Below are 57,377 nucleotides of genomic sequence, written 5' to 3' on the forward strand. Positions count from 1 at the left end.
TTTGTCCGACACCCTGTCGGATGCCCGTTACCGGGTGCTGGTGGCTACCGACGGGCTCTCGGCCATCGAACAGATCCAATATCTGAAGCCCGACATTATTTTAATGGACGTGGTCATGCCGGGAATAGACGGCTTCGAAACCTGCCGCCGCATCAAGGCGGAACCGGCCACGGCGGGCATTCCCATCTTGTTCATGACCGGCTTGAGCGAACTCGATCATTTATTGCAGGGATTCGGCGAAGGCGGCCTGGATTACATCATCAAACCCATTCGCCCGCCCGAGGTGTTGGCCCGAATCGAAGTCCACCTGACCCAGTCGCGCAATCTCCAGCGCGCACAGCAGGCCCTGCAGCAAAGCGCCTATTCCGCCCTGGCGGTCGGCCGCTTGGGCGGCATTGCCTGGCTGACGCCGTCGGCCGAGGCATGGCTGCACGATTTCATGCGGCATTACGCCTCCGAACAGCCCATCCGCATCGGCGGCCTTTTACCCTCTCCGTTGCTGGAATGGTTCCGGCAGCGCCTCTCCGATGGCGGCCAAAACGCCGAGGAATGTTTCGAGCATTACCGGTCGAGCAGCGGTTTTACCGTAAAAATGACGCATTGCCATCATCTGGACGAATATCTGCTGCTCCTGCAAAAGGAATCGACTCAATGGAATCTGGAGTCGCTGAGGGAGTCCCTGAAACTCACGTTCCGGGAGGCGGAAATACTGATGTGGATTGCGCGCGGCAAAACCAACAAGGAAGTCGGCCTGATTCTGGGCAGCAGCCCCAGAACGATCAACAAGCATCTGGAACACATCTTCGAAAAACTCGGCGTGGCCACGCGGGCGGCGGCCGTCGCCATGGTGCTGCAACGCTGAGCCGTCCCCACCGCGCCGGAGGGCGCGGCGGAGATTTCCCTTGCCATCGGTAAGCCGTTGCTACGGATCAGCGCACGGTCTGGGTCAGCGCGGCGGTGGTCAGTTTCGCCTTGCTGTCCGAACCCCGCGTCACCATGCCCAGGCTGACGCTGCCGGTCGGTGCATTGCCCTTGACCAATGCGGTAAAGGGCAACGCCGTGCGGAAAGTGAACGGCTTTTTACCGGACGTCAGGGCCGCGGCGGCCGCCGTTTTTTCACCACTTGCGTGACCGCGGCGCTGGTGCTCGGCGCGTTGTTGGCGTCGCCGCTGTAGACCGCAGTGATGCTGTGCGTGCCGGCCACCAGACGAGGCGTGGACAAGGACGCGACCGCGTTTCTGAGCGGCCGGGAACCGAGGCTGGTGCTGCCGACGAAGAATTCGACCGTGCCGGTCGGGCTGTTGCCGGTTACCGTCGCGGTAAAGGTGACCGATTGGCCGACGGTCGACGGATTCAGGCTGGACGTCAGCGAGGTCGTCGTGGCCTGAGTTTCCGTCAAACGAAAAATGATACCGCCGTTATAAGTGCCACCCCCGGAAGTGGTGCCGTAGAGACTGCCGTCGTCAGCCTGAACCAGTCCGACAATGGATGTTCCGGCGGGATCATCGGCATCAAACTCGTACAGGATGCTGTAGTTCCAGGAAGGATCCAGCTTAAACACGATGCCGATGCCGCTATCAGCGGAAGAATAAGTCGTGCCATAAAAATTGCTGTCCGAACCCTGGATCAGCAAGGAGAGATACGGAATGGTCGCGGCATCGGGCTGGTACAAAACGGTCGCGGTTCCGGACGATTCGAGCCTATACACCCAATTGGCGCCGATACCGTAGATGTTGCTGTTGCCGACTCCGTAGATGTTGCCGTCGCTGCCTTGGAATAGCCGAGTCGGATAGGGATCGTCGGGATTTCCCTGGTTGTATTGATTGCTTACTAAAAAATAATGCAGAACACTGTAATTCCAGGCAGGATCGATTTTGAACACTAGATGATCGATGTCGTAGCTGAGCTGTCCTCCGGTAACGCCATAGAAACTGCCGTCGCTGGCTTGAACCAGTTCCGAAGCCGGACAGAAGTCATACTCCCCCGACGTGCCGAAGCTGTGCAGTACGGTAAGATTCCCGGATAAATCGATTCTGTAAAACGTCCCGCCGCTATTGCCTCCACCGCAAGTGGCGCCATAAAATTTGCCGTCGGAACCCAGAGTCAATCCGCCGGAAGGGTCATAACCGGCATCACTACCAGGGCTAAACGTATACAATACGCTGAAATTTCCGGATAAACTCAATTTAAACAATGTTGCATTTGAATTGCTGTTTCCCTTTGTGACACCATATAAGCTGCCGTCGCTGCCGAACACCAATGTTGCATAGGGATTGACTCCATCGCTGCCGCCTTCGAACTCGTACAATACGGAATAATTTCCGGACGCATCGATCTTGAACACCGTACCGACCCCGTGGCTGCCGCCGTAGAGCGTCGTTCCGTAAAAATTGCCGGCCGCATCCTGAATCAGGGCACCGGTCGGTTTGCCGTCCTGCGTGCCCAGCGATTTCAGTACCTCGAAATCAACCGCCGCTCCGGCCGTCGGAGCCAGGAATATGCCCGCCAGCACCAGCCAGATCAAAAATATGAAATAAAACGTTTGCATCGAAGAATGGTTTTTCATAGTTTCCTCCAGGGCGTCACGCTATAGCCAAAAATAATACAGGAGCAGAAAGTCTCGATTAAGCCGTATAATCCGGCACGAGAAATCTACCTTTGTTCGATATTTTTATTATTTTTATAATTTTTATTTCACGCATTGATTACTTGGTTAATGAAACACCTCCCTTACAAATAACAGAATTTCTCTCATCTCCATAATTCCTTCGCCGCGCCTCTCGGCGCGACGGAGATTTTCGGCAAGCGCCCGGCGGCGCCGGACGGTTTTTTACCGGACGTCAGGGCCGCGGCGGCCGCCGTTTTTTCACCACTTGCGTGACCGCGGCGCTGGTGCTCGGCGCGTTGTTGGCATCGCCGCCGTAGACCGCGGTGATGCTGTGCGTGCCGGCTATCAGCCTCGGCGTGGACAAGGCCGCGGCCCCGTTGCCGAGCGGACGGGAACCCAGGCTGGCGCTGCCGACGAAGAACTCGACCGTGCCGGTGGGACTGTTGCCGGTTACCGTCGCGGTAAAGGTAACCGATTGGCCGGCGACCGACGGGTTCAGGCTGGAGGTCAGCGTGGTCGTCGTGGCCTGGGTGGTTCCCGTCAAACGAAAAATGACGCCACTGTTATAAACGACGCCGCCGTTATATGTGCTGCCCGAAGTGGTGCCGTAGAAACTGCCGTCACCGGCTTGAAGCAGTGCCGCGACGCTGCCGCCTCCATCGTCAAGATCGAAATGGTGCAACGCGCTGAAGTTTCCCGATCCGTCGAGCCGGTAGACGGTTCCGTAACCGTTAACGCCGCCGGTTGACGTCGTACCGTAAAAATTGCCGTCTTTGCCCTGGATCACGCCATGCGGATTTCCGCCGTCGTCGCTGCCGTTGAACTGGTAGATAATACTGAAATTGCCCTTGGAGTCGATCCGGAATACGGCGCCTTTCCTTGGTCCGCCCAGCGCGTCGTCGCCGCCCTCGATGACGGTACCGTAGAATTTTCCGTCGCTGCCCCGGATCAACTCGGCATCGGGAGAAGAACCGCCGAGCCCGCCTTCGAAATGGTGCAAAATGCTGAAATTTCCGGACGCGGTGAGTTTGAACACGGTCCCATGGCTGTAATTGCCGCCCAAAAGGGTCGTACCGTAAAAAGTGCCGTCCGTGCCCCGAAGCAGCCCGGCATAAGGACTATTGCCGCCCGCCGCGCCGTCGAAATCATGGAGAACGCTGAAAACTCCCGCCGGGGTCAGTTTGTAGACCGTGCCCGCATTGTTGGCGCCGCCAAAGCGCGTGGTGCCGTACAAATTGCCGCGGCTGTCCCGGATGAGTCCGGCTTCGGGGTTCGCTCCTCCGCTGCCTCCTTCGAAATCGTGAAGAATGCTGAACATTCCGGATGCATCCAGTTTGAAGATCGTTCCGGCGCTGTAGTTGCCACCATAAGTGGTAGTTCCGTAAAAGTTGCCCGACGAATCCTGCAAGAGCCGGGCATGGGGCGAGGAGCCTTCGCTGCCGTCGAAACTGTGCACTATTTCTGTGTTCCCGGCCGAATCGATCCGGTAAACGGTACCCGAACCGTTATCGCCGCCCTCGGAATTGGTGCCGTAAAAATTGCCGTCTTTGCCCCGGATCAGTTCGGCCAGAGGCACCGTGCCGGCCTCGTCGAATGAGCCGAACGAATAGACCACGCTGACGGTTCCGGTTGAATCGATCCTGAAAACAACGCCTTCGCCAAAACTGCCTCCGTTGACGGCGGTGCCGTAGAAACTGCCGTCGCCGTACTGTACCAACGGAGCGTAGGGATTGGCCCCGGTGATCGTGTCGAAAGAATGAAGAACGTTAAAGTCTCCGGATGGACTGATTCTGTAGACGATGCCCAGACCGTCGATGCCGCCCGCGGTCGTGGTGCCGTAAAAATTGCCGTCGCTGCCTTGAATGAGCCCGGCCGCGGGCGCCTTACCGCCGTCGCCGCCGTCGAATTCGTGCAGCACGCTGAAGGTGCCGGACGGATCGATTTTGTAAAGGATTCCGGCGTCGTTGGCGCCGCCCGCAAAAGTGGCGCCGTACAAACTGCCGTCGCTGGTTTGCAGCAGTTTTGATTGCTCATAGTAGCCGCTGTCAAATTCGTGCAAGATGCTGAAATTACCTGACGGATCGAGCTTGAACACCGTTCCCGCACCGCTGTTATCGCTGTTGGCCGTCGTCCCGTAAAAACTGCCGTCGCTGCCTTGAATCAGCTCCGAGTTGGGACCTCCACATTGTCCCGGAAATTCATAGACGACGCTGTAGTTTCCGGCAGAGTCTATTTTATAGATCGTTCCCGAGCGGTTTTCTGGAACGCAATCGGACGATGCGCCGTAGAAGTTGCCGTCGATGCCTTTGATCAAGCCGCCCGCGGTCGTGATAAAACCGCCCTCGAAAGCGTGCAGAAGAATGAAATTTCCGGATGCGTCGATTTTGTAAGCCGTGGCGGTATAATCTCCGGTAAACTGAGGCGTGGTACCGTAAAGACTGCCGTCGCCGCCAAGCACCACGCCGGCCATGGGACGGCCGATGCTGCCGGCACTAAAATTGAATAGCACGCTGACGTTTCCGCCCGGATCGATCTTGAACACCGTGCCGGCGTTGCCTTTCGTGCCGTCGCCGCCGGCTAACGCTGTGCCGTAGAGATTGCCCGCGCCATCGAGCGTCAATCCCGCGTAAGGATTGCCGCCTGCCTTGCCCAGGACTTTCAGCACCTGAAACTCGGCGGATGCGGCGGCTTCCCGCGCCGGGAACAGCCACGGAACGGCCAGCCAGGCCAGCAATAAATAGAGAATCGTGCGATTAGCCCAATAAGATTTCATTTGCGTCTCCCCGATGATCGTTTAATTGTGAAGGAAGGCTAAGCCGGAGGGCAAGGGGTCGGATGCCATCGCCTGCTCGATCCTTTGGGTTTGCGCTTGAAACTGTTTTTGAAAAACCGGTTCTACGGTAAACAGTATTTCGGGGATTCGTTGTTTATAAATCGACGTGTCGTGGATGCGGTCCAGCCGCTCCGCACGATTCATTCCGTCATTGGAAATTCCTGCTTCCGGTTATCGGAAACGATTATCGTATTTAACGCAGAGAATGAGTTGTTTTATGTTAAATACCGTTTCAATTCCACTCAAACCAACCGAATTGACTTTCTATCCTTATCGGTAAAAAATCCGGAACACGGTTCCACTCATAAGCTTCGGCATGGAATCCATCCCACCATTGCCAAACGTCTGCCGAAAACCCCTTATCACCCATCATAATTATTATTGACCCTCAGCCGCCACTGCCTTTAGTATCATAAATTTAAAGATAAAACAACTTATTTTACATGTAAGTATCTTATACCTGCCGGCAGAGTCGAATGAAGCCGGTGAAGCCTCTTTTTGCCGATAGACCGGTCTTCGAATCCAGCCGACAAAATGCCTTCGTGAAAACGGAATAATCTTTTCCGAGCGGTAGCACCGAATACTTTGCTAAAAAATGGTCGGGGCTGTTTGAACGGATTCAACTTCAAATCAAATGCTCGTGCCAAAAAGTTCCGTCCGCTCCGAAGCGGCGGCACAGCCTCTTGTATCAACTTAGTATAAATTCCAGAAACAAAATAGAACCGGCAACGCCGGCCATCGATGCCGGTCCGTCAGCCGGAGAAATTTTCGAAACAAGGCTCCGGCTGGCTTAAACCGCAAAAAGACCAGCGTCAGAGCCGGTATTTGGCGGTTTTATCGGGTTCCATACGGTTGCGCTCTTCCAGATAATCCTGCCGATGCAGGGGGCCGATCAGAATGAGGCCTGCCACAAAGCCCCCGGCATGAGCCCAGAAGGCGATCTGAACGCCTCCGCCGACCGCCGGGATGGCGCTGATGAATTGGATCAAAAACCAGTAGCCCAGCATATAGATGGCCGGGATGGCGGCCGTCGTTATAAAAAAACCCAGCGGGATGAGGGTATGGACATAGGCTCTGGGATACAACCGGGCATACGCCCCCATGACGCCGCCGATCGCGCCCGAGGCGCCCACCATCGGCGACAATGCCGCAGGATCGGCCATGATTTGAGAGAAAGCGGCGGCCAGAATGCATAGAAAATAAAAAATCAGAAATCGGGGAATCCCCATGGCGTCTTCGACGTTATCGCCGAATATCCATAAAAACCACATGTTGCTGATGATGTGGAACCAGCTCCCGTGCAGAAACGCATGAGTGATCAAGGTCGGAATGCCGCTTCTGCCGTCCAGCGAGCAAACCATATCCTGGGTCATTTCCAGCGTAGTGCCGGGCGGTGCGTGATGGAACAAATCGCCGGGTATGAGGCTGTAGAGGCACAGCGATTTGACCAGCGGAAGCTCGCTGCCGGCCCCCTGGACAAAAACCCAGACGAGTATGTTCAATGCTATAAGCGCTATCGTGGCAACAGGCGGACGTATCGTTGGATTTTCATCGCGTATCGGAAACATGGAAACCTCGTTATGAACGCTTAAAATTATGAATCGATTACTTCGGGTTAGCTCAAGCCGGACAAGCCTTATTAAAGCGAGTCCAATGTAACCTTAAACCGCCAGGATTTCAATCAAGCAGGTCCGGGAGAGTTTGCTTTTCCTCCGCTATATATCGATGGCATGGATGGTCCTGGAAACCGGCATTGCCTGCCGAGCAGGAGTTTGTGATATGTATCCTGGATCATTTATCCTGTCGGCATCGGGATATTCATCATCAATAAGATAATGATATTTGTTAGATGCTAAACACGATTCTTTGGTATATGGTGCCGACAAAATCCGGCTTGAAAACCGCTCCCGTCTTTATTTGTCGCCTTAACGGTCGGCGCAATACGGCCGGAATTTAAAACCTTTAATCCCCTGTTGTGACTGATTTTAGAAAACAGTCTTACGTTTCAACCATTGACTCTGACGATGGAGATAAAAGACGTTTCCACGATAAAACGCTCTGCTTGCGCAATGTCCAGTTTGAGCCATGCGTCTCGTTTACGCAGATTTCAACTTAAACATAAAAATCTTTGCATTGATCCATTCGTTCTCACAAAAACTACTACTCAGGAGGCGAAAAATGAAAGCGTTCAAGTTAAAAGCGGTATTCGCTGCCGTTCTGTCGTCCTGGCTTAGCCTGCCACCGCCAGCCTCGGCTTCTCTCACACCACCCAAACCCATTAATCTGGACAACAATAACATCGCCCTTGACGAACCGAATAACGGCATCGTCAAAAGCAAGGAATGGGCCATTGTTCTTGGCAAGGCGCTGTTCTGGGATATTCAGGCGGGAAGCGACAATCAGGCCTGCGCCAGTTGCCATTTCAGCGCCGGAGCCGACAGCCGCATTCGTAACCAATGGTCTCCCGGATTCAACCAGATGCCCACCGAAGATAAAACGTTCGGCTCCATCGTCAGCTTCGACGGAGAGAGCATTCCCGGCGCCGTAGCCGGCCTGACCCTCTCCCAGGCGGAGCACGGCAACCCCAATCCGCTCGATGCCACCTATACCCTGCTCGAAGAAGACTTTCCCTTGCATCATATTGCCGACTACAAAGACAGAAACTCCTCCATTCTCTATTCCACCAACGACGTCGTCTCCTCCAATGGCGCCTATGATTCCGTCTTCAGCAAGCTGAAAAAGAAAACCGACGTGGAAAAGTGCAAGAAGCCGGACGCCAACGTTTTCAAGGCGGGCAAATACGCGGCGCGCCAGGTCGAGCCCCGCAACACGCCGACAACGGTTAACGCCGTGTTCAACTTTGCCAATTTCTGGGACGGCCGCGCCAATAACCTCTTCAACGGGGTCGACGCCTTCGGTCCCAGAACTCTGCATGCCAGCGGCGATCCCAACAAGCGCCTGGTCGTGGTCGACGATGCCCTCAATGCCGCGCTGGGCTCGGTCAACATCAAAAATGCCAGCCTGGCGTCCCAGGCGGTCGCGCCGCCGCTGAGCCAACTGGAAATGTCCTGCAACGGCAAAACGTTTCCCGATTTCGGGAAAAAGATGCTGTCCACTACGATAAAGCCTCTGCAAGCGCAGACGATCGCTTCGAACGACAGCGTATTCGGCAATACTCCGGACGGAAATATAATCGATTCGTCGGGCAAGGGCTTGAACAAAAGCTATGCCGAGCTGATTCAACTGGCGTTCGAGGACAAGTACTGGAAAGGGGATAAAGGCTACAAGATCAGCAACGGGCAATTGCTGACCGATAAAAAGGTGGACAAAAAGGGCTACTATTCGCACATGGCAATGAATTTCTCCCTGTTCTGGGGGCTTGCGATCCAGATGTATGAAGCGACTCTGGTTTCCGACCAGTCGCCTTTCGATACCTGGTTTGCCGAGTGCCGCCCGGTAGTAACCAATCCCACCAGCGTGGGCACCAATGTCAACAAAGTGCCTATCGATAACCCGACCGTGCAATGCCGCGACCCCGTGACCCTGGCTGTCAGCCCCAGCATCGATCCAACCGCTCTGGTTCCCGGCTTCGGCGCCGAAGAAGTCCTGGGTTTCGGTCTTTTCAATAATGGCGGCGTCGGCATCAGAGATGCCGGAAGTCCCGCCTGTAGCGGCTGCCACCCGGTAACCCCGACTACGGCCAATCCTCTGGTTTTCCCACTTTTTTCCGAGGCACAATTCCAGAATGGCCAGAGTTTCGTACCGGTGGAGCGGTCGCGTATCGATGATCGCGGCCCGGGCACGCCGGGTAATCCGCCTGTGCTGGGCACTCCTCTCCCTTCAATCGCGGCTTCGATAGAAGGCGCGGTGCACGACCGCGGCTTTTTCAACATCGGCGTCATGCCGAGCAGTTTCGATCTCGGCAACGGCGGAACCGACCCGTACGGCCAGCCGTTGTCGCTCGCCCGGATGTTCCTCGTCGAAGAAGCCGGCGAAGCAGTTACCAATCCGTCCGGCGTGTTGACCAGCACCGGCGTTCAAACGAACCGCTGCAGTACGGCTACCTTGGTTGAAGCGGGTGGAACACCGCGCTTTCCTGGCTGTACTGATAATATTGGCCCTCCCAACCCTCTTCTTCTCGACAAGAGCCAGGAACGCGAGCTGGTCGACGGCACGTTCAAAACTTCCCACTTGCGCGGTGTCGCGCTGACGCCGCCGTACTTTCACAACGGCGCTTACAGTACTCTGCGCCAAGTGGTCGAATTCTACGCCCGCGGCGGCAGCCGCAGGGACAAGAGCCTGGCTGGCAGCGGCAATACCGGTGACACCTCGGGCACGGGATCTCTAGGCAAGTCCGCCATACCGGTAACGGGGGCCGACTTCGGCACGAATGTGGATTTCTTCATCCGGGACGTTAAATCGACCGACGAACAAATTGATGCGATCGTGGCTTTCATGAAGACTCTGACCGACGAACGGGTTCGCTGCGACGCGGCCCCGTTCGATCATCCCGAGCTGCCGGTAGCCGCCGGCCAGACGGCTTCGGATACCAACAAGGACAAAAAAGCCGACGATATCATCGCCACCGTTCCGGCGGTCGGCGCCGGCGGCTACACGGCCGCGGGCAGTTCCGATCTGTGCCTGCCCAACACCGGCGACCTGTTTGATCCGGACCTGCGCAATCGTCTAATCGAATAATAAGGGGAGAGCCTGCCAAAAAGAAAGGGCCGGACTCGTCAACGAGCCGGCCCTCTTCTTTTTAACGGCGGCGGTACAACCTGCGACTCTTTACTGATCGGCGTCATTACCGCAGTTTCTACCGGTTTCCGGATCGAACAGTTGGATGTGTTGATGAGCCACCCGCAGTAAAATCGTATCGCCTCTGTTCAAGGCGATGGCTGGGTCAAGCCGGGCAACGACCAAGACCCTGCCGTCGGTCCGAATGCTTGCGCTGATTTCTTCCGGCCAGCTTCGGTGTAGACATTCTTTTGGACAGGATGCGTCGAAATAAACATAAAGTTCGGCGCCGAGCCATTCCATCCTGTCCACCCGCGCTTCGAACACAAGGCTCCCGGCATCGCTCTGACCTTGTTCCGCGCAACGGATGTGTTCGGGGCGGATGCCTGCGACGACAAAAGAAGCACCGCCGGGAACAAGACGTTTTAACATTTGTGGCCATCCGATTGCACCGAAAGGCCCGAGCAAACGGCCGCCTTCAAGCTGCGCAGGAATCAGGTTCATTGCCGGAGCCCCAAGGAAAGCCGCAACGAATAGATTGGCCGGCTTCCGGTAGAGTTCGCTCGGCGTGCCCAATTGCTGAATCTCGCCCCGGTTAAGCACCGCCACGCGGTCGCCGAGCGTCATCGCTTCGGTCTGATCGTGAGTGACATAGATCGTCGTCGTGCCGAGCCTTTTCTGCAGCCGCGCAATTTCGCCCCGCATCTGAACTCTTAGACGTGCGTCCAGATTGGAAAGCGGTTCGTCCAGCAGAAACACCTGCGGTTCCCGGACGATGGCCCGTCCCATCGCCACCCGCTGGCGCTGTCCGCCCGACAAACCGGCCGGCTTTCGATCCAGCAGCGCCGACAACTCCAGCATCGCCGCCGCTTCCTCGACTTTTCGGGTTATCTCTTTCGAAGGCATTTTGGCCAACCGCAGCGGAAAAGCGATATTTTCCCGAACCGTCATATGAGGATAAATCGCATAACTTTGAAAAACCATCGCCATATTGCGATCCTTAGGGTCGAGATCGTTAACGATCTTTCCGTTCACGCGGATTTCGCCGGAGCTCACGTCCTCCAATCCCACGATCATGTTGAGCAACGTGGATTTGCCGCAGCCCGAGGGCCCGACCAGAATGAAAAACTCGCCGTCATGAATCGTCAGACTGGCTTCTTTCAGAGTAACCGTACCATCGGCAAATCGTTTACTGACCCGATCAAGCACAATTTCGGCCATGGTTCGCCCTACCCTTTCACCGCACCGGCGGTAAGGCCGGAGACAAGCCGCCTTTGAAACAACAGCACCACCATCGCCACCGGCACCGTGACCACAACCGAAGCCGCGGCGATGGCCCCGGTCGGCTGCTCGAATTGGGAAGGCCCGGTAAAAAAGGCAATCGCTGCCGGAACCGTACGCGCGGCGTCGGTCGAGGTCAGAGCAGCCGCGAACAGAAAATCGTTCCAGGCGAAAATAAAGACCAGAATCGCCGAAGTGAACACGCCGGGAGCCGCCAGGGGCGCAATGATCAAGCGAAAAACCTGAAACGGCGTGGCTCCGTCCACTCTCGCCGCTTTTTCCAGATCCCCGGGAAGCTCCCGAAAAAATGCGGCCAGCGTCCAGATCGACAACGGCAGCGCAAACGTCATATACGGCAGGATCAGTCCGGCCCAGGTATCGAAAAAGCCGAGAGACCGCCATAAATCGAACAAAGGACCGATGATGGCTACCGGCGGGAACATTGCGATCGCCAGAGCGGCCGCCAGCACCGCGTTTTTACCGGGAAATTGCAGACGTGCGATGGCGTAGGCGGCAAAGGCGGCCAGCGTGACCGACAAAGACGTGGCCATCAAGGCAATACCGACCGAATTCCACAGTGCGGCCGGAAACTGAGGATCGTTGAAAACGGCCCGGTAGTGACCCCAATAAATTTCGTCCGGAAACAGCCGCCGGTCGGCCAGATGCTCCGGCTTCTTCAGAGAAAGCGAGAAAATCCAGAGCACCGGCAGCAGCGTGTAACTTAATGCGGCGAGACTTGCGACTCCCCAAAACAATCTCTCCAAAGAACGTCCGGCGTTCATTTCGAGCCTTTTTCGGGCGCGGTGAAAGAAGCGCCGAATCCCTTGACGAACAGAAAGGCGATCATCAGAACTCCGCAAAAAATCAGTACCGAAACGGCCGATCCCAAACCCAGATTCAGCCGAATGATGAGTGTATTGTAAGCGACGATCGAAACGGTTTCGGTGTCCTGGGCACCGCGCGTCTGAATATAAACCGTGTCGAAAATGCGAAAGGCATCGAGGGTCCGGAACAGGAGCGCGACCAGAATGGTCGGCTTCATCAGCGGCAGAGTAATCATCCGGAAACGCTGCCAGGCCGAGGCGCCATCCACGCGGGCTGCGCGGATCAGATCCTCGGGGATCAGCGTCAGTCCCGCGAGCAGCAGCAACGCCATAAAAGGAGTCGTCTTCCAGATTTCGGTAAAGACAATGACGAAAAAAGCCGACCAGCCTCGGCTGAACCAGGGCATGTCCAGCGACAGCAGCGCATTGACAAAGCCGGTAGCGGGATCGAAGGCGAATTTCCAGGCCAGAGCGGCCACGACCGTGATGAGCGCGTAAGGCAGCAATAGGGCCGTTCGAATCGTTCGGCGCCCCACGGCCGCCCGGTGCATCAGCAGCGCCAGGGCCAAACCCAATGCCAGTTCGAACGCAACCGATAGCCCGGTGATCATCAACGTATTGGCCAGAGCGCGCCACCAGACTTCCGACGCGAGCACGCTCAGATAATTGTCCAGGCCGACAAACTGCCGGCCGGCCGGAAAACGCAAATCGTAGCGAAACAGCGACAACCAGACCGAATACAGAATGGGATAAGCCGTCACCAGCAGCATCGCGGCGACGGCAGGAGCGCAAAGCAGCCAGCCGAGGCGGCGTTCGGCCGGCGTTCTACGGTTCACAGCAGTCCCTCCGAATGCAGCGCCCTTGCCACGGCCTGCCGCAGCCTGATTGCGTCCGTTTCAGGATCAAGCTCGTGCAGAGGATGCAGAATGCGGCCGATCGCCAACGAAACGTCGTTATAAAGCGGCGAACGCGGCCTCAAAACAGCTTCGCGCAGAGTCTCGCGCAGAATATCGGCGAAAGGGAAACGGCGGCGCACTTCGGGATCATCGTAGAGCGCATCCAGCGTCGGCGGCAGGCCGCCCTTTATCGCAGCACGGATTTGATTGGGACGGGAAGCAAGGCATTCGGCCGCTTCCAGGGCAAGCTTAGGATAACGGCTATGAGCGCCGATGCCCAGATTGATTCCGCCGAGCACGGCCTTGCCAGACCGATTCTCCTCGACGGCAGGCAGGAGGGCAAACGCCATGTGCGACGCTATCTCCGGAGCATTTCGATGGGCGCTCGGCCAGACGTAAGGATAATTGATCATGAACGTCGGGCCGCCCGTTTCAAAGGCGAGCCGGGCCTGATCTTCGCGCGCCGTATCGAGCGCAGGATCGGCAGCCGGCGACATTGCCAGCCGTTTCATCAAAGCGAGCGTTTTCCTCGTCGGGGCAGAGTTCAAGGAAACGGCGCCGCCGCTTGCATCGAGCACCTGACCGCCCGCCGACGCCAGCAGTGAGATGAAAAACACCGTCAATCCTTCGTAGCGCTGGCCCTGAACCTGAATGGCTCCGGCCTGTCCGAGCGCTTCGGCTTGCTCGATCAATTCGCTCCAGGTGGCGGGCGGAACGCTGACCCGGTCGCTGCGATACCAGAGCAGTTGGACGTTGCCGGTCAACGGTGCGGCCCACAAACGATTTCGATAGTGAGCGCTTTCAACCGAGACAGGAAGGCGCCCAAGCGAGACTCTTTTTGCCGGCAATTCGGGCCAGGCTAGAATCCAGCCGGCTTCGGCAAATTCCGCGGTCCAGATAACGTCCATGCCGATGATGTCGATGTCCCGGTCCGATGCGGCCAGGCGACGCGCCACTTGTTCGCGCTGCTGATCCGCATCCGGAGGCAACGGCAGCAGTGTAATCTTGTAGCGGCCGGAGGATTGTTTCGTGCAGAATCCGGCCGCTTCGGAAAAGGCACCGGAAGGTTCGTTGAAAACGTACCAAGACAGTGTCGGCGGTTCGTGATTTTTACCGTTTCGGCAGCCTGCGGCGGCGGCAAGCAAAATCGCAAGCAGAACGGCAACGCTGGGGCGGATCGGGGATGGAATGCGCATGGCCCGGTTAACCTCCTTCGGCTGTGCGTGGCCCGGTCAACCCAGGCACTTTCAAGCTTGTCCGGATGTTTAACGATAACAAGGCCGGCGACCTCTGACAGAACCAATCGACGTCGTCCTATTTTAACCCAGGCCGCGCCGCCTTGACGGATCATAACACAGCGCGCTCGCCTGAAAAACAGCCCGCGGTGACGAGAATGGGACAAACCGTCGGCTTGTCAATTTTCGCCCATGCAACCGACGCAGTGGTTTCGGGCAGGTCGCCGGTCGAAAGGATCGCAGAAGCCTTGGTTTCCCCCGCCCGAATAGCGTATGGATTCCATTCCCGAGATTATTCCTCTATCCATTTTTCCAGCGTTTCGATAATGCTTCTGGCCTGCTCCTTGCTGGAAATGTTGAATTTGGATTTCTGGCGGTATTCGCCGTTTTGCTTCTGATAACGGCGAATCGAATATTTGTCGGGGCCGTATTCTTCCTTGGCGCGGTTCCATTCCTGATAGCGAAACATCACCGTCGCCCAGGCTCCTTTGGTCAGCACTTTTTTATCCAGTTCCTTGACCGTTTCGATGCCGCCGTCCTCATAAGCCACGGTCAATTGCTCTACATTTTCTGCCATAAATTTCCTGATGTTTTCTCTTCAAACGGGATTTTATCACACCGATCCGAAACGGCGCCGGTAATCGCTGGCCTCAAGGAATCGGCTACTTGCCGATGAACTGCCCGAAGGCGCGGCTGCCTTCGCCGGTTTTAACGGTGCCGACGGTTTTCATCGAATCCGCATCGATGACCGAGACGTCGCCGTCGAACCAGTTGGCGACATAGACGCGCCGATCGTCGGGATGGGTGCTGATGCCCTCGGGCTTGTCGCCGACTTCGATCGAGGCGATTTCCTTCAAGGCTTGGGTATCGATCACCGATACGGTGCCGTCGTCCTGATTGGTGACGAACAGCCTGCTGCCGTTCAGGGCCAGCGCCGCGGCATAGGGACGCGTGCCGACTTTAACGGCGGCCACGGGTTTCATGCGGCCGGCGGCAATCACGGTCACGTCGTCGCTTTGGACGTTGATTGCATAGAGACGCTCGCCCCGGGCATCGATGGCCAATCCGAACGGATGGGAGCCGACCGGCACGGTCCCCGTTACGGAGAATGAAATCAGATCGATTTTGGAAACCGAATCGCTCAGGCGATTGGCGACGTACAACCAGCGATTGTCGGGACTGACGACCAGGCCCGACGGCGACTGGCCGACGGCAATCGTCCGGATGGGCTGAAGGCTGTGCGCATCGACCACGGTCACCGTATTCCGGTACCAATCGGCCACATAGATTTTATCTCCGTCGGGGCCTGCCGCAATGCCGAGAGAGCCGCTGCCGAGAGGAACCTTGGCGACCACCTGGCGTTTTTCGGCGTCGATCACGGCGAAGCCGTGGCCTTCAGGAACGCTGACGTAAACTCTGGCGCCGTCGGGAGACAAGGCAATGCCTGCCGGTTTGCCGGCCACAGCAATGGTTGCCACGACCTTGCCCAGAGCGGTATCGATCACCGAAACGCTATCGTCCAGTTGGTTGCTGATGTAGGCGAAAGGCGAAGCCGAGGCAAATCCGGCAGAAAAAGCTGTAGCGAAAAAGAACGCCACAGCCAACGCGTCAATACGCAGCAAGCGCATTCTTATTTTTCAGCCAGAGTCTTCAGATTGGCCAAGCCCTGCTTTAAAACCGCCGTCACCGCGGTATTGGCGGCTTCCTCGTTCATTTCGGCCGGAGGATTGTTGTTCATGTAAGCCCGGTAGTAAGCCGCTTTCCAGGATACCTTGGACTTGTCGCCTTGCGGCTCCACTTCGATCGTAGCGGCGTAATTGTCGACGGGCAACACCGGCACTTTTTCCTCGGCGCCCGCATGGGTAATGGTCTTGGCCGTGCTCATTTCGGTAATCTTGTAAGAATACGACATCTTGGCTTCGTCGTATTTTTTTAATTCTTCGGTAATGGTGCCGCCGTCGTTCAGCGTCAGAACACGGATGGCTCCTTTTTTATTGCCGTCCTGATTGGTCACGCTTTTTATTCCAGGATGCCAGGACATGTCGCCGTAATCCTTGATGATTCCCCAGACTTTTTCGGCCGGGGCATCGATGAGGATTTCTTCTTCGGCTTTTTGACGGACCGGTCCGTGGGCATAAGCCAGGGCGGAAAAGAAGAACAACAATACCGACATGCCTAAATACATTTTCTTCATAATGGCTCCTACGTGTGGAATATTAAAAATAAACGGCTCATTATATGACAACTGATTGCGGCAAGCATCAGGGAATGCATCCTTCCTTTACGGCCGAAAGAGGAATGGATCCGGCAAAACTCCGAGAAAGCAGGGAACCCGGCAAGATTCCGGCTGCTTTTTCACGCTCGAAAAACCGGCGCATTGAAAGACTTTGCTTTCATTTCGCCGCTATTTCTTCCTTAATTTGCCAGCGCCGACCAGACGAAAAAATTTCCTGCCCGGCTAAAATCACTACGGCATGAATCCGCCGCTTCAATTTAACAGGACGTCTCGGCGCAAAAACCGGCTCAGGGTAAAGTGCGCAGGAAACGCTCGAACTCTTCCGTCAAATACGGCAGTTCGCTCAGCAACCGATGATCGGCATTCACCATGTTGAGGCGGATGCTGTGCTTCTGGCAAAACATCCATGAATTTCCCGGCAGGACAATGTCGTCCTGCCAGCCGTGAATGACCAGAGTCCGCGCTGCGGGCGGATGAAAATCGGTCCTTGGATAGCCGGGCAGATAAAAGGCCGGAGCCAATAAAAAGAGGCCGTGCGGCTTGATCGTTTCCGACGCCACCGTCGCCACGTAGCCCCCCATACTGGAACCGATCAGAATGCATTCTCCATAAGCCGATAAATCCATCGCCAGCAATTGCCGGATCCGCTCTTCCGGGTCGGATTGCAAGCGATAATCCGGACTTTCGAAATCATAACCGTACCGCTTTGCAACTTCGGCGAACGCCAGGGACTTTTCGCTCCAGGGGGTACTTTCTTTGCCGTGATTGTAAATGACTATTTTTTTCATCGAAGTTTCCCAGTTGTATTGTCAACGAGTGAACTGAATCCATATAGTAATAGCAAAAGAACCGTAAGTTCCACTTCTCCGATTATTTTCCCGAGCCGATGCTTTTCTATTGTTACACGCCTATTAAGAGTTTGACGCAATGAGATTTTCCGGATAACATTGTAAAGTTATGTTAGATCGATTGCCGAAATACATCGACCCCTTACACCTGGCGGACAAGCGAAGCGTGTTGAAGGGGCTGATTCCATTGGACTGTTTTGAACGTTTAGCCTCGCTGTTGCTGGACGATACCGGCAGCATCGCCGTGGATCTCAACTTCAGGCGCGAAGGCAAACTGGCGGTCATCGAAGGCAGAATCGAATCGGAGCTGCATCTGGTTTGCCAAAATTGTCTCCAGGATCTTGTCTGGCCCGTGGACAACAGGATTAAACTGGCCGTCGTCGGTTCCATCGACGAAGCCGACCGATTGCCTGGAGATTATGAGCCTTTGTTGCTTGAAGAAGAAAAAATTCTGCTTAAGGATATCGTTGAGGACGAATTGCTCCTCATTTTGCCGCAATATCCAAAGCATCCGCACGATTGCCTTGGTCGGAGCGGTAATTTAGGCGAAACCGGTTCCGAACCGCAAAACAGTCAACCGGATCGAGAAAACCCTTTTTCCATTTTAACCCATTTAAAACTATCGGAGACCAAAAATGGCCGTACAAAAAAGTAAAGTATCGCGTTCAAGACGCGGTCAACGCCGTTCCCACGACGCCTTAACCGCCCGGGCGCTTGCTCAGGATCCATTGACGGGCGAAACCCATTTGCGTCATCACGTGACTCCCGACGGTTATTTCAAAGGCCGTCAAATCGTAACCGTTGGCGAAGAAGACTAATCGGCTTGTTCGGGTTGGCCCGGGTTGCACAGATCCGGCCGGCCATGATGTTCCCTTTTTCAGATTATCCATTTAATCTATAGCATCATAATCGTCGGACGAAAAGAGTGTCGCACTGACCGATTCAACTCCGACTCGGTTTCTTACAACTATTTCGGAGTCATTCATCAAAGTGAGTTTAACAATTTCTATTGATGCCATGGGCGGGGACCATGGTCCTGAAGTGACAATACCAGCATCATTGGAGTGCCTGAAGAGCAATCCCGATTTAAAACTGATTTTGGTGGGTGACCAAGCTGTACTGACCCGGCACTTGGGTGAAAACCTGAATGCGTTCCAGGGCAGACTGACGGTCCAGCATGCCAGCCAGTGCGTGGAAATGGACGAGCCGCCGTCAAAAGCGCTGAAAAACAAAAAGGATTCGTCCATGCGGATCGCCATCAACCTCGTTCACAACGGCGCCGCCGATGCCTGCGTCAGCGCCGGCAACACCGGCGCCTTGATGGCTACCGCCCGCTTTGTTCTGAAAATGATCCCCGGCATCGACCGCCCGGCCATTATCTCCACACTGCCTTCCATTTACGGGCACACTCACGTTCTGGATCTGGGCGCCAACGTGGACTGCACCGCCGAGCATCTGTTCCAGTTTGCGGTGATGGGGGCCGAATTGGTCAAAGCCGTCGAGAATATCCCTTCTCCCAAGGTAGGCCTGCTGAACATCGGCGAAGAAGAGATGAAAGGCAACGAGCAAGTCAAGGCGGCGGCTAAATTAATGGAAAATTCTTCCTTGAATTATATCGGCTACGTGGAAGGCAACTCCCTGAATGCCGGCAATATTAAAGTCGATCTGATCGTAACCGACGGCTTTGTCGGCAACGTCGCGCTCAAATCCATCGAAGGCGCCGCCAAAATGATCAGCACCGCCCTGAAAGAGGCATTCGGCAAGAATTGGTTGACCAAACTGTCGGGATTGATGGCTTATCCCGTGCTTCATTCCTTCAAAAAACGCATCGATCCGCGCCTCTATAACGGCGCCAGTTTTCTTGGTCTTAGAGGGCTGGTAATCAAAAGCCATGGCGGAGCCGACATTCTGGCTTTCAAAACGGCCATTCAGCTTGCTGAAATTGAAGTCAAAAAAGATGTTATAAAAAAAATTAGCGAACAGGTCGAAAAAACCCTGGCACAGAGAGCAAGCGCATGAATCGTTATTCAAGAGTTATCGGAACCGGAGGATATCTGCCCGAAGAAATCCTCACCAATGATCAAATATCTGAAACCGTTGATACCTCCGATAGCTGGATTTACGAGCGCACCGGCATCAAAAGCCGCCGCATCGCAGGGCCCAATGAAACCGCGTCCAGCATGGCGGAAATTGCAGCGCGCCAGGCGATCGAAGCGGCTCAAATCGATCCCGAGGAAATCGATCTGATCGTCGTCGCCACCGGCACGCCCGACCGCGTGTACCCCAGTACCGGCTGCCTTCTGCAGCAGCGCCTCGGCATCAAGCAATGCATGGCTTTCGACGTTCAGGCGGCCTGTTCCGGCTCCATTTTCGCCTTGAGCATCGCCGACCAGTACGTCAAATCGGGCGCCGCGCAAAAAGTCCTGGTCATAGGCACCGAGATCTGCTCGCGCCTGGTCGACTGGACCGACCGAACCACCTGCATCCTGTTCGGAGACGGGGCCGGAGCGGTATTGTTGGGCGCTTCGGAGGAAACCGGCATCCTGTCGACCCATATTCACTCCGACGGCGAATACGAAGATCTGCTGTACTGCCCCAACCCGCAGGCGGCCACCGAAGCCAATAAGGGCGAATCGGGATTCATCAGCATGCGGGGCAACGAAGTGTTCAAGGTGGCCGTCAACACGCTGGGACGCATTGTCGACGAAACCCTGGAAGCCAACCGCTTGGACAAGTCCGACATCGACTGGCTAGTGCCGCACCAGGCCAATATCCGCATCATCGCGGCCACCGCCAAGAAATTGAAAATGTCGATGGAACAGGTCGTGGTCACCCTCGAAAATCAGGGCAACACGTCGTCCGCTTCGGTATTGCTCGCTTTCAACGAAGCGGTTCGCGACGGCCGCATCCGGAGAAATCAGGTGGTATTGCTTGAAGCATTCGGCGCTGGCTTCACCTGGGGCTCGGTATTGCTTAAATATTGACATTGCCATGCACAGACGAACCGGCCCGCCATAGATCGGCGCATTTTTTGCTTATCACCCAACCCTAACGGCAAGTTTCATCATGAGCGAACAAACCTATAATTTAGCCTTTGTTTTTCCAGGCCAGGGCTCTCAATCCGTCGGCATGCTGAACGATCTGGCGGCCGCCCATCCCGAAGTGAAACAGTTATTCGAGCGCGCCTCCGAGGCTCTCGACAAGAACCTGTGGACCCTGGTCGCCGAAGGCCCGGAAGACGAGCTCAATCAGACCCAGAATACCCAGCCGGCGATGCTGGCGGCGGGCTATGCCGTCTGGCAGGTATGGTGCAAGGAAAGCCCCGTTCGCCCCGCCTGGATAGCGGGACACAGCCTTGGAGAATACACCGCGCTGGTCTGTTCGGAAGCGATATCCTTTGAAGACGGGATCAAACTGGTCGCCGCGCGGGGCAGCCTGATGCAGGAAGCGGTCCCGCAAGGCGTAGGCGCCATGGCGGCCATTCTGGGTCTGGAAGATCATGAAGTGGTTAAACTCTGCGCCGATGCCTCGGACAATGACGAAGGACTGCCCGAGGAAACCGGCGCCGAACTGGTTTCCGCGGCAAATTTCAATTCACCCGGCCAAGTGGTCATTGCCGGCACCCGAGCCGCTGTCGAAAAGGCGGTCGCTGCGGCCAAAGAAGCCGGCGCCAAACGCGCCGTATTGCTGCCGGTCAGCGTACCCTCCCATTGCGCCTTGATGAAGCCGGCCGCCGAAGCTCTGGAGGATTACTTGCAGGGCATCGGTATAAAAACGCCGAATACGACTCTGATCCATAACGTCGACGTCATCGCCCACAGCGCGCCCGACGTCATCCGCAGCGCTTTGGTAGCCCAACTGTATCTGCCGGTGCGCTGGGTGGATACCGTCCGCTTCATGCACGACCAGGGCGTTACTCGCTTCGTCGAATGCGGACCCGGCAAGGTGCTGGCCGGATTGAACAAGCGCATCGTCAAGGAAGCCGAACACATGACTCTCTTCGATTCCGAATCCATAAACAAAGTTAAGGAGCTGTTGAATGCCTAAACAAGTCGCTTTAGTCACAGGCGCCAGCCGCGGTATCGGCAGGGCGATTGCCGAAAGATTAGCCGGCGACGGCTTTTTTGTCGTCGGCACCGCCACGACCGACAACGGCGCCCAGGCCATTTCCGCTTATCTGGGCGAAAACGGGAAAGGCCTGAAACTGGATGTCGCCGACGCCGAATCGGTCGCCGAAGTCACCAAAACCGTCAACGACGAGTTCGGTACGCCGGTGGTACTGGTCAATAACGCCGGCATTACCCGAGACAATCTGTTGATGCGGATGAAGGACGAAGAATGGGACAGCATCATCAGCACGAACCTGACCTCGGTTTATCGGATGAGCAAGGCCGTACTGCGCGGCATGATGAAAGCCAAAACCGGCCGCATCATCAACATTTCATCGGTCGTCGGCGCTACCGGAAACGCCGGCCAGGCCAATTACGCCGCCGCCAAGGCCGGCATCGTCGGTTTTACCAAATCGATGGCGAAAGAAGTCGGTTCGCGCAACATTACCGTCAACACCGTCGCTCCCGGTTTTATCGACACCGACATGACCAAAGAATTGAGCGACGACGTCAGACAGAGCCTGTTGTCGGTCATCCCTCTGGGCCGGCTGGGAGAACCGGAAGAAGTCGCCCATGCCGTTTCATTTCTGGCTTCACCCCATGCCGGCTACATCACCGGCGAAACCCTGCACGTCAACGGCGGCATGTACATGCCCTAGGCCTTTGCCGGGTTGTTCCGGTATTTTGAGGGCGTTTGAGCAAAAAAGGACCCTGTTCCCAGCAAATCAACGCCATTTTAATATTGTGACATCGATATAATATTAAAGTATAATGCCCGCCGCCGTCTGGAAACACCGTAGGCGGGATTTCAAGTAAAAATTAATAACGCTACTATTGCAAGTACTCCATGAGCTACCGATTAACTTGCATTGTTTGAGGATAAAAATTATGAGTAATGTTGAAGAACGAGTGAAAAAAATTGTTGCAGAGCAATTAGGAGTAAAAGAAGATATCGCAAATGATGCTTCATTCGTTGATGATCTTGGCGCTGACTCTCTGGATACAGTTGAACTCGTGATGGCTCTTGAAGAAGAATTCGAATGTGAAATTCCGGACGATGAAGCTGAAAAAATCACAACCGTACAACAAGCCATCGATTACGTAGAAAAGAACGCTTGAAATTGATTTTAGTGGATGCACCCTCGTTCATCCACTAAATCGCACCCGATTACAGCAGTCCTGCCCTATCATTTGTTAAGGTAAATCACATTGAGCAAACGCCGAGTTGTAATAACCGGATTAGGCGCTGTTACGCCGTTGGCCAACACGGTCCCGGAAACCTGGGACGGCATCGTCAACGGCAAAAGCGGCATCAGTCCGATTGATTCCTTCGATATTTCGCCTTTTGCCACAACTTTCGGCGGTGTCATCAGAAACCTGGATATTACCCAATACATTCCCGGTAAGGATGCTCAGCGCATGGACGGGTTTATCCACTACGGCCTCGCCGCCGGCTGCCAGGCTTTTGAAGATTCCGGCCTGGAGGTTACCGAAGCCAATGCCGAACGGATCGGCGTGGCGATCGGCGCGGGTATCGGCGGCATTACCGGCATCGAGGAATGCTATGCCTTCTATGAAAAAAGCGGACCACGCCGGATTTCGCCTTTTTTCGTACCCGGCAACATCATCAACATGATTTCGGGCAATCTGTCGATCAAGTACGGATTGAAAGGCCCCAATTTTTCCATCGTCACCGCCTGCGCTACCGGCACCCATAATATCGGAGACGCGGCCCGCCTGATTCAATACGGGGATGCCGACGTCATGATCGCCGGCGGAGCGGAACGCTGCACTTCCTCGCCTACCGCGATGGGCGGTTTTATCTCCGCCAAGGCCTTGTCTCGACGCAACGACGCCCCGCAGGCGGCAAGCCGGCCGTGGGATAAGGATCGCGACGGTTTCGTATTGAGCGACGGCGCCGGCGTGGTCGTTCTGGAGGAACTGGAACACGCCAGGGCGCGAGGCGCGAAAATTTATGCCGAACTGGTCGGTTACGGCATGAGCGGCGATGCGTATCACATGACTCAGCCTTCTCCCGGAGGAGAAGGCGCTGCACGGTGTATGAGAAACGCATTGAGGGACGCCGGTCTGAACGCCGAGCAAATCGATTACATCAACGCGCACGGCACCTCGACGCCGGCCGGCGATATCGGTGAAACCCAGGCGATGAAATCGGCTCTGGGCGCTCACGCCTACAAGCTTGCGGTCAGTTCGACCAAATCGATGACCGGCCATATGTTGGGCGCGGCCGGCGGCATTGAAGCCGTATTCACGGCATTGAGCCTCAAGCATCAAATCGCCCCGCCGACCATCAATCTCGAGAATCAGGATCCCGAGTGCGATCTGGACTATGTCCCGAATACCGCCCGGGATATGAAAATCGAATACGCCTTGTCGAATTCGTTCGGTTTCGGCGGAACCAACGGCACTTTGGTTTTCAGACGCTACGGGTAAGAAACCAACGCTACCGCATGCCTTCGGTATGTTCTATCGATGATCTTGATCAATGGTGAATACCGGGATCATATCGAAATTTCCGATCGCGGCTTTCAATACGGCGATGGTTTGTTCGAAACCATCGAAGTTCACAACGGTCGACCGGTTTTTTTAAACCGGCACCTACACAGGCTGCAAACGGGTTGTGCCCGACTGCAGATTCCCTGCCCCGATCCCGAACTGATTCGTTCCGAAGCCGCCGTTCTCTGTAAAAACGCGCCCCACGCGGTACTCAAATTGATCATCACCCGGGGTTCGGGCGGACGTGGCTATCGACCGCCCGAAGCAACCCGTCCCACTCGCGTGTTAAGTCTCCATCCTTGTCCGGATTATCCGGGCCGCTACCGGGAGCAGGGCGTTGCCGTGCGGATATGCCAGACGCGCCTGGGGCTCAACCCTGCGTTGGCAGGCATCAAGCATCTGAACCGGCTCGAACAGGTGCTGGCCAGGGCCGAATGGGACGACCCGGAAATTCAGGAAGGACTCATGCTGGACATCAACGGCCATGTTATCGAAGGCACCATGACCAACCTCTTCTATTTCAGCAACCGGAGCGCTTATACGCCGGCATTGACGCAGTGCGGCGTAGACGGCATTATCCGCCGGATTCTGATGGATCTCTTGAGCAAGCGCCGCATCACCGTCCGGGAAACCGCTCCGACCGTAGATGAATTATCGGCCGCCGACGAAGTCTTTGTATGCAATTCGATCATAGGGATCTGGCCTGTTCGGGCCATCGGCAACGTCCGGTATGCCGTTGGCCCTTTTACGCGGCAATGTCAATTCGATCTCACTGAATTTAAAAACGAGGCAGTCCACGATGAATAACAAACTCATCGGCTTAGCTGTGATCCTGTTCAGTTTCGTCGGCGGCTGGCTCTGGATGGATTATCAAACCGCCCTGTACGCGCCGGCGGTCAAACAGGAAAAAGTTTGCGTCGAAATCAACAAAGGCGATTCCTTGAACGTCATCGCCGACAAACTGGCCGCCCGAAATCCGGCGATCAAGCCGTTCTGGTTCAAGGTCGTCGCCTTTCAGGACAATTCGGCCAAAAAACTCCGGACCGGAGAATACGAGTTAACCCGAGGCATGACCATCCGCAACGTCATAGACCTTTTCGTGCAGGGAAAGACCAAGCAATACGCGATCACGTTTCCCGAAGGCTGGAGTTTCAAGGAAATTACCCAGGAAATCCGGAAAAACCCCAATCTGGAACACATTCTCGGCAAAATGCCGGTCGATCAAGTCATGACTCAACTCGGCGCAGAAATTAGAATGCCCGAAGGCCAGTTCTTTCCCGATACTTATTTTTTCGAGAAGCATATGTCGGACGTCTCCCTGTTAAAACGGGCCTATGACAAAATGCAGAAGGTACTGCTGGAAGAATGGAGCCATAAGGCGGAAGGATTGCCTTTTAATACTCCTTACGACGCCTTGATTCTGGCCTCCATTATCGAAAAGGAAACAGGAACCGAATCCGAACGACCGCTCATCGCCGGCGTCTTCATCCGCCGGCTGAAAAACGGCATGCCGCTGCAGACCGATCCCACGGTCATCTACGGCATGGGCGAGCGATACCGGGGCAACATCGGATCCGAAGACCTGAAAAATGCGACGCCCTACAACACCTATCTCATCAAAGGGCTGCCGCCGACTCCGATTGCGATGCCGGGACAACAGGCCATCCATTCGGTGCTGCATCCCGACAACAGCGATACCCTTTATTTCGTCGCCCGTGGCGACGGCACGCACGTCTTCTCCACCACCCTGAAAGAACACAATCAGGCCGTCAACTTATACCAAAAGCCGCCGAAATGACGCTCTCTCTCTTACCTGGCGCTCCCGCCGCCAGAGGCAAATTCATTACGCTGGAAGGCGGTGAAGGCGTAGGCAAAAGCACGAATCTGGCTTTTATCCAGGATTATCTCCGGCGCCGGCAAATTTCCGCCTTGGTGACGCGCGAGCCTGGCGGCACCGGGCTGGCCGAGAAAATCCGCGCGCTGCTGCTCGACAAAAACGACGAACCGATGACCGAAACCGCCGAATTATTGCTGGTGTTCGCTGCCAGGGCACAACATCTGCGGCACGTCATCGAACCGGCATTAGCTCAGGGTCGGTGGGTCTTGTGCGACCGTTTTACCGATGCCACTTACGCTTATCAGGGCGGCGGCAGAAACATGAGCGTCAGCGCCATCGCCTGGCTGGAAACGCTGGTGCAAGGTAACTTGAGGCCGGATTTGACCCTGTTGCTCGATGCTCCGATCGAAATCGGCCTGGCCAGGGCGAAAGCAAGAGGCATCTCCGACCGCTTTGAAGAAGAAAAAGCCGACTTTTTCGAAAAGATCAGAACGGCTTATTTACGGCAAGCCGAACTGCATCCGGAGCGAATCCGCCTGATCGCGGCCGATCGGCCGCTGCCTCAGGTGCAGGCGGCCATTGCCGCAGCGATTGATCCTTTGCTCGACGGCGTTTCCCGGCCGTCTATTGCCGACAGGGCGGAGTAAATGGAGTCCGTTCTCCCATGGCAACAAAAGGAGTGGCGCCATCTGTGCGAATACAGGACGCAAAACCGGATTCCCCAGGCGCTCCTGATCTCCGGAAACAAGGGCCTGGGCAAGCGGCGCCTGGCCGAACAATTCGCTTTTTCCCTGCTCTGTCCGAATCCCGCTGCGCACGGCCTGCACTGCGGCCAGTGCGACAGTTGCCTGCTGATCCAGGCCGGATCGCATCCCGACCTGTTTTACATCGAACCTGCCGAAGCCGGAAAAGCCATCGGCATCGATTCGATCCGCGGCCTGATCGCCGACACGCAGCTCAAACCGCAATACGACGCCTTCCGGGTCGTCCTCATCGATCCTGCCGACCGCATGAATCAATCGGCGGCGAATGCCTTTTTAAAATGTCTGGAAGAACCGGGAGAACGCACGGTGATTTTGCTGATCACCGAAAAGCCCGCCCAACTGCCGGCCACGATCCTCAGCCGCTGCCAGAAAATGGCTCTGGCTCCTCCGGACCAGGAAACCGTTGTTGCCTGGCTGAAACAACAACATATTGAAGATGACCTGGAAACTCTGGCCGCCATGGCACGGAATTCGCCGCTGCTGGCCCGGCAGTATGCGGAGGCCCAAACCCTGCCTCTGCGCAACGAATGCTTCAAAACCTGGCTGGCGGTCGCGAAACAGCAGACCAGCCCGATCACGACGGCGGAAAACTGGTTAAAATTGCCACAACCCGACTTACTTCTCTGGATAAGCTCGTGGACGATCGATTTGATCAAATGCAGTTGCCGAATCCGGCCCGGCACTATTTATAATCCCGATCTGAGGACTTCCTTGCAAGAACTGGCGGGGCGGCTAGACTTAAAAAGCCTGTACCGGTTGTACGACCTGATACTGGCCAGCCGCCGACGGCTCGATACCCAGGTCAACAAACAATTGATGCTGGAAGAACTATTGATACTGTGGTCCCAACTCAACCGGAGTAAGTAATTCCATGACCGATGCAACTCCCCGCCAGGGCATCCTGTCGCTTACCATCAAGGATAAAAATTCGTTGTATTCCTCCTACATGCCGTTCGTCATCAACGGCGGCCTGTTCATTCCGACCAACCGGCCTTATGAAATGGGCCAGGAAGTGTTCATGCTGCTGAATTTGATGGAAGAACCGGAACGGCTGCCGATCGCCGGCAAAATCATCTGGAAAACGCCCCCCGGCTCCGAAGCTTACCGGTCGCCGGGAATCGGTGTACAATTCAGCGATCAGGACGGCGGCGTCGCCCGGAATAAAATAGAAACCTATCTGGCCGGTGCGCTGGAATCCGGACGGTCTACCCATACGATGTAAAATCCTAACCAACAACGGAACCGAATCGTCTGCTTTTAATCTGATTGTGTCATTCAACCGCCATTTCCCTGTCCATGCTGATAGATTCCCATTGCCATCTCGACCGCATCGATCTTGCGCCGTATCAAAACGATTTCGGACGTTTCATGAGTGCGGCCGAGGAAAGCAAACTGGAACACATGCTCTGTATTTCAATCGACCTGGAATCCTATCCGGCCATGCTGGACCTGGTCTCGGGTTATCCGGCCGTTTCGGTAACCGTCGGCGTTCATCCGAATGCTCATGACGGCAGGGAGCCCGACGTGGAAGAACTCGTCACGCTGGGCCGGCCGTCGAAAGTGATCGGCATCGGCGAGACCGGGCTCGATTATTTTCGCAGCACCGGCGATCTCGGCTGGCAACAGCAACGCTTCAGAAACCATATCCGGGCCGCGAAAGCGTTACACAAACCTTTGATCATTCATACCCGCGAAGCCAGGCACGATACTTTGCGGATTTTGAGAGAAGAAAGCGCGGATCAAATCGGCGGAATCATTCATTGCTTTACCGAAGACTGGGAGTTTGCCGAACAGGCTCTGGAATTGAATTTTTATATTTCCTTTTCCGGCATCGTGACCTTCAACAGCGCCAGGGAAATCCGGGAAGTGGCCCAAAAAGTGCCGGCCGACCGTTTTCTGATCGAAACCGATTCTCCTTATCTGGCGCCGGTTCCCTTCCGCGGCAAACCCAATTATCCGATGTACGTCCGCTTCGTCGCAGAACAGATTGCCCAATTAAGAAACACCTCTTTCGAAGAAATCGCCGAAAGGTCGACCTGTAATTTTTATACCCTGTTCAAGCTGACTCCTTCTTGAACGGAAACCCGAGCCCTGGCCTCAAATCGAATCGCCTTCGCCACCGGAACTTCATAGAAGCAGGCAGGTCTGATCAGGCATGATCAACCGCGGTCAATACCTGGGCGATTTTATGCTAGAATTGGCATTCTCGATTTAACTCCGGCGCACCATGACCCACTCCACAGTTGCTCCTCAATTGATCGATCGTTTCGGCAGAAAGGTCGATTATCTGCGCATTTCGATTACCGACCGATGCGATTTTCGCTGCGTTTATTGCATGGCGGAAGACATGACCTTCCTGCCCCGCTCTCAAATCCTGACGCTCGAAGAAATTCACACGCTGGCCAAAGCGTTTGCCGAATTCGGCGTCACCAAAATCCGGATAACGGGCGGGGAACCGCTGGTGCGAAAAGGCGTGCTGGAATTGCTGGAAAATCTGGGCCGGATCGAGACGCTGAAGGAACTGGTGATGACCACCAACGGCTCTCATCTGGAAAGCATGGCAGCATCGATAAAAAACGCCGGAGTAAGGCGCATCAACATCAGCCTGGATACCCTGGATCCCGACAAATTCAGAACGATCACCCGAACCGGTAATCTGGCGCAGGTGCTCAGCGGCATCCGGGCCGCCAAATCGGCAGGGTTTGAAGGCATTAAAATCAATGCCGTCATTCTTAAAAACCGAAATCACATGGAAGTCAACGATCTGGTACGGTATGCCGTCGACAACGGCATCGACGTTAGTTTTATCGAAGAAATGCCGCTCGGCGTGGTGCACCGGCACGACCGCGCCGAAGCCTTTTATCCCAGCGAGCTGATCAAAAAAGACCTGGCCCGGCAATTTTCCTTGCTGGCCACGACCGAAAAGACCGGCGGGCCTTCAAATTACTATAAAGTGGCCGGCACGCATACCCGGGTCGGCTTTATTTCTCCGCACAGCGAAAATTTTTGCGGCCAATGCAACCGAGTCCGGCTGACCGCCGAGGGACACCTGCTGTTATGCCTGGGCAACGAGCATTCGGTCGATTTGAAAGAAGTTATTCGAAGTGCGCCGGGAGATCTGGCTCTGTTAAAAAAGACCATCTTGGACTCAATGCAGATCAAGCCGGCCCGACACGAATTCAATATCCATGAACAACCGGTCATCCTGCGCTACATGAACATGACCGGCGGCTAAACCGAAAATGCAAACAAGGCCTTAGAAATTGTACGATATCATGGCCGAATACAAGTCCCAGTGCTGAGTTGTTCCTTGCGGGTTTTCGATGCCGGACAGCCAGCCGGTACCGTTGATATGATGATATTCCGCGCTCAGCATCAGGGAAGGCAGGATTTCATAGCGTAAACCGAAAGTCCAGTCCTGGGCGAATCGGGAATGCGCGGGAGCGCCGGTCATGGCGGAAAATTTTTCGCCATACGGATCGTTCAGGTCCCAAATCAAGTCGTCATAACGAACTACCCCTTCAAGGGCTTCGGTCAGCCGGTAAGTGCCCTGAATATAAAAGCTTTGTCCGGTAAATCCCGTATCGGGCCGCGGCGCAAAACCGTTCAAATCGGCTCGGCGCAGCGCATACTCGCCGGTCAGGGACCAATCCTCCGCACTGAATTGAGCCGACAGGATCAACGGATGAAACTGCCATTTGCCCGCTTGCAGCGTAGCGCCCGCATAAGGCCGGTAATGGCCTTCAAAGCCGGCGTAAGTCACCGCCAGACGGATCAGTCCGATTTCCTGTTCCAGTTCATAGCCCAACCGCGCCACCCAGGACGCATCGCCGTCCATATGGCCCGGCGAATTGCCCAGAATGACGTAATTGAAATCGGGATCGTCCATTCGGGGAATGATTCCACCCACGTTCAAGGTAAACTCGCCGTAGTCGGTGCGATGCTCGCCATAAAAATAACCGCCGTCCGCCGAAAGGGCGAGGTTCCGGTTGACGTCGAAATAAATGGATTGCGGCAATAAAATACTGGGCCGGGTAGCGGCGACGTCCCGAGTGTCGTTGTAAAAACCCAAAGGCGTCGGCACCCGGCCTCCCCGAATGGACAACAAGGAGGTTTCCGACGAATACAGGTTATAGTTGGCTAGGCCATAATCAATCCGAAAGCCGCCGTTATCGGTATCGCCGGCATCGCGCCAGACCACCTGCATCGCCACCTGCAGATCGGATAACATGTTCCATGAGCCGTTGATTCCCAATTCTCTGAAGTCGTGGGAGATCGAATCATCCGATTTGCCGAAGAAATTGTTGTCCGAGGTGTGAATAATGCCTTGCGACAAAAATCCATGAACTTGAACCGATTCCGGCCACCATTCGTTTTCCCCGGATTCTCGAGCCTGGCCGGCGCAAGGCCAGGCCAAAACGGTAAAGCAAGCGTAATAACATGCAAGATTCAGAATAGAGTGACGGATTATTGGAACCATACGATTATTTCCTACTCTATATCCAGAATTTTGATGCCGTCAGTAATGTCAACCCCGTTCAAATAACCTACGGCGCCGGGAGTAGTGCGTAATTTATTGATCATTTCTTCCTTGTTTTCCACTACGATGGGAGCTTGACCGGTACCGCTGAAAACTAATTTATTCCAGTTTTTACGCATCTGATGAGGAAAAACGTTCAAAATTTGTTTACAGAACTGTTTATGCAGAGGATCTTCGTCCGGCAGTACGAATACCGTCACGTCGGAGCCGTCGTTCCAGTGTCGCAACCGCATTTTGAAAATGGCGCTCAAGCCGTTCTTACTGATGCTTTTTTGTGAAGTGTCGATATTAACAACCGGATACACGGCATTGGGGTCGATACGGTCCAGAGCAGGAGCCGAGTTTGCCCGCTCCATGAGGACGAAAAGAAATACGAGGACCCAAACATATTTCGTATTGGGTCTGAGAGAGGCTTGAATCGGCTGCAAATCGGAGGCCAGTACCTTAAAAAAAGTTGTTATTATAAACAAATTGAGTCCCTGATTTTATCTTCTTGTTTTCAAGAACGGCCTTGAAAGTTTTTTCATAATCTATTGTTTTATTTCCTTTTCTCAAAATCCAATTCAGCCTTAAAAAGCATAGTACAGAATCACCGGAAATCCAGAGGCACGGAAATAACCCGGACAGCCCGATTTTTAAAACCGGACTCGACAGTCCGGAGGTGGCTTTAATCGCTCCGGAAAAAAGTTGCTTGTGGGGGCAACGCTTGAGTACGGCCCAGAATGAGCGGAAATCCATCTCAAACGGAAGTTTCCTTTTTCTTTGTTTCGGAATGGATACAGCGGTCGATGTCCGCCAGCAGTTCGCAATATTCCGGACTCTGATGTCCGGCATAATTCAGATTTTTAAACAACCCTGTCAAACGGGTGAAAAAAAGCCTCGCTTCGTCCTGATCCTGGAAATGGTAATCTGCATTCACCGCTTCCGCCAGCTTTAAAAAAACTTCTTTTTGCCGCTCGATCGGCACGGCCACGTCGACGGCATCGAACGCATCCTGCTGCAGATACACCATATCCAGCAGTTGGGCTTCCTGATAAACGACAAAATCTTCGAGAGCAATGCCTGTTTCTCCGGTCACCTGAATCATTTGATAAATCGTATCGCCCCGCTTCAGCAATTCCATCATGGCCTGAACCCGAGCCGTCCAACCCTCGCCGAGAACATTCCCGAACCAGCCCTGCAACTGATCGGTATAGCGCGACCAGGACAACAAGGGATCGACGGCCGGATAAAAACGCTTGTAGGCCCGCTCGGAACTCAGCCCCAAAAAAGTTTTCACGGTACCCAGGGTGGCCTGAGTCACCGGCTCTTCAAAATTTCCTCCGGCCGGCGAGACGGTGCCGATCAGAGTTAAACTGCCTCTGGCTCCGCCCGCCGTCGAAATCACGCCGGCTCTCTCGTAAACGGCTTTGATCGCCGAATCCAGATAAGCCGGAAACGCTTCCTCGCCGGGAATTTCTTCCAGACGGCCCGACGTTTCGCGAAGGGCCTGAGCCCAGCGCGAAGTCGAATCCGCCAGCATCAGCACGTTCAGCCCCATCTGACGGTAATACTCGCCGAGGGTGATCCCGGTATAAATGGAGGCTTCCCGGGCGGCGACCGGCATCGAGGACGTATTGCAGACGATGATCGTGCGCTCCATCAGCGACCCGCCCCCTTTGGGATCGGTTAGCCTCGGAAACTCGGTGATCGTTTCGACGATTTCCCCTGCCCGTTCCCCGCAAGCCACGATCACTACGATGTCGACTTCCGAGTTTCTTGAAATCAGATTCTGCAGCACCGTTTTGCCGGCGCCGAACGGCCCGGGGATACACGCGGTGCCGCCTTTCGCTATCGGAAAAAACGTATCGATCAGGCGCAAATGAGTGATCAGAGGTTCTTCCGGATAATGCCGTGCCACCAGCCCTTCTTTCACTAACAGCGAAGGCAGCGGTTTGCGTACCGGCCAGCGTTGCTTCAGGCTGATCGTGCGCTCTTTTCCGTTAGGTAGCCTGATTTTCGCTACCGGTTCATCGACCGTCACCGCGCCCTCCTGAATCCAGAGAACCTCGGCTTCTCCGGCCACGTCGAAAGGCACCATGATTTTATGGTTGAATCGCCGTTCCTGCACCGAGCCGATGACAGAGCCCGCATTCAGCCGGGCGCCGGAGGTGATTTCCGGAGTAAAAGTCCATTTGCGCTGAAGATCGAGCGCCGGAAGATCCACGCCCCGGGGAAGAAAATAGCCGTATTCCGACGCCAGCTCGTCCAGCGGATTCTGCAAGCCGTCATAGATCCGGCCCAAAAGCCCCGGTCCCAGCTCCACGGAGAGCAATTCTCCGCTCTGCTCCACCGGATCGCCGAGACCGATGCCCGCCGTACTCTGATAAACCTGAGCTTCCGCCGTCCGGCCGTGAATCCGAAGGACTTCCGCCTTGATCCGTTCGGTAAAAGCGGACTTTTTTCGGCTGGGCAAAATGTAAACAACTTCATTCTTGACCAAAGGCCGTGCCGATTCGGCCAGAGTTTCTATCGAAACCAGATCGTCCTGAACGGCAATCACGCGAGCGGTCGGCAAAGGTGGGCGGTCCATTTTTATTTATCGAATGAAAGCGAGAAGATCCATAAACCGGGCAAGAAGTAAAAAAGCTCTTACCGTATTTCCAGAGAAAGATCACAGTCTTTCAAACCGGTCTCGACCAGCCGATCGAAACAGGCCACGGCCTCGTCGCCCCGATAACTCGACCAGCGCCGGCTTAAGTCCCAGCGCAGCACGTAGAGCGCCACCGCAGTGAAATCGAAGTAATGGCGGTTGCCGACTTCGATGTAATGCCGCCAGATCAGCTCCAGCAGGAATTTCTCCAATTCATGGGGCCGGCCGTTCGCCAGCAAGGCATGCGCATCGGCCAGCCAGGGCACGCGGTAACCCAGGCCGAAATCGTTTTTGTGCCAGTTTTTTTTAATGGCATCCTGCCACGTTCCTGCTCCCGGAAATGAAGTTCGTTCCGGCGCGCTGGCTCCGGCGAGCCTAAGCCGCAAGGCGGACAACAGGATTCTGAGTTCCAGATGCCACAGCGCCAGCCGCCTCATCTCGTCATTCAGAATGCGGCCGGCCGTTTCCAGGTAGGAGGATAACATCGTTTCGTCGTTTTCATTCTCGAATTGAAATCCTTGTGCGAGCGCCTCGATCCGTTGCAGTTCGGCGGCATCGGACGCGTCGAGCAGCCGCAGACGGCGATCCAGTTGCTCTCTGGACAGGAGCGTCCGTCCGTCCGAAAAAAACTGCCTCGGCTGATGCGGCAAACTGGCAAGCAATAAGGTGTATTGGCAGCGGTGCGGCATCACTTGAGGAAGCCCTGCAACAAAGCCCGAAAGCGGGGCTGCAAATGTTCCGATAATAAAGCCGCAACGGCGGTTTCGGTAAAATCGATCACGATACGGTCATCCTCCAGCTTGATCAGCACGCCGTGACCCACCTCTTCGGCGGCTTCAATTTCAACGCCTTCCTTTAATAAATCGGCCGCAATGACGGCGGTAAGACGGTTCAAACCGTCCCGTTCGAACTGCTCGGAATTTCGGTCCAGATCGTCCAAACCGATCGCTTCTTCAGGAATTTGAATCTTGACTTTCCGGTGTTCGTCCAGGCCGATTTCTTTTCTGAGGCGTCCGGCCAATTCGAGGATGATCTGCCGCAAACAGTCTTCCTTGGCCATCTCCTTGCCGACCAGATGGACCACTTCCCGGTCGAAACCGCCGAGCAAACTATCGCGCACCTTGAGCAAGGCGTCTCGCGCGGCCAGTTTCAAGGCGTCCTGTCCGGCCGCTTTAATTAGCTCCGATTCGGTCCGGGCATTCTCAACCAGCCTCTGAGCCTCGCGTTCGGCTTCCTGCACGATCCAGTCGGCGTGTTTTTGCGCATCGGCCACGATTTCTTCGGCCTTTTTCCGGCCCGCCGCGACCCCTTCTTCCCTGAGTTTCAGGATCAGGTCTTCCACCCCGGAGCCGGCAGCCGTATCGGATTCGGTTTTCATGTTCTTTACGGCTTGGGTATGCCGGCGCTGATCACCAGCGCGAAAATAAACGTAAACACGGCAAAACCTTCGACAAAAGCGGCCGGCGCCACCGCCAGACCGAAGATTTCGGGCTTGGACTTGGCGGCGTAAATGGCCGAAGCGCAGCATTGCCCCTGATAGATGGCGCTGAGCATCAAGGCGATGCCCGACATCAGGCCGATAACGAAGATGCCCAAGGCCGCCTCGGGCGTGATCGGCCTGTTCAGCGTCAGCATCACGACGATGCCGTAGATCGTCTGCGACGAAGGCATCGCCGAAACGCCCACGAAACGGCCGTAGCCGCTGTCGCTGTCGAGCATCGCGCCGATCGCAGCCTGGCCTGCGATGGAACAGCCGACAATGCTGCCGACCGCGCCCAGCACCATCGGCGCGTACAAGCCGGTCCAGCCCAGAATCATCATCAACTCAGTCATTCAAAAACTCCTTTTTGGCAAACGCTTTGAAAGAATGTCCTTCATCGGCGACGCCCCAGCGGTAAAACTCGATGAAATTCAATCGTAAGCCGTGGACGACGCCGCTCATCAGGCACAGCATCAAATTGAGCGCATGGCCCAGCAGCAGGATCAAAACGGCTCCCACCACGCCGATGCCTTCCACCGAACGATAAACCTGCCCGGCCAGTTGATTAAAAATCAACGCCAGCGAAGCGCTGGACAAGCCGAGCGCGAACAAGCGCAAATAGCTGAGCACGTCGCCGAACAATCCGCTCATTTGAGTAAGACTTTTACAACCGTCCAAAAACCGCCACAGCCAGTCGCTGGGTTTCGTGACCGGGCGTTCGCTGCTGAACAGCATCAACAACAGTCCGCCCACCGCCAGAACGCCGCCGGCCGGCCATTGCCACAGCATATCGTGCAGGCTCATAGCGTACCATAAGAAAAAGCCGCCCATCACGACAAATCCCCAGCCCAGATAGACCCAGGCAATCGAACGGCCCAGCCGCTGATAGAACATGACGCCGTTGGCGAAAGCGATGTGCGCCGCGCCCACCGCGATCGACAGCCGCATCATCGCGTCAAAATCGTTGAAATGGATTATGTGAACGGCGCCCAGCGGGCTGGACGGCGCCGGCGCGACGCCGAAATAACTGCCCGCCAGCGCACCCCATATCAGCGAAAACAGGACCGTGACCGAAGCCAGCCGGCGCATCCTAAGGCTTTTTCGGGTGCGCCCGAGCTTCCGCCAATTGACGCCGAGCAGCAGCGCGAATAGAAAGGCGTAGCCGGCGTCGGACAGGATCATCGAAAAAAAGACCGCAAACGAAAAAAACACCACGATGGACGGATCCCATCCGGCATACGGCGGAGGGTGATAAAACCGGATCAGCTCTTCACCGCCGGCCAAAGCCTCGGGATTGCTCAGCAAGGTAGGCGGATGGTCGTCGGCGGAAGGATCGGACCACTGCACAGCCCACCGATTCCGCCGGATAATATGGCCGATTTCGGCCAGCCGGTTTTCCGGAATCCAGACCTGGACGATGAACACCCCGTCGGTATCGATCGCTACCGATTCGGCGTATTTTAAATTGGAAAGATCTTCCGCTCTGGCAACGGCCGCCGCGATCGGGCCGATCCAGCGCGTGAGCGACTCTCTTTCCGCCTCCAGATCTTCCAGAGCCAGATCCAAGCGATCGAGTTCCTGCCGCAAGCCGGAAAGCGGCATCTTGCCGACCTCGGTCCTGGGCACGGGCATGCTCGACGGCGGCGGCTCCTCGCGGTCAATCACGACGATATAGCGGAATTCGGCATCTTCGCCCACCTGCTGCCAAACCCGGTCGACTTTCCGCATGGCCTCGGCGAGGCGCGCGGGAACACGGTAAAACCACAGTTTGAGCCCGTGCAGTTCGTTTTCTCCGGGCAAACTGAAATCGCCCCAGGGCTCGACTTCCTGAAGGCGTTTGCTCAGCGCGGCGCGATTTTCAGCCAGTTGCCGGCTTTCTGATTCGACTCCAAGAACTTTTTCAACTATCTTTTCCGGGTCGAATGGCCGGTGATCGTGGCAGGGATGGCGTTTCGCAGGACATTGGTTCAGATAGTTCAGCGCTCTCAAGGCCCTTTCGGAAAACCCGGGCTCCGTCCGGCCGGGATGTTCCGGAGGCTTTCTAAGCTCGATCAGATGAGCGCATCCCAACGTCTGCAACGTTTCCAGCATCCGGAGTTTATCGGAACTCAGTCCGCAAACGGTCAATTTCTTTAGTGTTACGATGGCCATCGGCCGTCTTCCGCCGTTCGTTTCCGTTTGGTCATTTTGGCCCTGACCACGCCCGCTCTTTCCGCATCCGATAAAAAAATGCCGATTTTTTTAATGTTTGTCTCGGCCTCTGGAATCAATACCTTATCGAACAAGTTAACCCGCTGCGTTATTTTTTTTACCGCTTCCTCGAGAACCTGAAGACGCCTTTGCTCTATCCGCAACCGGACTTGAAGCTCCAGCATGAGCCGCAATCGATTGACCGCCTGCTCCAGCCAGTGCGGCGTACCTAATGTCGAGTAAGGTCTGACCTCGATTTCCACGCTTTCAAGCACGGGCATCGGATGGCCGATGACCTGCTGCCGACCGACCCTGACCGAAGCCACCCGAACCAGGCCGGTCAAATCGATCGCGGCATCGGCGAGCATCGGCAGATTTTCGGCGATAGAGCGGCGGCACTGCTCAATGGAGCGTTCGGTTTGTTTCAGTTGGGCCGCGGCCTGATATTGTTCCGCAATCAATTGCCGTCGTTTCAAATCCAGCGACGGCAAATACCGTTTGAAGCGTCTGAGCCGAGCGCTTTCCCGATGCAGGACGGCTTTATTGTACGAGAGTCTGGTCATCAGGCTTCCGCCGGAAAATAGCGGGTCACCAGCTCCCGTTTCATCAGCAACTGGTCGGCGGTAAAACAGTCGGCCAGAGTCCGCCAGCCCAGATCGAGTGCTTCTTCAAGCGGCATCGACACCTGGATGTCCATGAAGCGAGACCGGAACAGCCGGCCGAACTTCAGCAGTTGCCGATCATACGCCGATAAGTCGAACGCCATGATCTGTTTTTGTTCGGCATCGGTTGCGGCCGAATAAAAGCGGATCATCGTATTCATGATCTGGGCATGGTCCTCGCGGGTGACTTTGCCGATCACGTGCTGTTTCAGCCGTGACAGCGAGCCGAACGGATCGATCATGCCGTCGTGCAAATAGAACTGGCCTTCGGTAATGTAGCCGGTATTGTCGGGAATGGGATGGGTCACGTCGTTTCCGGGCATCGTCGTGACGCTGAGAATCGTTACCGTGCCGGCTCCCCGGTAATCGCAAGCCCTCTCGTAACGCCGGGCCAACTGCGAATACAGGTCGCCGGGATAGCCTCGGTTGGACGGCACATGCTCCATCGATATCCTGATTTCTTTCAGGGCATCGGCAAACGCGGTCATATCGGTCATCAACACCAAAACCCGCTTTCCCTCTTCCACCGCGAAACGCTCGGCCACGGCCAACGCCAGATCGGGCACCAGCAAGCGTTCGACGATCGGATCGGAAGCCATGTTGCAGTACATGACGGTTCGGGCAAAGACGCCCGCCTGCTCGAACCGGGTTCGGAAAAAATGAAAATCGTCGAAGATCAATCCCATTCCGGCAAACACCACGATATCGGCATCGGCCTGAATGCCGATCCGGGCCAGAAGCGAATTGTACGGCTCTCCGGCGACGGAAAAGATCGGTATTTTCTGGCTTTCGACGAGGCAATTGAACACGTCGATCATCGGAATGTCGGTGCGTATCATTTTGGACGCCAACAGCCGCTTCATCGGATTGACGGTCGGGCCGCCGATTTCGATCCTGGCGTCCGGCTTCAGATCCGTCCCTCCGTCCAGCGGTTGGCCGGTGCCGCTGAAGATGCGTCCCAGGATGTTGGACGAGTAGGCCGTCCGCATCGGTTGCCCAAGAAACCGAACGGAAGCCGAGGTGGAAATGCCTTGCGTTCCGGAAAAAGCTTGCAGCAGGACGCGGCTTCCTTCCATCTTGACGACCTGTGCGAGCGACTCGGCGCCGCCGGCGTCTTCGATGAACGCGAGATCGCCCAAGCGCGCGCCGAGCGAAGGGCGTTCGAGCAGGCGGGGCACGTCGACGGTGACGATGTTGCCGACAATGGAAATGACGCTGTGATGACGGACCAGGCGTTCCAGCATGGAAAACTCTCAAACAGGACGAAATGGAAAACTCTCAAACAGGACGAAATTGTCCGTCAAGTATATTACAGTAGCGCGACTGCTTTAAGTCCTGCGGGGAGTGGGCTTTTCCCGATACCGATCGTCCCTGACCGGTATCGCCGTCGGTCAAACGAAACGAATCATTTGATTTCGATGCTTTTGCGTTTGCTTTTTTCCGTTTTCGGCAGCGTGACCTTCAGTATGCCGTCGGCAAACGCCGCTTTGGCATGATCGCCGTCGACGTTGTCCGGCAGCGATAAAGTCCGTTGCAATTCACCTCGGCTGATTTCACGGCGGAAATATTTGCCTTCCTCCTTTTTCTCTTCTTTGGTGACGGCACGGATCGTGATGGTCTGATTATGGATCGACACGTCCAGGTCTTCCTTTTTAACGCCCGGCAATTCGGCTTGAACCTCGATCTCATTGTCATGATCGATGATGTCGACTTTCGGAAATCCTGCCCGCTCGAAACGGGCAGGAAAATTCCAGTCGAACAGGCGCGGCCACCGGCGCGACAGGAAATCATCGAAAAACGTGTCGAAATCCTCAAACGGCATCAAGGTTCCCTGAGACGAGGTTGAAGCAGGTTTCATTTCCTTGCCTTGCTGGGTTTCTTTGTCATTGGCACTCATAACATTCTCCTCCGGTTGTTAACGTGGGTATTTTCTATAACGAATTGTTTCAACTGCCCACCGGTCGGCTGATGGCCTGTGCGGGTTGTTTTTAACAGACTGGAAGCGCGGCCATTGGTTCCGCTCAAACTCGGTATAGACCGCCGCAAAACCCGGCGCGCTCCGAAGCGTTATTCCACCGAAATCCGGATCTTGCGCGGCTGGGCATGTTCCGCTTTCGGAATGCGCAGCTTGAGTACGCCCTGTTTGAACTCGGCGGCAATTTTGTCGATATCCAGCTCCTTGCTCAACGTAAAGACGCGCCGATAGCGCGGCATGCTCACTTCCGCGTGAGTGACGTCGATATTGTCCGGCACCTCAAGTTTCATTTCGCCTTCGATTGTCAACGAATCGGCGTCGACCTGCATCATCAGATCGTCCTTGGTCACGCCCGGCAAATCGGCGTAGAGCGTAATTCCGGTGCTGTCTTCGTACACGTCCACCGGAGGAATCATGACGGCTTCGTTTTTTTTGGCCTGGCTTTCTTTAGCAACAGCAGTTTTTTCGTTCATGGTGGCCTCCTGTTCATTCGATGGTGATACGGCGCGGCGCCGCAGCTTGCCGGCGTTTGACGCTGACGTGCAAAACACCGTCGCGGTAGGTTGCGGAAACGGCTTCGTTGTCGATGTCGTCCGGCAGGCTGATTACCCGGCGGAAAGGCCCGGCAAAGCGCTCGTCGATGTGAATCGCCGTTTTTTGGTCCGCAGCCGGCTCGTCGCTTTTTCTTTCACCGGCAATGCTCAAGGTCGATTTCTCCAACTGAATCTGGATGGATTGCGGATCGAGCCCCGGCGCAAAGGCATAGACCTCCACCGAGTTCGGCGTGCCGCCCACGTTCAAGGCCGGGAAACCGCCGCGGCCGACGCCGCGAATATTGGGGCTCAGCTCGAAAGCCTGCTGCATCGCACGCTGCAGGCGATCCATTTCGGCAAAAACGTCACTGGGAAACATGGATCTGTACATAACAAGTTCTCCTTAAAAGTTGAACGGGTCAATCGAAAGAAGCTTCAGCGTCAATCTTGCTTATTTTATAGGGATCAACCCGGACAATTTCAATAGAGACTTAAAGGTTATTCGTTTCTGAACGACCCCGGAGGAAAAATTCCAGCCTTGACCTGTCGCCTTGAATCCGGTTTACCGAAACAAAGACGGATCTCTGACCGCGCCGCTCTTACGGCGGATGATGCATGGAATGAGAAGAATGTCCGGTCACGGCGTGGCGGGCATGGTCGCTCAGTTGAGCGTCGAACCAGGCATGAAGGGCGGCAATCAGGCCGGGAACCTGGCTGGCGTATTCGATCTCGCCGCCGTCCGGCAGATCCCGGTATGCCATCCGGAGCTCGCCGGGCCTGGCCGCCTTGAGCTTCGCCAGCCCCGGCATGTCTTCGCCGTGAATTTTAGCCGGATCGGAAAAATCGCCCCGGCTGAACGCCTTTGCAATCTTCGCCAGATGCTTTTGGATCAACCGGATTTGCCCGGCATCGGTCTTGTTTTTGGCGATGACCTGTTGTCTTCCGCCTGTCTTCGTTTTGGTAAAGACATGGATCGTCTCTTCCAGACTGAACGGCATCACCTTGGCGCCTCGCCGGGCCACGTCGTCGAGCCGGCTCTCGGCGGCTTTGTCGACCGCCTGGACCGGCATCGCCGGCACCGGACACAGCCAGATGGACAGAATGAAGATTGAGTGCTTGATCATGGAAACCACCTGACTGAAATGACGGCCGCTCGGATGCAATTGAAATCAACCGAACAGCTACAGCGCCCGGTTTTTCGACAGACTCTGCCGGAAGTTAAGGACCGTGGCAATAACAAACCTGCCAGGTTTCAAAACCTGGCAAGTCTTTCCCCGACTCATCCTATCAAGGTTGCAGACCGCTGTCGAACGGTTGCAGAGGCCCCTGCTCGCTGGCGCGTCCGTTTCGGCCCACCGCCGGAATCGTTAGATAACGATCCCTGGCCATTTCGGGCCCCAGCGGATTGACGCCTTCTTCGTGGCCGTGCGGAACTGCCAGCTCGGGATGATCGAAAGGCGCTTTTTCCCAACGGACTCTTTCATCGGTCAAGGTCTTGAGAAAAGCCACCAGATCTTCCTTTTGCTGCTCAAGCAGTCCCTGCTGAAACACCAGCGTGGAAAAGTGATGGCGGTTGGTGCCGTTGCCGCCCCGGTTGTAAAACTCGACGACTTCCTCCAGCGATTTCATGCCGCCGTTGTGCATGTAAGGACCGGTCAGCTCGATGTTGCGCAAGGTCGGAATCTTGAAAGCCCCGGTCACCGCCATCGAGAAGCGCCCTTGCTCCGGCTTGGCCAGCTCGGCCTGGACCACGTCGGGAGACGGCACCTTCGCCACGTCATTATGGCCTTTGCAATAGCCCTTGCCCAGCTTGTCTTTTTTCAGTTCCTCGGAAAAGAAATCCACGGTAAACGGGTCGTCCATCTGACAGGCCGCAATCTTCACGGGATCGAGCATGGACTTGGAGGAACCGGCCAATACCGACAAATACTGTTCGGTAAAAGAGAACGGATTGCCGAACGGATCCCGGCCGCCCAGGCCCGGATCGTAGTCGTTCGGAACCACGGTCGTGTCCGCGAAGCCGGTATCGATCAACGTTCTCTCGACGCCGAACTCATCGGTCTGTTCGGTCAGCACGGTTCGATTGATCAGACTGTAATACGGTTTTTTCTGCTTCGGACTGAAATAAATCTCGGGATTGACCGCCGCCGAAAAAGTCGGGCCCGAGTGGCAGTTCGAGCAATGGGCATCCTGGAATACGGTCAGACCTCGTCTTTGCTGATCGTTATAGCCTTCGGGAAAACCGGTGTCGTCGATGTTCTGATCGAAAAGCGTCTGGTCGGAAATCAGCGTATTTTCATAAAGCTGGATGGCTAGCCCGAAAAAAAAGGCAAAGTTGGCTTCCGCCTGAGAGTAGGCGGTGCCCGTCGGAGACAGGCCGAAATCGCCGGCGCCCCACCAGTAACGCTTGGCGAAGGCTTTCCGGATCAGTTCATCGTAGGTCGTATTCAGGCCATAGCCGGAAGCATCCCGCACAGACGCCAGCACGCTGTCTTCCGGATGGACTTGCTGCGATTCGAGAGGACGGCGCTGCAACAGTTTCCGGCCCAGTTCGTGAAAGGTCCGTCCTTGGCAGGACATTTCCCTGGCGTCCATGGGCGGCGCGACCGCCTGCGAGGCCAGCGAGGCGTTTTTTAACAAGACCGCCTTTTTCTTGGCCTTCTTGCCTTTTTTCGCAGCCACCCATACGCCCGCGTTCGGATCCCGGCTGCCGAATGCCGATTCTCCGTTGAAAAGATTGTTGGCGCGCCCATCCCAGAAATTCCGGAAATTGAAGGCGGCGTTGATGACGGTCGGTGCGTTGCGTTTGGTGGTCTGGCGCGTGTTTAACGAGCCGTTGTGAAAGACGGCGTCGGCCTGGGCCTGGCACTGGTCATGGGCATCGCCGGTTTCGCCGACGCTTTCGAACTGTCTTAAGAACGTGCCGGACGAGGCCACGACGTCGTCGGTCGAGAAAACCACGGCCGAGTTCTTGTCGGCGGGATCGGCTAGGCGAAACAACGGAAAGTCGCCGGCTTTCAATTCGTAGTCGGGGCCGCCGTCACCGTCGGCATTGATTTGAAAGGATTGGGAACCGGATGCATCGGCCGCGTGCAGCGAGCCAGTCTCCAGTTGATTGCGGGTCCGGACGTCGGCGCCCGCATGAAAATGACAGCTCGCGCAAGCGACGCCGTCGCTGCCGACGTTCGCGTCCCAGAACAAGGCCTTGCCCAGTTGAACGGCTGCTTCCTGATCGACCACGATCGGCGATTTGCCGCCGGTCAATCCGGGCGTGGCCGGGACGCTGACGCCGGTCAGCCTTTGCGCATTGGGACTGCCGTGCGCCAAAGCCTGGCCCGGCATCAGCCAGCCGGTCGCCGCGACGGACAGGATTGACAAAATGAAGCGGTAAACTGGGTGTTTGTTGTCTCGGTAATACATAGTTTTTTCCGTCAATCGTGAGGCAGGACGAAGAAGACCCGCCTGCCTCCCGTTGCCCCTAACTAACTGTCCGCATTATTCCGAAATGCTGACGGTGACTTCGACGTCGTGCCGGTCGGTGGTGCTGAGCCCTTCGTCCGGATTGATGCCGCCCACCACGAACTGATAAACGCCGCTCACTTTCGGAGTAAAACTCAGACTGACGGTGCCCGGAATCCCGTCCAGCACCCGGTTCAGCATGGACTGGTCGAATTGCGCCGGCAGCGGATCGGCCATGCCGTCCCGGTCGAACGCATTGGCGACGAATTCCATCTTGAGCTTGCCGAGTTTCACCGGGTTCGCAGGATCGTCGGTGAGCTGAACGTTCGACGCAATGATGTCCTTAAACTGATTGTAAAAGTGGTCGTCCATATAATTGACGTTAACCATGCCGGATTTTTGCGGCCTGGACCAGACCGTCAGTCCGGGATGGAACCCGGTAACGCCGACGGCCGTAATGGTGACCGGCTTGCCTTTTTTGAGCTTCATGTAGCCCCAGTTGGAATGGTGAGTCCATCCGGTATAGCCCATGGTCGGGTTATACCAGGACTCGGCCTTTGCCGTCAGCGTCTGTGTCGGATTATCGGTAGTAAATTCTACATTGATGGACTCGATCGAGGTGGCCGCATGAACCGATAAAGCCGACAGAGAACCTACTGTTGCCAAAACCAACGCACAAACACTCAACTTGTTGTATCTCATTTTTTCTCCTTCGTTTAATTAATTATCCGCCACGCTTCGATCGGATTTTGTTCCGGCGCGCGAGGAAAGACGCGCCGATTGCCCTGTAAGCAATAAGAAGATTCAATCGAAGGTAGCGTTGCTTTAATCAAAGCAAACATCATGCCATAATCATATGCTAATATTTTCAACCACATAAAAATTAGGGACATAGAAATTGCGGCATATGACTCAGTTAACTGCGGGATATCCCATACTTGAGAAAGGCTGGAGCAATCAAGGCAGCGGAAACCGCTCCGGTCATTGATCTTTCGAGGGATTCCGAATAAAGCGGCTCAGCCTCAAGTCAACCTCCGCTTGCCTGCTACACTGTATTGCAGAGGCGACAATCGGGTAAAATGCCCGGTTCAGAGGAACAACACATAGGAACAAGAATGAAAATCCATCGAATAGAACTCCATCCTTCCCTGATTACCTGGGTCTTGAGTTCGATAGCATCGATTCTGGTGATCGCCAGCCTGGCAGGGGACCTCCTGCAATTCACTCCATGGCATGCCTATACCGAAAGGCTCTTTCCTCTTTTCGATCTGGACGAGGAATACAACATCCCCACCTTTTTCTCGGTCACGCTGTTGCTCATGGCCGGATCGCTGCTTGCGGCCATCGCCCTGCTGACCGGCACCCGGCCGCTTTCCGATCTTTCCAAATGGCTGACTCTGTCGCTCGGCTTTTTCTGCATGGCCTATGACGAAGCATTTCTGGTGCACGAGCGGCTCATTCATCCGGTTCGGTCCCTGCTCGGCAATTCTTCCCTGGGAATTTTTTACTACGCCTGGGTGATTCCGGGCGCGGCGCTGGTGTTCTTGCTGGCGCTCTTCTACCTGAAATTTTTACTGCGGCTGCCGGCGAAGACCCGGTTCCGGTTCGTTTTGGCGGCGGGACTTTACCTCGGCGGCTGCATCGGTTTCGAATTCGTCGGGGGATGGTACGCGGAATCGAACGGCGTTCAAAGCCTGACCTACAATCTCATCACCACGGTCGAAGAAAGCCTCGAAATGACGGGTCTCATTGTTTTCATCCGCGCCCTTCTGATCCATCTTGGCGAAAACTACCAGAGCATGAAGCTCCGCGTCCTCGGTCAGGCGAGAATGAACGCCGAGATTTGACGTGGATGCGGACCGTTTTCGCAGAGAGCGACGCAGCTCCTGCCGTCACCGTACCCTGCCACAATCCCCGGCCTCGGACTTCCTGCCGGTCGCAGGACATCCACTACGGATCGAAGGCAGAAAGATCGCACTGCGCAAGAGTAACGATTGAAAATGGGCCGCATGCCACCGTCGCAACGGCGACCCCGTTACAACAGTTTGATAATCAAAGGACAGCCGAAAACTCATCAAGCCTGTCTCATTCTTGCAAGGCCCCCCACAGCAAACGCCCCAGCTCGGTATGATGCAGGATTTTTGCAAACGGCGGCAGTAGGGATTCGGGGCCTTTGACGAAGGTGAACACCGGCGTGCCGGTATGCGTGCCGGTGGCCCAGACGGTATGTTGTTTCGTAGCCACGGCCTTGGCCAGCAGGTTTTCACGGTTTTCCTTCTGATAAACGAAGAAGGCGTCGTTCGCATCTATTTTGGGCACCGTTTTCTCGCCCAGCGACACATGCCCTTCCCGGTAATACGGATTGGCCTCGGTGGCCAGAATTCTTCGCGCCTCGGCTTCGGTGATTCCGAACCGGGTAAAACGGTTGACCAGTTCGGCAAGTTGCAACGGCGTTCGCTCTTCGTCCGGCAGCCGGTCGAATTCAAGGAAAATCTCGTGATAACTCTTTTGTTGAGCATAAAGCCTGTCGAGAATTTCGGGGCTGCCGTAATTGAAATTGCTCTGAAAGGTCTTGCCGCCGGCGAAAGCCGCGCCCGGCAGGCGGGCGGGCGGAGGGATGTCGGCGGCCGAATAGCTGAAACCGAACCCGCCGGTTTCGTGGTCGGCGGTAACGATGACCAGAGTATCCTCACGGCCTGCGGCCCAGTCCAGCACATAATCCAGCGTATCGTTGAAACGCAGCATTTCATGCAGCAGGAGCCCGGTGTCGTTGCGGTGCGAGGCCCAATCGATCTGGCCCGCTTCGATCATCAGAAAAAAGCCTTGCGGATGGTTTTCCAGAATTTTCAACGCCTGCGCGGACATTTCCCGCAAGGTCGGCTCAACATGCCGTTCATCCTGCCTTAGCCGGGTTTCCTCGATGCCGTCGGCCATCGCCGAACCGGCGAACAAACCGATCGTTTTTCCTTTCGCCTGCTGCAGTTGTGCCTTGTCGAAAACCAGGGTGTAGCCTTTTTGCCGGGCCATCGCCAATAGATTTTTCCGGTCCTTGCGCGCCGACTTGATCCTGAAACTGTTCCCGGTCCATTCTTTCAATTGTTTATGGACTTCGGAAGCAGGGTCGTTAGCCTGTTCGGGAATCCAGTAATTGAGCCCGCCCGACAGCATGACGTCGGCATTCGACGCCAGCAGGTCTTCGGCAATGTCGTTCTCCTGGCTTCGATGAGTCTGATGCGCGGCAAAAGCAGCGGGAGTAGCGTGAGTGATGCGAGTATCCGACACCAGACCGGTCATCTTACCGAGACGCCGGGCCTTTTCGACGATGTTTTCCGGCACGTTGCCGTCGACGTCCAGACCCAGCATTTCCGAGCGGGCGAAAACTCCGGTGGCCAATTGCGTGGCGGAAGCGGCCGAATCGGTCACCAAGGAATCTCCGGTATAAGTCAGGGAAATTCCCATCCGCCCGGTGCCCATCATCCGATCCAGCGCGGTGGTACGGTCGGCCAGGACGCCATGAGGCGCCTGCCTCGCATAGGACAGCAACAAACCGACCTGCTGGGGCCCCATGCCGTCGCCGATAATCAGGACGACGTTTTTGACTTTGCCTTCCACCGGCTTGCCGCTTTGCAAAGCGGCGCAACTCGTCAACGCGAAACTTAGAATAACCGCGCCCATCCTGACCGGACTGAATAAAGATCCTACCATTTCCGACTATGCCCCAGTTTTTATAATGCGTACAAGAAATAAACTCCTTAAAACGCAAAGAACGGCCGACGCTTTTCAAGAAATTTGCCGAATCGGTTGCGTTAAGGACAGCCGGGCGCAAGCCCGAAGAGGACAGGCACAAGGCCACCCCTGTGTCGATTATAAGCTTCGAATGTTACCGGAATTTGTCAAACAGCGCATTTTTGTCGCCGACACCCGGATCGAAGAGCATTTTTTATGTCGAGCAGCGTCATGGGTGCCCCGAGCGGGTCAGGTTGAAACCTTGCCGTGGATGTTCCGGGCTAAAAACCGACGGTACGGCCCGACACGGTTCATTGATCGCCCGCTGGCGAATCGAAAAAGGCAATCTTTACCGGAATCGCCTCGGGTATATGGAGCGTCAGGCGCCGCGGCTGAAATGGTTTAGCCGAAGGCAGGATTGAAACGCCAAGGCGCGTTGAAACGCGCCTTGACAACGACGGGAAAATCGAATTATTTGAAATCGAACGAACGGTCGGGAGTGGCCGGCAGTCTCGGCATTTTTTGCTGAGGGAACTCGCCGGTCAGGCCGTTCAGGAAAGCCACGATGTCGTCGATTTCCGCTTTGGACAGGTCCTTGTTCAATTGCAGCTTGGCCATGATCTTAACCGCCTGATCCAGGGTTTTAACCGAACCGTTGTGGAAGTAAGGCGCGGTTAAAGCTACGTTACGCAGCGTCGGCACTTTGAACAGATGCGCATCGGAGTCGTTTTTGGTCACTTCGGCACGGCCTTTATCCTTCATGAAATGATATTGCGCTTCGAAATAGCCGTTCTCGAAAACCGGAAATTTCTGAAAGGCACCGCCGCCGTTAAAGGCAGGGCCGCTGTGGCAGGCGGTACAGCCGAGTTCGACCGCCTTGTTCATGCCGCGCACCTGCTGCTCGGTCAGCGCCGACTGGTCGCCGCCGGCGTATTTGTCGTAAGCGCTGTTCGGAGTAATCAAGGTCCGCTCGTACGCCGCGATCGCCTTGGTGGCGTTGTCCTTGGAGATCGAATTGTCGCCGAATGCTTCGGTAAAGGCTTTCTGGTAGCCGTCGATGGTCTTCAGGCGGGCAACCACTTCATCCCAGTTCTTCATCCCCATTTCGATCGGATTGGTGACCGGGCCCGCCGCCTGATCTTCCAGACTGGCCGCCCGGCCGTCCCAAAATTGAACCTGATTGAATGCCGAATTCCATACCGTCGGAGCGCTTCTGCCTCCGGTCTGGCCGTTTACACCCATGGAGTTGGGCCGGTTGTCTTCACCGCCCAGCATGACATTATGGCAGGAGTTGCACGATACCGTTCCGGTGGAAGACAAACGCGGATCGTGATACAGCATTTTTCCCAGTTCGACTTTCGCTTCCGTCGTGGGATTGTCGGCAGGAGCCGGAGCTTCCGTCGGCAGGGCCTCAAGAGCGTAGGCCGCCGAAACCGAACCTGCTAATGTCAACGCTGTTACCAGCGAACGAATTTTAAACATACTATTCTCCCAAAATAATTATTATAAAACTTGCACTGCGGCCGAATCCGGCACCCTTATCCTCCAGAAGCGCGATAGTCAGCGGCTCATCATCCTGTTGTACACAGCGTTAGGGCAAAAGAGTTCCATATCCGCGCACTGAATAAAAGAGCTTCAATACAGTTCCCGATCTTTTATTAGCCTCAGAATTTTAAATTATTCATTCGAAAAGATACAATCAATTTATGGATGCGGCGGGAACGCCGGCGCCTTGCCGAAACCCGGCGAGAGCCTTTTACCCCAGACCTGCCATGGGAGAAAAAACACGTTGCGAGGGTCTATATAAAACTTTTCAAGGTTTCAAACGCTCCGGCAAAAAGTCCCGTGAGACGGCCTGAATTCAATCTTATCGAAGCACTGGTCGTTAAAAGAAATAGAAGATAGCGTTTTGGAAATCAAGACGAGTATACTGACGGCACTCCCTGATAGGCATACGGAGGATCTCCCCATGGCCGAATTAAGCTCAAAAACCGTTGAATTCATCCGTTCTCCCAAGCAGCTTCTGATCAATGGGCGCTGGGAAAACGCGGTCTCCGGCAAGACGTTTCCGGTCACCAATCCGGCGACCGCCGAGATCATCGCCCATGTGGCCGAAGGCGATCAGGCGGATGTCGACAAGGCGGTCCGCGCCGCCCGGCAGGCCCTGGAAAGCAGAGCCTGGGCCAACATAACGCCATCGGACAGAGGCAAGCTGATCTGGCGAATCGGCGATTTGATTCTTCAACATGCGGACGAACTGGCCGAACTGGAAGCTCTGGATAACGGCAAGCCGGTGACGGTCGCCCGCAGCGCGGACGTGGCTCTGGCGGCCGACATTTTTCATTACATGGCGGGCTGGGCCACCAAACTGCACGGCCTGACGATTCCGCTCTCGGTCCCCTATCTGCCCGACGCCAATTTTCATTGCTATACCCGCCTGGAGCCGGTCGGCGTGGTCGGGCAGATCATTCCCTGGAACTTTCCACTCCTGATGGCCGCCTGGAAACTCTCGCCGGCGCTCACGACCGGCTGCACGGTGGTGCTCAAGGTGGCCGAGGAAACGCCGTTGTCGGCAATCCGTTTAGGCGAACTCCTGCTGGAAGCCGGCCTTCCCGACGGCGTCGTCAACATCATCACCGGCTTCGGCGAAACCGCCGGCGCCGCGCTGGCGGCGCATCCTCTGGTCGACAAGATTGCTTTCACCGGGTCGACCGAAGTAGGCAAACTCGTCGTTAAGGCAGCCGCCGGCAATTTGAAAAAAGTAACGCTGGAGCTGGGCGGCAAATCGCCCAATATCGTGCTGAAGGATGCCGATCTCGACGTAGCGATTCCGGGCGCCGCCCATGCCATCTTTTTCAATCACGGCCAATGCTGCATCGCCGGCTCGAGGCTCTATGTCGCCAAAGAAATTTTCGATGAAGTGATCGAAGGCGTCGCCGAGATTGCGGAGAAAATCAAACTCGGCCCGGGGCTCGATCCACAAACCGAAATGGGCCCCATGGTGTCCGACCTTCAGCTCAACCGGGTCTGCGGCTATTTGCAGTCGGGCCTTCAGGAAGGCGCCAAAGCGGTTTGCGGCGGCAGAAAGCGTCTCGGCGCGGGTTATTTCGTCGAACCGACCGTGCTGGTCGATACGACTCCGCAAATGAAAGTGGTGCAGGAGGAAATTTTCGGCCCGGTAGTGACCGCGATGCCGTTCAAGGCTATGGACGAACAGTTGATCCGCCAGGCCAACGACACCATTTACGGACTGGGAGCGGGCATCTGGACCCGCGATCTCGGCAAGGCCCATCGTCTGGCCAATCAATTACAAGCCGGCTCGGTCTGGATCAATTGTTACAATATTTTCGACGCCGCGCTGCCTTTCGGCGGCTACAAACAGTCCGGCTGGGGACGCGAGATGGGCTCCGCCGTGCTCGAACACTACACCCAGGCCAAGGCCGTCACCGTCAATATCGGTTGACTCGATACAGCAAGCCGGCAAACGGCCGCAAAGTGAAAGCCGCCCGAACTCCCCAGCCTCAGGCCATCACTTCGTTACCACGGCAGAGCGGCCGATTCGGTTAGATGGCCGCCCAGCCGGCCGTACAGACAAACCGAAAGATCATCGCACCCAAAAGCAGCCTTCAGGAGTCTTTCAGCCCGATGTTGGTGCACAAAATGCGGGTTAAGCACAATTCGGCCCGTTTATTTGCCGAGAAACAAGCCATTTTATGCCGTTTTCAGAACTTGGCATTAATCCTGCTTACATTCCGGTAAGACCATTCTCCTCGTGTGTTGTACCTTCCAGGCGCTATTCTGTATAGAATCAAGCGCCTTTTTTTTACCTTCCGGATCGGCATCGGCTAGCCAGGACGCGAAACCGCCCGGGCCCGATAAATCGAATATATAATTATGAAGACCGGCCACTGCGCCGGGTTTCTGATTCAACCGAGAGCCATTCATGCCAATGAACAACCGAGAGCACACAGCGGAACTTCTCTTCGCCGGTCCGATAGCCGACGAATACAACATACTCAAACTGATCTGCCCGCCCGCCGCAGAGATCAGCCGGCGGGTCGGCGAATTTGTCGGCGCCTGGTCGCCGTCTTATTCCTACTCGCGTCTGAAGCTGCTGGAAATAGGCTGCGGCACCGGCATCACAACGACGCATCTGGCGGCGTGCGGGGATATTCTCGACATCGTCAGCGTCGACAATGCGCCGGCAATGCTGTCCCAGGCACGGCAAAACCTGGCGAGAGAACTTGAGAGTGGACGCTTAAGCCTGATCGAAAAGGATGCGCTGTCTTATTTGCAAGAGATGCCGGCGGCTTCGGTCGACGTCGTCGCCAGCGCCTACACACTGCACAATTTTTTAAACGGCTACCGGAGACGAGTGCTCGAAGAGATCCTGCGCGTTCTCAAACCCGGAGGACTCTTCGTCAACGGCGACCGCTATGCCATGGACGATGCCGCCGAGCAGCTCAGAAACACCCAGGAAGAAGTCAAAAGCTATTTCCGGGTTTTTCTCGAAATGAACCGCCCGGATCTCCTGGAACAATGGGTCGTTCACTTGTTCAGCGACGAGTCCGAAGAGCACATCATGCGCCTGAAGCCCGCGCTGGACGCCATGGTCGAGATCGGCTTCCACGACGTCGCCTGCCACTTTCGGGACGGCTCGAATGCGTTGGTCAGCGCCGGTAAAGCCGGGCCATAGGCAGACGGTTTTGCCGGAATACCGGTCTTTTCGCGTTAAGGGCACCGATCACCGAAAGCCCGAGCATCATTGTTTTTTTAAAATATGAACCACTGCTCATTTTTATCAGTAGGCGTTTATTCTTTTTCCCGGGCCTATCTACACTAGGAGTCACAACGGCAGCTTACCGGGAGAGAAATTCATGATCCAATCCACTCGTTTAAAACCGGTCTACATGGCTTATTTGATCGGCATCGGTCTTGTCATCGGCATTCCCGACGTCGTCTTCGGCCTGTTGATCGAGTTGGTTCATCATTTGTTCGAGTTTCTCCATCTGTTGTTCGAATGCATCGAAGGCACTCTGGACCACGTCGTTGAACACGTATTCCATACCGACCGGCACGAGACCCAGGTCATCGTGTTTTATCTGATGTTGACGATGGCTGCCGGCGGATTGTGGTATTTGGGCTCCGCGTTGATAAAAAAAGGGCGCCGGTTGAAGGACGATCTGATCCTCCGCTGGCGAAAAAGCAAATCGCATTGGCTGCTTTATTGGTCCGAGCAATCCTTGACGAATAAAATCAAACTGATCGCCATGGGCAATGCGATCCTTATCCCTGCTCTCCTTCTCTGCTTCTAAAGACCCGTCAAATTGTCTTTTTTGGCCATAAGGCGTTAACGACCCAGCTGGGTTGCCTGAAACGGCAATCCGACCGGCCTCCTCGAATCTGCCGCCCCCGCATCCAAACCGCGACGAGCCCGTCGACAACGCGGCATACGCCTGGAACACGAACGGATGCAATCCCATAACGCGACTGCACCCGTTCCAGCCAGACGACCATTCAACCCAAACGGAAGCCGGAGGATGCCTTTTCCTATGCAGCCTGATCCAGCTTGAAGGCCGAATGCAGCGTTCTGACGGCAAGCTCCAGATATTTCTCGTCGACGACGACCGAAATTTTGATTTCGGAAGTGGAAATCATCTTGATGTTGATGCCTTCGGAGGCCAGCGCCTGGAACATCGTGCTGGCGATCCCGGCGTGCGAACGCATGCCGACCCCGACGATGGAGATTTTGACGATGGCGTCGTCGCCGGTCACTTTTTTCGCGCCGAGTTCGGCACGAGTAAGTTCCAGAGATTCCTTCGCCCGCAGATAATCGTTGCGATGCACGGTAAAAGTAAAATCGGTGGTGTCGTCCTCGGCGATGTTCTGCACAATCATGTCGACTTCGATATTGGCCTCGGCGATCGGGCCCAGGATTCTGGACGCAACGCCCGGTTTGTCGGGAACGCCGGTGATCGTCAATTTCGCTTCGTCCCGGTTGAAGGCGATGCCTGAAATTAAAGCGCTTTCCATTTGTGAGTCCTCGTAGGTAATGAGCGTGCCCTTACCTTCTGTAAATGATGATAATACGCGTAACGCGACGTTGTATTTACCGGCGAATTCGACCGAACGAATCTGCAGCACCTTCGAGCCCAGACTGGCCATTTCCAGCATTTCCTCGAAAGTGATCTTGTCGAGCCGGCGGGCTTTGGGTTCGATTCTAGGATCGGTGGTATACACACCGTCGACGTCGGTGAAGATCAGGCATTCGTCGGCCTTCAACGCCGCGGCCAGCGCCACTGCGGTCGTGTCGGAACCGCCCCGGCCCAGCGTGGTGATATTGCCGTGTTCGTCGACGCCCTGAAAGCCCGCCACCACGACCACATTGCCCTGATCGAGCCGGGCGCGCATCCGGGAATCGTCGATATCGCGGATGCGCGCTTTGGTATGGCTGCTGTCGGTCAGAATTTTGACCTGGCCGCCGGTAAACGAATACGCGGGACAGCCGATTTCCTCCAGCGCCATCGCCAGCAAGGCCACGGTCACCTGTTCCCCGGTCGAAACGAGTACGTCGAGTTCGCGCGCGTTGGGCTGCTTTTGAATGTCTTTGGCCAGCGCGATGAGACGGTTGGTTTCACCGCTCATCGCCGATACCACGACGACGATCCGATCGCCAAGGTCGTGCGCCTGTTTCACCTTCTCGGCGACCGCCTTGATCCTTTCGACCGAACCGACCGAGGTGCCGCCAAACTTGTATACGTATAATGCCATTCGCTCTATCCTTTATGCCGTTTGCTGTTGCACCCAGGCGGGAACGTCGGCCAGCGCTTTGGCCAAACCTGAAGGATCGTTGCCGCCTGCCTGAGCCATGTCGGGACGTCCGCCGCCCTTGCCCCCGACCTGGGTCGCGACGAAATTGACCAGATCGCCGGCCTTGATTCGTCCGATCTGGTCCTTCGATACGCCGGCGGTCAGGCTGACCTTGTCGCCGTCGACCGCCGCCAGCACGATGGCGGAACTGCCCAGTTTATTTTTCAATTGATCGACCAGATCGCGCAGCGATTTGGCGTCGACGCCGTCCACCTTGGCCGCCAGCACCTTGATGCCGTTGATCTCGACCGCTCCGGAACTGAGTTCGTCTCCCGCCGAGCTCGCCAGTTTGGCGTTCAGGCGTTCGATCTGTTTTTCCAGCGCGCGTGTTTTTTCGAGCAGTTGCTCGACCTTTTCGGCCGCTTTGTCGGGCGAGCTTTTCAACAGGCCCGAAATGGACGCGAGCGCTTTGTCGCGGCTCGCGATCCAGTCGATGCAGCCTTGTCCGGTGACCGCCTCGATCCGGCGCACGCCCGAGGCAACGCCGGTCTCGCCGACGATCTTGAAGCAGCCGATGTCGCCGGCGCGCTGGACGTGGGTGCCGCCGCACAGCTCGGTCGAAAAATCGCCGATTTTCAGCACGCGCACTTCGGCGCCGTATTTTTCTCCGAACAGCGCCATCGCGCCCGCTTTGACCGCCTCGTCCTTGGCCATGATTTCGGCCGATACCGGCGCGTTCAGGCGAATCTGTTCGTTGACCAGTTGTTCGAGCCTTGCGATTTCTTCCGGCGTCACCGGTTCGAAATGCGAAAAGTCGAAACGCAGGCGTTCGGAATTGACCAGCGAGCCTTTCTGAGTCACGTGCTCGCCGAGCACCTGTCTGAGCGCGGCATGCAATAAATGCGTAGCGGAATGGTTGAGCGCGGTCGCTCTTCTGTCGGCGGCATTGACCTTGGCATCGCAGGTCTGCCCTTCGGTGAAGGTGCCGGCTTGCACCTTGCCTTTATGCAAAAACAGGCTGCCCTGCTTTTGCGTGTCGGACACTTCGAATACGGCATTGCCCGCGGTAATGTTTCCGCAGTCGCCGACCTGTCCGCCCGATTCGGCGTAAAACGGCGTTTTGTCCAGAACGATCACGCCTTCCTCGCCGGCCTGAAGTGAATCGACCGGCCGGCCCTGCCGGTACAACGCCAGGATTTTTACCCGGTCGTCCACCTGATCGTAGCCGGTGAATTCGGTTTCGGCGTCGAGCTTGATGTCCTGGTCGTAGTCGGAGCCGAAACTGCTGGCCGAACGCGCCCGCTCCCGCTGCGCCGACATCGCGACTTCAAAGCCCGCATGATCGATCGAAAGACCGTGCTCGCGGGCAAAATCGGCGGTCAGATCCACCGGAAAACCGTAGGTATCGTAAAGCTGGAATACGGTATCGCCGGGAATCACGCGGCCTTCGAGGCGGGCGGCGCAGACTTCGAGAATCTTCATGCCTTGGCCCAGGGTTTCGGCGAAGCGTTCTTCCTCTTTTTTGAGAACGCGTTCGACCTGCATCTGCGCGTTTTTCAGTTCGGGATAGGCGTCGCCCATCGCCTCGACCAAAGGCGCCACCAGCTTGTAAAAAAAGATGTCGTGTATGCCCAGCCGGTAGCCGTGGCGAATCGCTCGGCGAATGATCCGGCGCAGCACGTAACCCCGGCCTTCGTTCGACGGCAGCACGCCGTCGGCGACCAAAAAGGCGCACGAGCGGATATGGTCGGCGATTACCCGCAGCGAACTCCGGTTCAAGTCGTCGGTGCCGGCCAGCGCGGCCGCCGCTTTCAGCAAGGACTGGAACAAATCGATTTCGTAATTGCTGTGCACGCCCTGAGACACCGCCGCGATCCGCTCGAGCCCCATGCCGGTGTCGACCGAAGGCTTCGGCAAGGGCGTCAGGGTGCCGTCGGCGGCGCGGTCGTACTGCATGAACACCAGGTTCCAGATCTCGATGTAGCGGTCGCCTTCTTCGTCGGGAGACCCCGGAGGTCCGCCCGGTATCGATTCGCCGTGATCGTAGAAGATCTCGCTGCATGGTCCGCACGGGCCGGTGTCGCCCATCGACCAGAAATTGTCCTTGGCGCCGATCCTCGAAAAGCGCGTGGGATCCACGCCGATCTCATTCAGCCAGATGCTTTCGGCCTCACTGTCCTCTTCAAACACCGTCACCCAGAGTTTTTGCGGCGGAATGTCCATTTCCCCGGTCAGAAAATCCCAGGCAAAGTGAATCGCGTCTTTCTTGAAATAATCGCCGAAACTGAAATTGCCGAGCATTTCGAAAAAGGTATGATGCCGCGCGGTATAGCCGACGTTCTCCAGGTCGTTGTGCTTGCCGCCGGCGCGGACGCAGCGCTGGCTGGTGGCCGCACGGGTAAAATCCTTGTGCTCCCGGCCCAGAAAGACGTCTTTGTATTGCACCATGCCGGCGTTGGTAAACAACAGGGTGGGGTCGTTGCCGGGAATCAACGAACTGGACGGTTCGATGGTGTGTCCCCGTTGCCGGAAGAACTCCAGAAAGGCGGAGCGCAGTTCTGCGCTGGTCATCTTTTTCATAGTTGCGTCGGTTAACTCAATTTAATATTCAAATGCTCAAATAATTCGGTAATCATTTCCACGGG

Annotated in this window: 53 protein-coding genes (2 of these 53 running past the window's edge); 21 read left to right on the forward strand and 32 right to left on the reverse strand. The window is 55.8% G+C overall.

Annotation, left to right across the window (positions count from 1 at the left end; all coding sequences use genetic code 11):
* Nucleotides 1–862: the 3' portion of a response regulator transcription factor gene (locus A3OW_RS0109760; protein ID WP_026223464.1), read on the forward strand. The gene continues 71 nt to the left of window position 1, outside the view; only the last 862 of its 933 coding nucleotides appear in the window; its start codon lies beyond the left edge, outside the window; it ends in the stop codon at nt 860–862.
* A 67-nt stretch (nt 863–929) separates the two neighbouring features.
* On the opposite strand, the gene A3OW_RS28845 is transcribed toward A3OW_RS0109760, so the two are convergent.
* The 4 genes from A3OW_RS28845 to A3OW_RS0109790 all read right to left on the reverse strand — a co-directional run bounded on the left by A3OW_RS28845 (nt 930) and on the right by A3OW_RS0109790 (nt 7,009).
* A complete protein-coding gene (locus tag A3OW_RS28845) occupies nt 930–1,055 on the reverse strand; it encodes a hypothetical protein (protein WP_020563259.1) in 126 nt (41 codons plus the stop codon).
* Between the two features lie 35 nt (nt 1,056–1,090).
* Nucleotides 1,091–2,566 (reverse strand): choice-of-anchor tandem repeat GloVer-containing protein, encoded by a 1,476-nt coding sequence (locus tag A3OW_RS0109770; RefSeq protein WP_026223465.1) that lies wholly within the window; start codon nt 2,564–2,566, stop codon nt 1,091–1,093.
* A gap of 274 nt (nt 2,567–2,840) precedes the next feature.
* Entirely contained in the window at nt 2,841–5,381 is a 2,541-nt protein-coding gene (locus A3OW_RS0109775; protein WP_026223466.1) for a choice-of-anchor tandem repeat GloVer-containing protein, read from the reverse strand.
* A gap of 872 nt (nt 5,382–6,253) precedes the next feature.
* Nucleotides 6,254–7,009: a rhomboid family intramembrane serine protease gene (locus A3OW_RS0109790; RefSeq protein ID WP_026223467.1), complete on the reverse strand. Its 756-nt coding sequence runs from the start codon at nt 7,007–7,009 to the stop codon at nt 6,254–6,256.
* 610 nt (nt 7,010–7,619) lie between these two features.
* On the opposite strand from A3OW_RS0109790, the gene A3OW_RS26395 reads away from it, so the two are divergent.
* Nucleotides 7,620–10,139: a cytochrome c peroxidase gene (locus A3OW_RS26395; protein WP_020563262.1), complete on the forward strand. Its 2,520-nt coding sequence runs from the start codon at nt 7,620–7,622 to the stop codon at nt 10,137–10,139.
* A 90-nt stretch (nt 10,140–10,229) separates the two neighbouring features.
* Here the strand turns inward: A3OW_RS26395 and A3OW_RS0109800 are convergent, their stop codons facing one another.
* From A3OW_RS0109800 to A3OW_RS0109840, 8 genes are all read right to left on the reverse strand, one after another.
* Nucleotides 10,230–11,399: an ABC transporter ATP-binding protein gene (locus A3OW_RS0109800; protein ID WP_020563263.1), complete on the reverse strand. Its 1,170-nt coding sequence runs from the start codon at nt 11,397–11,399 to the stop codon at nt 10,230–10,232.
* An 8-nt stretch (nt 11,400–11,407) separates the two neighbouring features.
* A complete protein-coding gene (locus tag A3OW_RS0109805; RefSeq protein ID WP_232422354.1) occupies nt 11,408–12,223 on the reverse strand; it encodes a carbohydrate ABC transporter permease in 816 nt (271 codons plus the stop codon).
* Nucleotides 12,224–12,237: 14 nt separating this feature from the next.
* Nucleotides 12,238–13,119, reverse strand: coding sequence for a carbohydrate ABC transporter permease (locus A3OW_RS0109810; RefSeq protein ID WP_020563265.1), 882 nt, complete (start codon nt 13,117–13,119; stop codon nt 12,238–12,240).
* Entirely contained in the window at nt 13,116–14,375 is a 1,260-nt protein-coding gene (locus tag A3OW_RS0109815; RefSeq protein WP_020563266.1) for an ABC transporter substrate-binding protein, read from the reverse strand. The genes A3OW_RS0109810 and A3OW_RS0109815 overlap by 4 nt, the downstream gene beginning before the upstream one ends.
* A 331-nt stretch (nt 14,376–14,706) precedes the next feature.
* Nucleotides 14,707–14,991, reverse strand: coding sequence for a hypothetical protein (locus tag A3OW_RS0109820; RefSeq protein WP_020563267.1), 285 nt, complete (start codon nt 14,989–14,991; stop codon nt 14,707–14,709).
* A gap of 85 nt (nt 14,992–15,076) precedes the next feature.
* Nucleotides 15,077–16,042, reverse strand: coding sequence for a beta-propeller fold lactonase family protein (locus A3OW_RS0109825; RefSeq protein ID WP_020563268.1), 966 nt, complete (start codon nt 16,040–16,042; stop codon nt 15,077–15,079).
* A gap of 2 nt (nt 16,043–16,044) precedes the next feature.
* The gene (locus A3OW_RS0109830; RefSeq protein WP_020563269.1) at nt 16,045–16,608 is read right to left on the reverse strand and encodes an SRPBCC family protein; all 564 of its coding nucleotides are present in this window, start codon (nt 16,606–16,608) and stop codon (nt 16,045–16,047) included.
* A gap of 329 nt (nt 16,609–16,937) precedes the next feature.
* Nucleotides 16,938–17,438, reverse strand: a complete 501-nt coding sequence (locus A3OW_RS0109840) for a YqiA/YcfP family alpha/beta fold hydrolase (protein WP_020563271.1) — start codon at nt 17,436–17,438, stop codon at nt 16,938–16,940.
* A 169-nt stretch (nt 17,439–17,607) separates the two neighbouring features.
* On the opposite strand from A3OW_RS0109840, the gene A3OW_RS0109845 reads away from it, so the two are divergent.
* The 15 genes from A3OW_RS0109845 (at nt 17,608) to moaA (ending at nt 29,960) form a co-directional block, all read left to right on the forward strand.
* Entirely contained in the window at nt 17,608–18,153 is a 546-nt protein-coding gene (locus A3OW_RS0109845; RefSeq protein ID WP_020563272.1) for a YceD family protein, read from the forward strand.
* Complete coding sequence (gene rpmF, locus A3OW_RS0109850; protein ID WP_020563273.1) at nt 18,134–18,316, forward strand: 50S ribosomal protein L32; 183 nt, start codon at nt 18,134–18,136, stop codon at nt 18,314–18,316. Before A3OW_RS0109845 ends, rpmF begins: the two co-directional genes overlap by 20 nt.
* Before the next feature lie 172 nt (nt 18,317–18,488).
* Nucleotides 18,489–19,517, forward strand: coding sequence for a phosphate acyltransferase PlsX (plsX, locus tag A3OW_RS0109855; protein WP_083918188.1), 1,029 nt, complete (start codon nt 18,489–18,491; stop codon nt 19,515–19,517).
* Nucleotides 19,514–20,482, forward strand: a complete 969-nt coding sequence (locus tag A3OW_RS0109860) for a beta-ketoacyl-ACP synthase III (RefSeq protein WP_020563275.1) — start codon at nt 19,514–19,516, stop codon at nt 20,480–20,482. The genes plsX and A3OW_RS0109860 overlap by 4 nt, the downstream gene beginning before the upstream one ends.
* Nucleotides 20,483–20,564: 82 nt before the next feature.
* On the forward strand, nt 20,565–21,545 hold the full coding sequence (gene fabD / locus A3OW_RS0109865; RefSeq protein ID WP_020563276.1) for an ACP S-malonyltransferase: 981 nt from the start codon (nt 20,565–20,567) through the stop codon (nt 21,543–21,545).
* The gene (fabG, locus tag A3OW_RS0109870; protein ID WP_020563277.1) at nt 21,538–22,266 is read left to right on the forward strand and encodes a 3-oxoacyl-ACP reductase FabG; all 729 of its coding nucleotides are present in this window, start codon (nt 21,538–21,540) and stop codon (nt 22,264–22,266) included. Before fabD ends, fabG begins: the two co-directional genes overlap by 8 nt.
* A gap of 229 nt (nt 22,267–22,495) precedes the next feature.
* Nucleotides 22,496–22,726, forward strand: coding sequence for an acyl carrier protein (gene acpP / locus A3OW_RS0109875; RefSeq protein WP_014148504.1), 231 nt, complete (start codon nt 22,496–22,498; stop codon nt 22,724–22,726).
* A gap of 90 nt (nt 22,727–22,816) precedes the next feature.
* Nucleotides 22,817–24,061 carry a beta-ketoacyl-ACP synthase II gene (fabF, locus tag A3OW_RS0109880; RefSeq protein WP_026223470.1) on the forward strand — a complete coding sequence of 415 codons (1,245 nt, stop codon included), beginning with the start codon at nt 22,817–22,819 and terminating at the stop codon, nt 24,059–24,061.
* A 39-nt stretch (nt 24,062–24,100) separates the two neighbouring features.
* Nucleotides 24,101–24,931, forward strand: a complete 831-nt coding sequence (gene pabC / locus A3OW_RS0109885) for an aminodeoxychorismate lyase (RefSeq protein ID WP_020563279.1) — start codon at nt 24,101–24,103, stop codon at nt 24,929–24,931.
* Entirely contained in the window at nt 24,924–25,922 is a 999-nt protein-coding gene (mltG, locus tag A3OW_RS0109890) for an endolytic transglycosylase MltG (RefSeq protein WP_020563280.1), read from the forward strand. Before pabC ends, mltG begins: the two co-directional genes overlap by 8 nt.
* The gene (gene tmk / locus A3OW_RS0109895; protein WP_020563281.1) at nt 25,919–26,608 is read left to right on the forward strand and encodes a dTMP kinase; all 690 of its coding nucleotides are present in this window, start codon (nt 25,919–25,921) and stop codon (nt 26,606–26,608) included. Before mltG ends, tmk begins: the two co-directional genes overlap by 4 nt.
* Nucleotides 26,609–27,592, forward strand: a complete 984-nt coding sequence (locus A3OW_RS0109900; RefSeq protein ID WP_020563282.1) for a DNA polymerase III subunit delta' — start codon at nt 26,609–26,611, stop codon at nt 27,590–27,592.
* Nucleotides 27,593–27,596: 4 nt separating this feature from the next.
* Nucleotides 27,597–27,947, forward strand: a complete 351-nt coding sequence (locus A3OW_RS0109905; protein ID WP_020563283.1) for a PilZ domain-containing protein — start codon at nt 27,597–27,599, stop codon at nt 27,945–27,947.
* 74 nt (nt 27,948–28,021) lie between these two features.
* On the forward strand, nt 28,022–28,801 hold the full coding sequence (locus A3OW_RS0109910) for a TatD family hydrolase (RefSeq protein ID WP_020563284.1): 780 nt from the start codon (nt 28,022–28,024) through the stop codon (nt 28,799–28,801).
* A 151-nt stretch (nt 28,802–28,952) separates the two neighbouring features.
* Nucleotides 28,953–29,960 carry a GTP 3',8-cyclase MoaA gene (gene moaA, locus A3OW_RS0109915; protein ID WP_026223471.1) on the forward strand — a complete coding sequence of 336 codons (1,008 nt, stop codon included), beginning with the start codon at nt 28,953–28,955 and terminating at the stop codon, nt 29,958–29,960.
* 21 nt (nt 29,961–29,981) lie between these two features.
* Here moaA and A3OW_RS0109920 read toward each other — a convergent pair whose 3' ends face one another.
* The 15 genes from A3OW_RS0109920 to corA form a co-directional block, all read right to left on the reverse strand.
* Nucleotides 29,982–31,205 (reverse strand): hypothetical protein, encoded by a 1,224-nt coding sequence (locus tag A3OW_RS0109920; protein WP_020563286.1) that lies wholly within the window; start codon nt 31,203–31,205, stop codon nt 29,982–29,984.
* Nucleotides 31,206–31,216: 11 nt separating this feature from the next.
* Nucleotides 31,217–31,621 (reverse strand): type 2 periplasmic-binding domain-containing protein, encoded by a 405-nt coding sequence (locus A3OW_RS0109925; protein WP_020563287.1) that lies wholly within the window; start codon nt 31,619–31,621, stop codon nt 31,217–31,219.
* 383 nt (nt 31,622–32,004) lie between these two features.
* Nucleotides 32,005–33,837: a V-type ATP synthase subunit A gene (locus tag A3OW_RS0109930; protein WP_020563289.1), complete on the reverse strand. Its 1,833-nt coding sequence runs from the start codon at nt 33,835–33,837 to the stop codon at nt 32,005–32,007.
* 59 nt (nt 33,838–33,896) lie between these two features.
* Nucleotides 33,897–34,589: a DUF2764 family protein gene (locus tag A3OW_RS0109935; protein WP_026223474.1), complete on the reverse strand. Its 693-nt coding sequence runs from the start codon at nt 34,587–34,589 to the stop codon at nt 33,897–33,899.
* Nucleotides 34,586–35,275: a hypothetical protein gene (locus A3OW_RS0109940; protein WP_020563291.1), complete on the reverse strand. Its 690-nt coding sequence runs from the start codon at nt 35,273–35,275 to the stop codon at nt 34,586–34,588. Before A3OW_RS0109940 ends, A3OW_RS0109935 begins: the two co-directional genes overlap by 4 nt.
* Before the next feature lie 5 nt (nt 35,276–35,280).
* Nucleotides 35,281–35,730, reverse strand: a complete 450-nt coding sequence (locus tag A3OW_RS0109945) for an ATP synthase subunit C (RefSeq protein WP_020563292.1) — start codon at nt 35,728–35,730, stop codon at nt 35,281–35,283.
* Nucleotides 35,723–37,528, reverse strand: a complete 1,806-nt coding sequence (locus A3OW_RS0109950) for a V-type ATP synthase subunit I (protein ID WP_020563293.1) — start codon at nt 37,526–37,528, stop codon at nt 35,723–35,725. Before A3OW_RS0109950 ends, A3OW_RS0109945 begins: the two co-directional genes overlap by 8 nt.
* Nucleotides 37,516–38,130: a V-type ATP synthase subunit D gene (locus A3OW_RS0109955; protein ID WP_020563294.1), complete on the reverse strand. Its 615-nt coding sequence runs from the start codon at nt 38,128–38,130 to the stop codon at nt 37,516–37,518. The genes A3OW_RS0109950 and A3OW_RS0109955 overlap by 13 nt, the downstream gene beginning before the upstream one ends.
* Nucleotides 38,130–39,473 carry a V-type ATP synthase subunit B gene (locus A3OW_RS0109960; RefSeq protein ID WP_020563295.1) on the reverse strand — a complete coding sequence of 448 codons (1,344 nt, stop codon included), beginning with the start codon at nt 39,471–39,473 and terminating at the stop codon, nt 38,130–38,132. Before A3OW_RS0109960 ends, A3OW_RS0109955 begins: the two co-directional genes overlap by 1 nt.
* Nucleotides 39,474–39,634: 161 nt before the next feature.
* Complete coding sequence (locus A3OW_RS0109965; protein ID WP_020563296.1) at nt 39,635–40,126, reverse strand: Hsp20/alpha crystallin family protein; 492 nt, start codon at nt 40,124–40,126, stop codon at nt 39,635–39,637.
* A 170-nt stretch (nt 40,127–40,296) separates the two neighbouring features.
* On the reverse strand, nt 40,297–40,677 hold the full coding sequence (locus A3OW_RS0109970; RefSeq protein WP_020563297.1) for an Hsp20/alpha crystallin family protein: 381 nt from the start codon (nt 40,675–40,677) through the stop codon (nt 40,297–40,299).
* A 13-nt stretch (nt 40,678–40,690) separates the two neighbouring features.
* A complete protein-coding gene (locus A3OW_RS0109975) occupies nt 40,691–41,128 on the reverse strand; it encodes an Hsp20/alpha crystallin family protein (protein WP_020563298.1) in 438 nt (145 codons plus the stop codon).
* 208 nt (nt 41,129–41,336) lie between these two features.
* Entirely contained in the window at nt 41,337–41,861 is a 525-nt protein-coding gene (locus tag A3OW_RS0109980; RefSeq protein WP_020563299.1) for a hypothetical protein, read from the reverse strand.
* Between the two features lie 163 nt (nt 41,862–42,024).
* Nucleotides 42,025–44,157: a cytochrome-c peroxidase gene (locus A3OW_RS0109985; RefSeq protein ID WP_020563300.1), complete on the reverse strand. Its 2,133-nt coding sequence runs from the start codon at nt 44,155–44,157 to the stop codon at nt 42,025–42,027.
* A 75-nt stretch (nt 44,158–44,232) separates the two neighbouring features.
* Entirely contained in the window at nt 44,233–44,898 is a 666-nt protein-coding gene (gene corA / locus A3OW_RS0109990) for a copper(I)-binding protein CorA (protein WP_020563301.1), read from the reverse strand.
* A 413-nt stretch (nt 44,899–45,311) separates the two neighbouring features.
* On the opposite strand from corA, the gene A3OW_RS24645 reads away from it, so the two are divergent.
* Nucleotides 45,312–46,043 (forward strand): hypothetical protein, encoded by a 732-nt coding sequence (locus A3OW_RS24645; RefSeq protein ID WP_020563303.1) that lies wholly within the window; start codon nt 45,312–45,314, stop codon nt 46,041–46,043.
* A 238-nt stretch (nt 46,044–46,281) separates the two neighbouring features.
* On the opposite strand, the gene A3OW_RS0110005 is transcribed toward A3OW_RS24645, so the two are convergent.
* Nucleotides 46,282–47,901, reverse strand: a complete 1,620-nt coding sequence (locus A3OW_RS0110005; RefSeq protein WP_232422355.1) for an alkaline phosphatase — start codon at nt 47,899–47,901, stop codon at nt 46,282–46,284.
* Nucleotides 47,902–48,393: 492 nt separating this feature from the next.
* On the reverse strand, nt 48,394–49,404 hold the full coding sequence (locus tag A3OW_RS0110010; RefSeq protein ID WP_020563305.1) for a cytochrome-c peroxidase: 1,011 nt from the start codon (nt 49,402–49,404) through the stop codon (nt 48,394–48,396).
* A gap of 487 nt (nt 49,405–49,891) precedes the next feature.
* Between A3OW_RS0110010 and A3OW_RS0110015 the strand changes: the two genes are divergently transcribed.
* The 3 genes from A3OW_RS0110015 (at nt 49,892) to A3OW_RS0110030 (ending at nt 53,237) form a co-directional block, all read left to right on the forward strand.
* Complete coding sequence (locus A3OW_RS0110015; protein WP_020563306.1) at nt 49,892–51,385, forward strand: aldehyde dehydrogenase family protein; 1,494 nt, start codon at nt 49,892–49,894, stop codon at nt 51,383–51,385.
* A gap of 480 nt (nt 51,386–51,865) precedes the next feature.
* Complete coding sequence (locus A3OW_RS0110025) at nt 51,866–52,618, forward strand: class I SAM-dependent methyltransferase (RefSeq protein WP_026223475.1); 753 nt, start codon at nt 51,866–51,868, stop codon at nt 52,616–52,618.
* A gap of 181 nt (nt 52,619–52,799) precedes the next feature.
* The gene (locus A3OW_RS0110030) at nt 52,800–53,237 is read left to right on the forward strand and encodes a hypothetical protein (protein ID WP_020563309.1); all 438 of its coding nucleotides are present in this window, start codon (nt 52,800–52,802) and stop codon (nt 53,235–53,237) included.
* Nucleotides 53,238–53,472: 235 nt separating this feature from the next.
* Here the strand turns inward: A3OW_RS0110030 and A3OW_RS0110035 are convergent, their stop codons facing one another.
* The 3 genes in view from A3OW_RS0110035 to A3OW_RS0110045 are tightly spaced (at most 12 nt apart) and all read right to left on the reverse strand, a layout consistent with a single transcriptional unit that may run on beyond the window.
* Complete coding sequence (locus A3OW_RS0110035; RefSeq protein WP_020563310.1) at nt 53,473–54,693, reverse strand: aspartate kinase; 1,221 nt, start codon at nt 54,691–54,693, stop codon at nt 53,473–53,475.
* 12 nt (nt 54,694–54,705) lie between these two features.
* Entirely contained in the window at nt 54,706–57,312 is a 2,607-nt protein-coding gene (gene alaS / locus A3OW_RS0110040; protein WP_020563311.1) for an alanine--tRNA ligase, read from the reverse strand.
* 11 nt (nt 57,313–57,323) lie between these two features.
* A protein-coding gene (locus tag A3OW_RS0110045; RefSeq protein ID WP_020563312.1) for a regulatory protein RecX crosses the window boundary here: on the reverse strand, nt 57,324–57,377 show its end. The gene runs 429 nt beyond the window's last position; 54 of the gene's 483 nt are visible here — the last part of the coding sequence; the start codon falls outside the window, past its right edge; the stop codon is at nt 57,324–57,326.

Source organism: Methylosarcina fibrata AML-C10, assembly GCF_000372865.1.
Classification (GTDB): domain Bacteria; phylum Pseudomonadota; class Gammaproteobacteria; order Methylococcales; family Methylomonadaceae; genus Methylosarcina; species Methylosarcina fibrata.

What these genes read in the sequence shown, in the direction of transcription:
- A3OW_RS0109770 (WP_026223465.1), bottom strand. Translation starts at nt 2,566, where the DNA reads ATGAAAAACCATTCTTCGATGCAAACGTTTTATTTCATATTTTTGATC.
- A3OW_RS0109775 (WP_026223466.1), bottom strand. Translation starts at nt 5,381, where the DNA reads ATGAAATCTTATTGGGCTAATCGCACGATTCTCTATTTATTGCTGGCC.
- A3OW_RS0109790 (WP_026223467.1), bottom strand. Translation starts at nt 7,009, where the DNA reads ATGTTTCCGATACGCGATGAAAATCCAACGATACGTCCGCCTGTTGCC.
- A3OW_RS26395 (WP_020563262.1), top strand. Translation starts at nt 7,620, where the DNA reads ATGAAAGCGTTCAAGTTAAAAGCGGTATTCGCTGCCGTTCTGTCGTCC.
- A3OW_RS0109800 (WP_020563263.1), bottom strand. Translation starts at nt 11,399, where the DNA reads ATGGCCGAAATTGTGCTTGATCGGGTCAGTAAACGATTTGCCGATGGT.
- A3OW_RS0109815 (WP_020563266.1), bottom strand. Translation starts at nt 14,375, where the DNA reads ATGCGCATTCCATCCCCGATCCGCCCCAGCGTTGCCGTTCTGCTTGCG.
- A3OW_RS0109820 (WP_020563267.1), bottom strand. Translation starts at nt 14,991, where the DNA reads ATGGCAGAAAATGTAGAGCAATTGACCGTGGCTTATGAGGACGGCGGC.
- A3OW_RS0109825 (WP_020563268.1), bottom strand. Translation starts at nt 16,042, where the DNA reads ATGCGCTTGCTGCGTATTGACGCGTTGGCTGTGGCGTTCTTTTTCGCT.
- A3OW_RS0109830 (WP_020563269.1), bottom strand. Translation starts at nt 16,608, where the DNA reads ATGAAGAAAATGTATTTAGGCATGTCGGTATTGTTGTTCTTCTTTTCC.
- A3OW_RS0109840 (WP_020563271.1), bottom strand. Translation starts at nt 17,438, where the DNA reads ATGAAAAAAATAGTCATTTACAATCACGGCAAAGAAAGTACCCCCTGG.
- A3OW_RS0109845 (WP_020563272.1), top strand. Translation starts at nt 17,608, where the DNA reads ATGTTAGATCGATTGCCGAAATACATCGACCCCTTACACCTGGCGGAC.
- rpmF (WP_020563273.1), top strand. Translation starts at nt 18,134, where the DNA reads ATGGCCGTACAAAAAAGTAAAGTATCGCGTTCAAGACGCGGTCAACGC.
- A3OW_RS0109860 (WP_020563275.1), top strand. Translation starts at nt 19,514, where the DNA reads ATGAATCGTTATTCAAGAGTTATCGGAACCGGAGGATATCTGCCCGAA.
- fabD (WP_020563276.1), top strand. Translation starts at nt 20,565, where the DNA reads ATGAGCGAACAAACCTATAATTTAGCCTTTGTTTTTCCAGGCCAGGGC.
- fabG (WP_020563277.1), top strand. Translation starts at nt 21,538, where the DNA reads ATGCCTAAACAAGTCGCTTTAGTCACAGGCGCCAGCCGCGGTATCGGC.
- acpP (WP_014148504.1), top strand. Translation starts at nt 22,496, where the DNA reads ATGAGTAATGTTGAAGAACGAGTGAAAAAAATTGTTGCAGAGCAATTA.
- pabC (WP_020563279.1), top strand. Translation starts at nt 24,101, where the DNA reads ATGATCTTGATCAATGGTGAATACCGGGATCATATCGAAATTTCCGAT.
- mltG (WP_020563280.1), top strand. Translation starts at nt 24,924, where the DNA reads ATGAATAACAAACTCATCGGCTTAGCTGTGATCCTGTTCAGTTTCGTC.
- tmk (WP_020563281.1), top strand. Translation starts at nt 25,919, where the DNA reads ATGACGCTCTCTCTCTTACCTGGCGCTCCCGCCGCCAGAGGCAAATTC.
- A3OW_RS0109900 (WP_020563282.1), top strand. Translation starts at nt 26,609, where the DNA reads ATGGAGTCCGTTCTCCCATGGCAACAAAAGGAGTGGCGCCATCTGTGC.
- A3OW_RS0109905 (WP_020563283.1), top strand. Translation starts at nt 27,597, where the DNA reads ATGACCGATGCAACTCCCCGCCAGGGCATCCTGTCGCTTACCATCAAG.
- A3OW_RS0109910 (WP_020563284.1), top strand. Translation starts at nt 28,022, where the DNA reads ATGCTGATAGATTCCCATTGCCATCTCGACCGCATCGATCTTGCGCCG.
- moaA (WP_026223471.1), top strand. Translation starts at nt 28,953, where the DNA reads ATGACCCACTCCACAGTTGCTCCTCAATTGATCGATCGTTTCGGCAGA.
- A3OW_RS0109920 (WP_020563286.1), bottom strand. Translation starts at nt 31,205, where the DNA reads ATGGTTCCAATAATCCGTCACTCTATTCTGAATCTTGCATGTTATTAC.
- A3OW_RS0109925 (WP_020563287.1), bottom strand. Translation starts at nt 31,621, where the DNA reads ATGGAGCGGGCAAACTCGGCTCCTGCTCTGGACCGTATCGACCCCAAT.
- A3OW_RS0109930 (WP_020563289.1), bottom strand. Translation starts at nt 33,837, where the DNA reads ATGGACCGCCCACCTTTGCCGACCGCTCGCGTGATTGCCGTTCAGGAC.
- A3OW_RS0109940 (WP_020563291.1), bottom strand. Translation starts at nt 35,275, where the DNA reads ATGAAAACCGAATCCGATACGGCTGCCGGCTCCGGGGTGGAAGACCTG.
- A3OW_RS0109945 (WP_020563292.1), bottom strand. Translation starts at nt 35,730, where the DNA reads ATGACTGAGTTGATGATGATTCTGGGCTGGACCGGCTTGTACGCGCCG.
- A3OW_RS0109950 (WP_020563293.1), bottom strand. Translation starts at nt 37,528, where the DNA reads ATGGCCATCGTAACACTAAAGAAATTGACCGTTTGCGGACTGAGTTCC.
- A3OW_RS0109955 (WP_020563294.1), bottom strand. Translation starts at nt 38,130, where the DNA reads ATGACCAGACTCTCGTACAATAAAGCCGTCCTGCATCGGGAAAGCGCT.
- A3OW_RS0109960 (WP_020563295.1), bottom strand. Translation starts at nt 39,473, where the DNA reads ATGCTGGAACGCCTGGTCCGTCATCACAGCGTCATTTCCATTGTCGGC.
- A3OW_RS0109965 (WP_020563296.1), bottom strand. Translation starts at nt 40,126, where the DNA reads ATGAGTGCCAATGACAAAGAAACCCAGCAAGGCAAGGAAATGAAACCT.
- A3OW_RS0109970 (WP_020563297.1), bottom strand. Translation starts at nt 40,677, where the DNA reads ATGAACGAAAAAACTGCTGTTGCTAAAGAAAGCCAGGCCAAAAAAAAC.
- A3OW_RS0109975 (WP_020563298.1), bottom strand. Translation starts at nt 41,128, where the DNA reads ATGTACAGATCCATGTTTCCCAGTGACGTTTTTGCCGAAATGGATCGC.
- A3OW_RS0109980 (WP_020563299.1), bottom strand. Translation starts at nt 41,861, where the DNA reads ATGATCAAGCACTCAATCTTCATTCTGTCCATCTGGCTGTGTCCGGTG.
- A3OW_RS0109985 (WP_020563300.1), bottom strand. Translation starts at nt 44,157, where the DNA reads ATGTATTACCGAGACAACAAACACCCAGTTTACCGCTTCATTTTGTCA.
- corA (WP_020563301.1), bottom strand. Translation starts at nt 44,898, where the DNA reads ATGAGATACAACAAGTTGAGTGTTTGTGCGTTGGTTTTGGCAACAGTA.
- A3OW_RS24645 (WP_020563303.1), top strand. Translation starts at nt 45,312, where the DNA reads ATGAAAATCCATCGAATAGAACTCCATCCTTCCCTGATTACCTGGGTC.
- A3OW_RS0110005 (WP_232422355.1), bottom strand. Translation starts at nt 47,901, where the DNA reads ATGGTAGGATCTTTATTCAGTCCGGTCAGGATGGGCGCGGTTATTCTA.
- A3OW_RS0110010 (WP_020563305.1), bottom strand. Translation starts at nt 49,404, where the DNA reads ATGTTTAAAATTCGTTCGCTGGTAACAGCGTTGACATTAGCAGGTTCG.
- A3OW_RS0110015 (WP_020563306.1), top strand. Translation starts at nt 49,892, where the DNA reads ATGGCCGAATTAAGCTCAAAAACCGTTGAATTCATCCGTTCTCCCAAG.
- A3OW_RS0110025 (WP_026223475.1), top strand. Translation starts at nt 51,866, where the DNA reads ATGCCAATGAACAACCGAGAGCACACAGCGGAACTTCTCTTCGCCGGT.
- A3OW_RS0110030 (WP_020563309.1), top strand. Translation starts at nt 52,800, where the DNA reads ATGATCCAATCCACTCGTTTAAAACCGGTCTACATGGCTTATTTGATC.
- A3OW_RS0110035 (WP_020563310.1), bottom strand. Translation starts at nt 54,693, where the DNA reads ATGGCATTATACGTATACAAGTTTGGCGGCACCTCGGTCGGTTCGGTC.
- alaS (WP_020563311.1), bottom strand. Translation starts at nt 57,312, where the DNA reads ATGAAAAAGATGACCAGCGCAGAACTGCGCTCCGCCTTTCTGGAGTTC.